The 41,265-nt window shown below is 57.6% G+C and carries 35 protein-coding genes; 30 read left to right on the top strand and 5 right to left on the bottom strand.

The window, feature by feature from the left end; genetic code table 11:
- Positions 1 to 181: hypothetical protein (locus ACESLM_RS19510; RefSeq protein WP_372633225.1), on the top strand; the 181-nt coding region annotated here is incomplete at its 5' end.
- A 6-nt stretch (positions 182 to 187) separates the two neighbouring features.
- Positions 188 to 1,672, top strand: a complete 1,485-nt coding sequence (gene yabN, locus ACESLM_RS19505) for a bifunctional methyltransferase/pyrophosphohydrolase YabN (protein ID WP_372633224.1) — start codon at positions 188 to 190, stop codon at positions 1,670 to 1,672.
- A gap of 31 nt (positions 1,673 to 1,703) precedes the next feature.
- Here the strand turns inward: yabN and ACESLM_RS19500 are convergent, their stop codons facing one another.
- Complete coding sequence (locus ACESLM_RS19500) at positions 1,704 to 2,141, bottom strand: hypothetical protein (protein ID WP_372633223.1); 438 nt, start codon at positions 2,139 to 2,141, stop codon at positions 1,704 to 1,706.
- A 251-nt stretch (positions 2,142 to 2,392) separates the two neighbouring features.
- Between ACESLM_RS19500 and ACESLM_RS19495 the strand changes: the two genes are divergently transcribed.
- From ACESLM_RS19495 to ACESLM_RS19485, 3 genes are all read left to right on the top strand, one after another.
- Positions 2,393 to 2,665: an HU family DNA-binding protein gene (locus tag ACESLM_RS19495; RefSeq protein WP_372633222.1), complete on the top strand. Its 273-nt coding sequence runs from the start codon at positions 2,393 to 2,395 to the stop codon at positions 2,663 to 2,665.
- 3 nt (positions 2,666 to 2,668) lie between these two features.
- Entirely contained in the window at positions 2,669 to 2,950 is a 282-nt protein-coding gene (locus ACESLM_RS19490) for an RNA-binding S4 domain-containing protein (protein WP_372633221.1), read from the top strand.
- A 172-nt stretch (positions 2,951 to 3,122) separates the two neighbouring features.
- Entirely contained in the window at positions 3,123 to 4,823 is a 1,701-nt protein-coding gene (locus ACESLM_RS19485) for a hypothetical protein (protein ID WP_372633220.1), read from the top strand.
- A gap of 96 nt (positions 4,824 to 4,919) precedes the next feature.
- Here the strand turns inward: ACESLM_RS19485 and ACESLM_RS19480 are convergent, their stop codons facing one another.
- The gene (locus tag ACESLM_RS19480) at positions 4,920 to 5,552 is read right to left on the bottom strand and encodes a nitroreductase family protein (RefSeq protein ID WP_372633219.1); all 633 of its coding nucleotides are present in this window, start codon (positions 5,550 to 5,552) and stop codon (positions 4,920 to 4,922) included.
- A 27-nt stretch (positions 5,553 to 5,579) separates the two neighbouring features.
- Positions 5,580 to 6,554 (bottom strand): DMT family transporter, encoded by a 975-nt coding sequence (locus ACESLM_RS19475; protein WP_372633218.1) that lies wholly within the window; start codon positions 6,552 to 6,554, stop codon positions 5,580 to 5,582.
- 215 nt (positions 6,555 to 6,769) lie between these two features.
- Between ACESLM_RS19475 and ACESLM_RS19470 the strand changes: the two genes are divergently transcribed.
- The 7 genes from ACESLM_RS19470 (at position 6,770) to spoIIE (ending at position 14,288) form a co-directional block, all read left to right on the top strand.
- A complete protein-coding gene (locus ACESLM_RS19470) occupies positions 6,770 to 8,113 on the top strand; it encodes an aminotransferase-like domain-containing protein (RefSeq protein WP_372633217.1) in 1,344 nt (447 codons plus the stop codon).
- Positions 8,114 to 8,219: 106 nt separating this feature from the next.
- Positions 8,220 to 9,296 carry a lactonase family protein gene (locus ACESLM_RS19465; protein ID WP_372633216.1) on the top strand — a complete coding sequence of 359 codons (1,077 nt, stop codon included), beginning with the start codon at positions 8,220 to 8,222 and terminating at the stop codon, positions 9,294 to 9,296.
- A gap of 132 nt (positions 9,297 to 9,428) precedes the next feature.
- Positions 9,429 to 9,713: a sporulation protein YabP gene (gene yabP / locus ACESLM_RS19460; RefSeq protein WP_372633215.1), complete on the top strand. Its 285-nt coding sequence runs from the start codon at positions 9,429 to 9,431 to the stop codon at positions 9,711 to 9,713.
- Positions 9,710 to 10,303 carry a spore cortex biosynthesis protein YabQ gene (gene yabQ / locus ACESLM_RS19455; RefSeq protein ID WP_372633214.1) on the top strand — a complete coding sequence of 198 codons (594 nt, stop codon included), beginning with the start codon at positions 9,710 to 9,712 and terminating at the stop codon, positions 10,301 to 10,303. Before yabP ends, yabQ begins: the two co-directional genes overlap by 4 nt.
- 153 nt (positions 10,304 to 10,456) lie before the next feature.
- Complete coding sequence (locus tag ACESLM_RS19450; protein WP_372633213.1) at positions 10,457 to 10,765, top strand: FtsB family cell division protein; 309 nt, start codon at positions 10,457 to 10,459, stop codon at positions 10,763 to 10,765.
- Positions 10,766 to 10,891: 126 nt separating this feature from the next.
- Positions 10,892 to 11,335 (top strand): S1 domain-containing RNA-binding protein, encoded by a 444-nt coding sequence (locus tag ACESLM_RS19445; protein ID WP_094048516.1) that lies wholly within the window; start codon positions 10,892 to 10,894, stop codon positions 11,333 to 11,335.
- 442 nt (positions 11,336 to 11,777) lie between these two features.
- Positions 11,778 to 14,288 (top strand): stage II sporulation protein E, encoded by a 2,511-nt coding sequence (gene spoIIE, locus ACESLM_RS19440; protein WP_372633227.1) that lies wholly within the window; start codon positions 11,778 to 11,780, stop codon positions 14,286 to 14,288.
- Positions 14,289 to 14,349: 61 nt separating this feature from the next.
- Here spoIIE and ACESLM_RS19435 read toward each other — a convergent pair whose 3' ends face one another.
- Both ACESLM_RS19435 and ACESLM_RS19430 read right to left on the bottom strand, forming a co-directional pair.
- On the bottom strand, positions 14,350 to 14,862 hold the full coding sequence (locus ACESLM_RS19435; protein ID WP_372633212.1) for a hypothetical protein: 513 nt from the start codon (positions 14,860 to 14,862) through the stop codon (positions 14,350 to 14,352).
- Between the two features lie 40 nt (positions 14,863 to 14,902).
- Positions 14,903 to 15,169, bottom strand: a complete 267-nt coding sequence (locus ACESLM_RS19430) for a hypothetical protein (protein ID WP_372633211.1) — start codon at positions 15,167 to 15,169, stop codon at positions 14,903 to 14,905.
- A gap of 193 nt (positions 15,170 to 15,362) precedes the next feature.
- On the opposite strand from ACESLM_RS19430, the gene ACESLM_RS19425 reads away from it, so the two are divergent.
- From ACESLM_RS19425 to ACESLM_RS19340, 18 genes are all read left to right on the top strand, one after another.
- Positions 15,363 to 16,118 (top strand): vWA domain-containing protein, encoded by a 756-nt coding sequence (locus ACESLM_RS19425; protein WP_372633226.1) that lies wholly within the window; start codon positions 15,363 to 15,365, stop codon positions 16,116 to 16,118.
- Positions 16,102 to 17,025, top strand: a complete 924-nt coding sequence (locus ACESLM_RS19420; protein ID WP_372633210.1) for a serine/threonine protein kinase — start codon at positions 16,102 to 16,104, stop codon at positions 17,023 to 17,025. Before ACESLM_RS19425 ends, ACESLM_RS19420 begins: the two co-directional genes overlap by 17 nt.
- 103 nt (positions 17,026 to 17,128) lie before the next feature.
- Positions 17,129 to 18,544: a tRNA lysidine(34) synthetase TilS gene (tilS, locus tag ACESLM_RS19415; RefSeq protein ID WP_372633209.1), complete on the top strand. Its 1,416-nt coding sequence runs from the start codon at positions 17,129 to 17,131 to the stop codon at positions 18,542 to 18,544.
- 59 nt (positions 18,545 to 18,603) lie between these two features.
- On the top strand, positions 18,604 to 19,143 hold the full coding sequence (hpt, locus tag ACESLM_RS19410) for a hypoxanthine phosphoribosyltransferase (RefSeq protein WP_094048506.1): 540 nt from the start codon (positions 18,604 to 18,606) through the stop codon (positions 19,141 to 19,143).
- A gap of 83 nt (positions 19,144 to 19,226) precedes the next feature.
- Positions 19,227 to 21,230 carry an ATP-dependent zinc metalloprotease FtsH gene (gene ftsH / locus ACESLM_RS19405; protein WP_094048504.1) on the top strand — a complete coding sequence of 668 codons (2,004 nt, stop codon included), beginning with the start codon at positions 19,227 to 19,229 and terminating at the stop codon, positions 21,228 to 21,230.
- Positions 21,231 to 21,446: 216 nt separating this feature from the next.
- Entirely contained in the window at positions 21,447 to 22,385 is a 939-nt protein-coding gene (nadA, locus tag ACESLM_RS19400; protein WP_094048502.1) for a quinolinate synthase NadA, read from the top strand.
- A gap of 52 nt (positions 22,386 to 22,437) precedes the next feature.
- The gene (gene nadB, locus ACESLM_RS19395) at positions 22,438 to 24,054 is read left to right on the top strand and encodes an L-aspartate oxidase (RefSeq protein ID WP_372633208.1); all 1,617 of its coding nucleotides are present in this window, start codon (positions 22,438 to 22,440) and stop codon (positions 24,052 to 24,054) included.
- Positions 24,047 to 24,946 (top strand): carboxylating nicotinate-nucleotide diphosphorylase, encoded by a 900-nt coding sequence (gene nadC / locus ACESLM_RS19390; RefSeq protein WP_372633207.1) that lies wholly within the window; start codon positions 24,047 to 24,049, stop codon positions 24,944 to 24,946. The genes nadB and nadC overlap by 8 nt, the downstream gene beginning before the upstream one ends.
- Positions 24,943 to 25,707, top strand: a complete 765-nt coding sequence (locus tag ACESLM_RS19385; protein ID WP_372633206.1) for a type III pantothenate kinase — start codon at positions 24,943 to 24,945, stop codon at positions 25,705 to 25,707. Before nadC ends, ACESLM_RS19385 begins: the two co-directional genes overlap by 4 nt.
- Positions 25,708 to 25,759: 52 nt before the next feature.
- A complete protein-coding gene (gene hslO, locus ACESLM_RS19380) occupies positions 25,760 to 26,653 on the top strand; it encodes an Hsp33 family molecular chaperone HslO (protein WP_372633205.1) in 894 nt (297 codons plus the stop codon).
- Positions 26,654 to 26,670: 17 nt separating this feature from the next.
- Entirely contained in the window at positions 26,671 to 27,618 is a 948-nt protein-coding gene (locus ACESLM_RS19375; protein ID WP_372633204.1) for a peptidylprolyl isomerase, read from the top strand.
- Positions 27,619 to 27,759: 141 nt separating this feature from the next.
- Positions 27,760 to 28,701, top strand: coding sequence for a cysteine synthase A (gene cysK / locus ACESLM_RS19370; RefSeq protein WP_372633203.1), 942 nt, complete (start codon positions 27,760 to 27,762; stop codon positions 28,699 to 28,701).
- A gap of 136 nt (positions 28,702 to 28,837) precedes the next feature.
- Entirely contained in the window at positions 28,838 to 29,383 is a 546-nt protein-coding gene (locus tag ACESLM_RS19365; RefSeq protein WP_372633202.1) for a PadR family transcriptional regulator, read from the top strand.
- 1 nt (position 29,384) lies between these two features.
- Positions 29,385 to 30,179, top strand: a complete 795-nt coding sequence (locus ACESLM_RS19360) for an alpha/beta fold hydrolase (RefSeq protein WP_372633201.1) — start codon at positions 29,385 to 29,387, stop codon at positions 30,177 to 30,179.
- Between the two features lie 616 nt (positions 30,180 to 30,795).
- Positions 30,796 to 35,004: a discoidin domain-containing protein gene (locus tag ACESLM_RS19355; protein WP_372633200.1), complete on the top strand. Its 4,209-nt coding sequence runs from the start codon at positions 30,796 to 30,798 to the stop codon at positions 35,002 to 35,004.
- 35 nt (positions 35,005 to 35,039) lie between these two features.
- Entirely contained in the window at positions 35,040 to 39,173 is a 4,134-nt protein-coding gene (locus ACESLM_RS19350) for a DUF4855 domain-containing protein (protein WP_372633199.1), read from the top strand.
- Between the two features lie 162 nt (positions 39,174 to 39,335).
- Positions 39,336 to 40,907 carry an anthranilate synthase component I family protein gene (locus tag ACESLM_RS19345; RefSeq protein ID WP_483862604.1) on the top strand — a complete coding sequence of 524 codons (1,572 nt, stop codon included), beginning with the start codon at positions 39,336 to 39,338 and terminating at the stop codon, positions 40,905 to 40,907.
- A partial coding sequence (locus ACESLM_RS19340; RefSeq protein WP_372633197.1) for an anthranilate synthase component II occupies positions 40,904 to 41,265 on the top strand: 362 nt, incomplete at its 3' end. The genes ACESLM_RS19345 and ACESLM_RS19340, both read left to right, overlap by 4 nt.

Genomic DNA, 41,265 nt, shown 5'->3' with positions numbered 1-41,265 from the left:
CCTGCTTGTCGCCCTGCCGGGCGTCGCGCTCGGGGCCGCCGTCTTCGCCGCCGCGCTCGTCGCCCTGGGCGCCTTCGCTCCGCGTGAATGGCGCGAGCTGCCGGGAATGTCCGGCACCCGCCTCGACCGCTGGCTGCTTCGCATCAGAACCCTGACTCATCGGGATAACCAGGAAGGATGATCATAGATGGATAACAAATCTTCGATTACCGTCGTCGGACTCGGCTCCGGAGGAGAGGATCAGCTGACGCTCGGCACGCTGAAGGCGCTGGAGAAGGCGTCGAAACGCTACGTCCGCACCGCGGACCATCCGGCCGTCGCCGATCTGAGGCTTCGGGATATCGGCTTCGACTCGTTCGACCGGCTGTACGAGAAGCATGAAGAGTTTGGCCGGGTATATGAGGCGATCGCCGACGAATTACTGGCCGCGGCGGCGGGCAATCCGGGAGAGACGATTGTCTACGCGGTTCCCGGACACCCGATGGTCGCGGAGCGGACGGTGCAGCTGCTTAGGCAGCGCGCGCCCGAGCAAGGAATCGAGCTGCGTCTGCTGGGCGGGGAGAGCTTCCTCGATCAGGCGTTCACGCGCCTCGGCTTCGATCCGATCGAGGGTTTTCAGCTGCTGGATGCATCGGAGCTGACGCGCGAGCATCTGCGGCCGCGCCTGCATACCGTAATCGGACAAGTGTACGATGCGTACACCGCCTCCGAAGCGAAGCTGGCGCTTATGAACGTCTACCCGGACGATCATCCGATCGTCGTCGGACAAGCGCTGGGCGTGGAAGGGCAGGAGCGGATTATACACATTCCTCTCTATGAGCTCGATCGCTTGGACAGCTACGGCAACTTGATGCTTGTCTACATTCCGGCCAGCGCGGACGACCGGCTTCGCCGCCGTTCCTTCGAGCGTCTGCACGAGATCGTCGCCATTTTGCGCAGCCCCGAAGGCTGTCCGTGGGACCGGGAGCAGACCCATCAGTCGATCCGGCGCAATTTCATCGAGGAGACGTACGAGGCGATCGAGGCGCTTGACCTGGATGATCCGGACGGCATGAGGGAGGAGTTCGGCGACGTTATCTTGCAGGTGCTGCTGCATAGCCAGATGGAGGAGGAGACGGGAGCGTTCGACGTGTACGACGTTCTGGCCGAGCTGAACGACAAGCTTATCTTCCGTCATCCCCACGTGTTCGGCGGGGAGAACGCCGAAGATGCCGAGGCCGCGCTTCGCAACTGGGAGCAGATGAAAGCCGAGGAGAAGAAGCGCAAGGGGCAAGCGGAACGGCAATCGATCCTCGACGGCATCCCGAAGGATCTTCCGGCGCTGCCTCGCGCGCACAAAGTACAGAAGAAAGCCGCCTCCGTCGGCTTCGACTGGCCGAACCTGGACGGCGTCTTCGACAAGATCGAAGAGGAGCTTTGCGAGCTGCGGCAGGCCGTCCGAGAGGAGTCCGCGGAGCGGCAGCGGGACGAGCTCGGCGATCTGCTGTTCGCCGTCGTCAACGCGTCGCGCTTCATCAAGGCCGATCCCGAGGAGGCGCTGGCGGGAACGAACCGGCGGTTCTCGGAGCGGTTCAAGTACATCGAAGAGCAGCTGCGTATAAGCGGACGAACTTTTGGGGACACTGATTTGATAGAGATGGAAGAATGGTGGCAAGAGGCGAAATCCCGATAGAAAGGAGGCTGCGAAGACTCTTTGAAACGGACTAGCAGTCTAGCAGACCGTTAATCTGCCCAACGGGCGTTACTAGCGCGAAGTAACGGTTAACCGGCCGAATAGGTGCCGCCAGCGCGAAGTAACGGTCTACCAGACCGTTAACCGGCCGAATGGGCGCTGTCAGCACGAAGTAACGGTCTACCAGACCGTTAACCGGCCGAACAGGCGCTACCAGCGCGAAATAACGGTCTATCAGACCGTTAACCGGCCCGACCCGCGTCGTCAGCGAGCGATAACGGTCCACCAGACCGTTAACCGGCCGAATAGGCGCTGTCAGCACGAAGTAACGGTCTATCAGACCGTTAACCGGCCGAATAGGCGCTGTCAGCACGAAGTAACGGTCTACCAGACCGTTAACCGGCCGAATAGGCGCTGCCAGCGCGAAATAACGGTCTATCAGACCGTTAACCGGCCCGACCCGCGCCACCAGCGCACGCGTCGTTCAACATCGTCGCAACAGGACTTACCGCATACGAACTAAACCTAAAAATAACCTAAAATTCGCCGATTTCCCCGTACTTTCTACCTATTTCGAGAATTTTTTTTAGAGACTGGCAGGATTTTTTTAACAAGGGACAGAATAGTATCCATCGTGCATCAAAAAAATCAACGTTTCCAGCGCCCCCAAGAGCGGCACGGGAACGAATAAAGGTTCAACCATAGGAGGAATTCCGTACCATGAACAAAACAGATCTGATCAACAACATTGCAGACAAAAGCGGCTTGACGAAGAAAGACGTAGAATCCGTACTGAACGGCTTCCTGGGCGAAGTAACCGACGCTCTGTCCAAAGGCGACAAAGTACAACTGATCGGCTTCGGCACGTTCGAAACTCGCAGCCGTTCCGGCCGCGTAGGCCGCAACCCGCAAACGGGCAACTCCATCACGATTCCAGCTTCCAAGGTTCCTGCTTTCAAAGCGGGCAACAAACTGAAAGACGCTGTAAAATAATTCATGCGTCTTGATAAATTCCTGAAGGTGTCGCGCCTCATCAAGCGCCGCACCGTCGCGAAGGACGTGTCCGATCAAGGGCGCGTCCTTCTCAATGGCAGGGAAGCCAAGCCTAGCGCGACCGTCAAAGTCGGGGATGAGCTGGACATCCAATTCGGTCAGCGCACGCTAACCGTGCGGATCGAACGTTTGACGGAGTCTACCCGCAAGGAAGACGTCGCCGGGCTGTACACCGTTCTGAAGGAAGAGGTTCGCAAGCGCGAGGACGATCCTTTCGGACTGTAGCGTGGCAGATGTGCGGATAGAAACAAGAGTCAGCCTCTAGGCTGGCTTTTTTTGCGCGGGCGGCCTAAAAAATGCGCGGTTTACGGCTTAAGAAATTCGAGGCAGACAGCCGATTGAACAAATGGTACAATTTAGGAGGTCAATGGCCGAACAAGAATACGGAGGCTCTGGCATGGACCTTTATCTCAGACGGATTTGGAAATACAAGTTTCACTACCTGCTGGCGTTCCTGCCGCTGATGGTGATTTTATTGTTGAAAATCGTTCCGTTTCTCATCGGAGTTCGCATGGCTTTCGTCAACTTTAATCCGTTTTACGGCTTATTCGGGAGCGAGTGGGCAGGTTGGGCGAACTTCGAAGGCCTGTTCAACACGCCGGAATTCGGGAATATCCTGACCAACACGCTCGCGATCAAGCTCTCTTATATGGCCGTCGTAGGGACCGTATCGCTTGTTCTCGCGGTTGCTCTGAGCGGAATTCAATCAGCCCGGTTGCGAAATACGTTCGTTCTCTTATTCCTGATCCCTTATTTCATCCCGTCCTCCGTTTTTGCGGATGTCGCGGCGTTTCTGTTGTCGCCGTCACAATCGGTTTTTCCGATAGCTAACTCGCCTCTGGCCGATCCTGCGTACTTCAGGGCGGTCGTCTACTTGCTGGAAACCCTGAAAACCTGCGGCATCCCCGTTCTCCTCGCGCTGGCTGCGATTCGGGCCTATTCTTCCGGGTCGCGAGCGTTCGGAGTCCGGCAGATTCCCCCTTTCTATCCCGCTTTGCGGGCTCTTGTCGCTTTTCTGCTTATCCAATTGTCTACGATCTTGTCTACCGATTTTGAGTTGCTTCATCGTTTGATCAATCCGATCGTCTTCTCGGTCAGTGATACGGTGGACACCTTCGGTTTCCGGATCGGCTTTATGAATGCCCATTACGGCGTGGGCTCGGCGATGTGGCTCTTTCAGTTTGCGGTTCAGCTCATCTTTACTTTAGCGGCATATTTTCTTGTACGAAAATGGTTCTTCCACGATCTATTCACCGGCAGCTCCGCTCAAGCTTCTGGAGCGATACGGCTGAATCTCGACAAGTCCACCGGTTCCAGCTCCGGTTCGTCGGCGGGAAGAAACGCGCTCGGAATTGTCGTGGCTTCGCTGTATTCGGCACTCGTATTGCTTTTTCTGTACTTCCTGTTCGTTCATCCTTTCCTTCACGGCGAAGGCGGAGGGCCGGCTTTGTCCGACGTCTTCCCGGCGCGAAACTTTATCCTTTTCCTATTCTTTTACGGCATGGTGACCGTGATCGGTCTGCTGATCATTCTCATGCTGGCTTACCCTTTGACCGCCACTGCCCTGCCCGGTCGCAGGTTATATAAGCTCGTCCTGCTGTTTGTACTGGCGATCGGAACAGGCTCTACTTTGCATGAATATATGGCCTATCGGCAGATAGGCGCGGTCAACACGATTCTCCCCTTGCTGATCAGCGGGTTAGTCGCTATTGTGGGCGTTTTTGTGCTGAAGGGCGTCTTCAACGCCAATTACGCATCGTTAAAGCTGCAGGCCGAGCAGGAGGGACGAGGGGAAATGCATGCGTTTTTCACTCTTTTCGTGCCTAAGGTATGGAAATCGCTGCTGGGGCTTGGCGTACTGAACTTCGGTGCCCTATGGAACTCCTATATCCCGTCTCTAGTTTATCTAAGCAATCCTAAACTCTACTCCCCTGTCGCCGCCGTCACTATGTTAAGCAGAGGCATGGACTTGCAGCAGTATCCCGAGATTTGGCTGCAGTTGGGTGCGATTGTCAGCCTTCCTCCGGTTATTCTCTTATTGGCACTAAGCAGGTTTCTGACCTCGGAGGTGTTCTTGGGCGCATCCCGCAGATTTTAGCCTGCTCGTCCCGACTGTATCTCGCCTAAAATTGAAATCCCCCGACCCTGGAGGGAAATCTCCGGGGCGGGGGACATTCAAATTTTCTACACAAGATCAGCCACGATTCCAGAGCGCCGTCCGCTCGACCGGGAACCTGGAGGAAGGACGAGCCGGAGCTGCTGCCTTGCCGATCGCGATTAGCATGACCGGCACATAGCGCGAAGGAACGCCGAACGCTTCCGTGAATTGTTCGGGGTCGAACCCGCCGAGGGGGCACGAATCGTAACCCGACGCCTTCGCCGCGAGCATGAGCTGCATTGCGGCCAGCGATGCGTTGCGAATTGCTTCGTCGCGCGGGAAGGTTGAAGCGTCAGCGTAGGCCTCTTCAATTTGGCCGACCAGACCCGACTTGATCTCCTCCGACATACGTCCTGCTTTCACGTCCGGCGCATAGACCTCTTCGGCGTTCAGATGGGCTTCGAGGTCGCCCAGAACGGCGATGACGACGGAAGCTTCCGCCACTTGCCGTTGGTCGTAGGCGATAGGCAGCAGCTTCGCTTGGGCCTTCTTGTCGTTGAGCACGAGGAATTTCCAGTGTTGCAGATTCCAGGCGGACGGTGCGCTTCCGGCAATCTCCAGCAGCTCTTTAATCTCCTGTTCGCTTAGACGGTGCGAGACGTCATATTGTTTAACGGAACGACGTTCCCGAACGATAGCGAAAAAATCGGTTTGCGCAGCGGATAACATATACTCCACACTCCTTGATCTATTTAGTTAATTTTTGATAACAGAAGCTTTCATGCTCTTTTTCACGCGGCTTTCATCCGAAGGGCTCTCGGCCGCTTTTTTCCGACCCAAACGATTCGTTCCGATGACCCCGGCGATAATCAGCACCGATCCGATCAGATGGTACATCGTCAATTCCTCTCCGAGGAACATCGCTCCGGCCCCCATAGAGACGATCGTGGAGAGATTGGCGAATACGCTCATCTTCGACGCTTCCATTTTGGACAGGATGTAGTTGGCCAACAATGCCGTAACCAGCGAGGACACCACGCCCAGGAAGAGGATGGACAGGACGAAGGGGGTGCTGGAGAGCGGCGCGAAAAAGCGGTCAAGCGTTCCGCCCGCCGCATGGCCGGAGAACGACACGGCGATAAAGACGACGAACCCGACTCCGAGCGTCAAATAAGTGAGTTCCGCCGGACTGAATTGCTTCGAGAGCGAACGGGCCAGCACGGTATACCCGGCGAAAGCGAAGCACGTCAGCAATAACAAGGAGATCCCCGTCAGATTCGACCAATCGATTCCGCTGCCTTTCATCGCGAAGATGAACACGACCCCGAACACCGACAGGAAGATCGACAGCTTCTGCAGGACGGAAGTCGATTCTTTCAAAAACACGGCGGCGATAATCATCGTGACAACCGGGGTGAACGCGTACAAAATGCCTCCCTCCGCCGAGGTCGCATGCTGCAGGCCATACGCTTGAAGCGTGAAAAAACTAAGCGGATACATCGAGGCCAGCAGCAGCACTTTGTACCACGGCTTGCCCCGGTACGACAGCTTAACCCAGCCGAGCGCCACCGGAACGGACATGACCAGGAACGAAGCGGCAAACCGGAACGCCAGCGTGTCGAGCGGACCGGCGTGTTCGAGCGCGACCTTGGCAAATAAAAAGGACAGCCCGATAATGACGGCGTTCAGCACGGCGAAGGAATAGGAAAGCCTTAATTCTTTGCGATTCATGGGGACATCATCCTCTCTAACAAACGGCAGGTGTTCGCGAACGTTTCGACCGTTGTATTGAAGATAAGCCAGAACCGCGGCCGGAACAACGTCATTTTGCTCCGACTGTATCGATACAGTTGGGGTGAGCGCACCGTGAGCGTATAGTATAATGAGTAGAAATCACAGTATTCAAGAGCTATCGTTATGCCTGAATAGGGCGGGAGGAGGCGCGAGTGAAAAAGTACTTTTCGATTCTGTCCGATATGGAGAACAGGATTCGGGAGAGGCAGTACGTTCCCGGGCAGAAGCTGCCTTCCGTCCGCAGCGCCGCAGAATCGTACGGGTGCAGCGTCAGCACGATCGCGCGCGCCTACGCGGAGCTGGAGAAGCGCCACGTCGTGTATTCCGTCCCGCAAAGCGGCTTCTACGTCGTCGAGAAACCAGGAGACTGGCGAGAAGAGAGGGATGGCACGGAGATCAATTTTGCCACGGTACTGCCGGATTTGGACGTGTTTCCGTATTTGGATTTTCAACACTGTCTGAACAGAGCGATCGATATCTACAAGTACGATCTGTTTACCTACGGCGATCCGAAAGGGCTGGAGTCCTTCCGACGGACGCTGGCGTCCCATCTGGCCGAAGATCAAGTGTTCGCCAAGCCGGAGCGAATCATCGTCACCCCGGGCGCGTATCAGGCGCTGGAGATTATGGCGAGAATGCCGTTTCCAAGCGGCAAAAAGACGGTTCTGGTCGAACAGCCGAGCTATGACGGCTACTTGCGGCTGCTGGAGACGGAAGGCATACCGGTGTCCGGCATTCCGCGTACGGGCGAGGGGATCAATTTGGCGGAATTGGAGCGGAAATTCCGAAGCGAAGACATTAAATTTTTCTACACGATGTCCAGATTCCACAATCCGCTAGGCACTACCTACAGCGCGGAGGAGAGGAAAGCGATCGCCAGATTGGCCGGCAAATACGACGTATACGTCCTGGAGGACGACTATATGGCGGACCTCGGCGCAGATCGCAAATTCGACCCGATCTACGCTTACGATACGAGCTCGCACGTCGTTTACGTGAAAAGCTTCTCCAAAATCATTTTCCCCGGCCTGAGGTTGGGAGCTATCGTGCTGCCGGATCGGCTGCTCCAGACGTTCCACGCTTATAAAGTCTACCCCGACACGTCGCTGCTGTCCCAGGCGGCGCTCGAAGTGTATATCAAGAACGGCATGTACGAGCGGCACAAGCACAAAATATGCAGCCTGTACGCATCGAGAATGCAGGCGTTGAACGAGGCGGTAGAACGGTACAACGAAGCGGGTTTGATCGAAGTGCCGGACATTCGTTCGGGCATCTATATGCCATTCAAGCTGCAGCCGACGGTTAACGTGGACCGGTTGATCAAGCGCCTTGCAGACAGGAATGTCAACGTTGTTTCGGACAAAGCGTATTACCTGTCGGACTATCTGGATCGGGAGAAGTTTCTGCGCATCAGCATCTCGCAAACGAAGCCGGAGCAGATCGCCGCAGGAGTTAAGGCGATCATCGAAGAAATCAAGCGAGGCGGCAACTGGTAGCCGGACGGATTCCCCGCTTCGGAAAAACTGTTAAATGTTGTATGATAGATAAAGATTCGTCGCTTCGCCGGCGGGGCGCAATTTTTAGATAAGGGAGCATACATAGATGACCGCATCCTACGAAATCTGGATCGGCGCCTACGGCGCCAAAAACGAAGTCGGCATCACGAGAGTCGAGCTGTTGACAGAGACGGCGGAATGGGTGAAGACGGCCGAATACGGCAATATCGAGAACGCATCGTTCCTGCGCGTGAACAAGCGGGGAACGCGCCTGTACGCGGTCAGCGAGACGGACGAGCATATCGATGCCGACGGCGACAAGACGGAGGGCGGTCAGCTCGCTTCGTTCCCGATCGACGCGGACACTCGCAAGCTGGGCCCGGGTCAGTACCATCCGACCCACGGCGCTCATCCGTGCCATCTGTCGCTTACGCCTTCGGAAGATTGGTTGGCCGTCTCCAACTACAGTGGCGAGTCCGTCATGCTGTATCCGGTCCGTTCGGACGAGCGTCCGGGACCGCCGTCGATTCGTTTCCGTCACACCGGTTCGGGACCGAATCAAGACCGGCAGCAAGGGCCGCACCCGCATTCCGTCACGTTCAGCCCAGACGGGCAATATTTGTTCGTCGCCGACTTGGGCATGGACAAGATCATGACGTATGCCCGCGACACGGAAGGCAGCCAGTGGGTCGCCCACGACGCGGCTTCGCTGGAGCCGGGCGCAGGTCCGCGGCATCTCGCTTTCCACCCGTCGGGCAACGCCGTCTACGCTGTTAACGAGCTGGATAGTACGGTTACTCGGTTTGCATATGAGGCGGGCAAGCTTACGCGTCAAGAGACGCTGTCCACGCTGCCGCCTTCCTTCACGGGAGAGAGCTGGTGCGCCGAGATCGCCGCTTCTCCGGACGGCCGTTTCCTGTACGTCTCCAACCGCGGTCACGACAGCATCGGCGTCATTGCGATCGACGAGCAGTCGGGCAAGCTGAGCCCCGCCGGGTACGTCTCCACGCGCGGCAAATTTCCGCGGCACTTCGCCCTCTCCCCGGACGGGAAGTGGCTGGTCGCTGCGAACCAAAATTCGGATTCGGTCGTCCTGTTCCGCATCGAGCCGCAGTCCGGCCTTCCGGTATTCGCAGGCGCCGAGCTGGCCGTTACGAAGCCAGTGTGCGTCGTTATCCGGTAGAGCGCAAGCCGGTTCTAATTTAACTCCCATGCCCATAGGCTAGTCTTACAGTGAGTGTTCAAAAAGTTCGCTTCGTGATCAAAATCGGACTTATTGAACTACCTCTTAAAGTTAGCCTGGGAGGGGAGCTCCATGGAACATGCGAAAGGCAACAAGCATCAGGAAATCCGGATGCTGAACCGCAAGACGCTGGATATTACGGGCGTCAGCAACGTGGACAGCTTCGACAACGAAGAGTTTCTGCTGGAGACGGAATGCGGCTACTTGACCGTTCGCGGACAGAACCTGCATATGAAGAACTTAAGCCTGGATCAAGGACTCGTCTCGATCGAGGGCACGATCCATTCCTTGGTTTACCTGGACGGCAGCACGGCGGGAACGAAATCCAAAGGCCTGTTCGGGAAGTTGTTCAAGTGAACGCGGCGGCGCAAGGCATGACGATTGCCACCATGATGCTATGCGGCCTGGCCATGGGACTGGCATTCGACGTTTACCGGGTGGCTTCCCATCGCTTTCACGTCGCGCGATGGCTCTTGCCCGCATTGGACGTGGCTTATTGGGCGGCAGCTACATTGGGCGTATTCTCGGTGCTGCTCGCCAGCAATCAGGGAGAGGTCCGGATGTACGTCTTTCTCGGCCTCGGGATCGGCGTGACCGGCTACTTCGGACTGCTAAGCCCATGGATGGTTCGATTTACGGGGAAGCTGATCGACATCATGAAGTCGCTGTCCCTGTTCGTATGGAGGCTTGCTCGCGCGCTGCTGATCGTTCCCGTGCTGTGGGTTGTCCGATTGTTGGCCAAGCTGTTGGATATTCTGTTCGTCGTGACGGCCGCAACGCTGCTGTGGACGGGCAAGCTGCTGTTCAAACCGTTCGGCGCGCTTGGCCGCTGGCTGTGGATCAAGCTCCTTCCCGCAAGAAGAAGACTGGCTCCCGTCGCGGACGCATACCGCCGGTTTCGCGATCGATTAAGGCAGATTCGGGACATTTTCCGGAAAAAAAGTTAGCGTTCGCATGACGTTCGTGTTGCTTTGGTTCGACAACGTTCTTACCGGAATTGAATCCGAAGAAGGATATTTCTCGTACGTCCAGTATGTTATAATGAACGCGTCGCTCCCTACTCTCGGAGCGCAAGCTTGCTTGGGAAGGAGGCATCGGGATTGACTTCGCGTACAAGGGCCGCGACCCCCGCGGCGACGGGCGCGCGCAGAAGGTTGAAATTGCTGCTGTTTGTCGTCATTTTGTTTCTAAGCTGGGCCGGTTACGTATGGATCACCCAATCCGGACAGATCAACGATCGTTCGGCTCAATTGGAAGAAGCCAATCGCAAGCTCGCCGATGCCCAAGCGAAGAACGAAGAGTTAAAGCTGCAGATCGCACGCCTGAACGACGACGAATACATAGGGCAGCTTGCCCGCAAAGAACATGGACTCGGCCTTCCGGGCGAAGTGCCGATCAAGACGAAATAACTTCCCGATTAGCCTCGCGGGTAGTCTAACGTCTGTTGACCTTGCTTCCGCTTGTCGTTTATAATTTGCATAACCGGACGTGTAAAGTCCGGGCATACTCAGGTTCAGGGAGGAACATCGGTTTTTATGGCCATCGAAGTGGGAACCAAACTGGAGGGCAAGGTTACCGGCATTACGCATTTCGGAGCGTTCGTGGATTTAACGGGCGGCGTTACGGGGCTCGTCCACATTTCCGAGATTGCAGACAGCTACGTGAAAGACGTTCACGAGCACTTGAAGATTAATGACATGGTTAAGGTCAAGGTCATTAATGTGGACAAGGACGGCAAGATCGGACTGTCCATTCGTCAAGCCGTGGACAAACCGCCGGAACAGCAATACTCGCAACAAACGCAACAACGCGGACCCCGTGAGCGCGGCGGTCGTCCCTCCAAGCCGGGCGGTTTCGGAAGGTCTCCCTCTTTTGATGACAAATTGTCTCGCTTCCTCAAGGACAGCGAAGAACGAATTTCTACTCTTAAGAAAAGCACCGAATCCAAACGTGGCGGACGCGGCGGACGTCGTTCGTAAGATATAAGCTATGCTATAACTTATTATAGCCGGACCTCTGGGTCCGGCTTTGCTGTGTTATTCGAAAGAAAGCCGAACGCGGCGTTTCGTGCCCGCAACCTTCGCGTCCATCCGGCAAGCCCGCGCGGATCGCGTCTGAAGCGGATCGCGCGTAGCGCCATTCCCCGTCGGATGAGCGCGTTTTTTCGCTGTCGCAATTCAAGGGAATACCGGGACGGCGGCGCGCCGAAATCGCGGGCGGGCTTATGGGCGCCGAAGGTTTCGCCGATTCGCGCAAGCCGTCGCCATAGCGTCTCCGATCCTGTCGGAAAAAACTTTTTCCCCGCCAACCGTTTCTGACAAACTTCATGAAAACCCCCGCCTATAATTAAGAGCACAATTCAATCTGGTGAATGGGGTGTGCATCATGGACAAGCCGTCCGTCGTTCCTTTCGTTCCTCGCATGGGGACCGGACCTGCTGTTGCTCCGGACAAAGGTCGCAAGAGTTGGTTCAAGAAGCGGAGACGTTCCGCGCAAGCTTCCGGGGGAGTAACCCGAGAATCTTCCTTGCTGCTCCGCTGGGGGGCTGCCGTCAAAGAGCAGCAGTGGGTGCTTCTCATTATCGCGGCGGGATTTCTGCTTGGGAGGGCGGCCATGCTGGAGGGGATCGCGCCGTTCGCGGCGGCGTTCTTCGGGGTCGTGCTTTACTTAAGGAGAGATATGGCCTTCTGGGCGATGTTATCCTTGACGGCGGGCAGCTTCTGGGCGATCGATCCGATGCCGGCGGTCATCTGCGCGGAGATCGGAGTCATCTATCTTCTCTATCGAGCCTTGGTGCTCTATGAGAAAGCCGAGCTGTCCCAGGCGCCCGTCGTCGTCTTCGCCGCAACGCTTATCGTCAAAGTGTTCGCGGTGCTGCTCGCCGAGAGCGCGGGATGGATGCCGTATTTGTTAACGCTGGTGGAAGCTTCCCTTGCCTTCGTGCTCACGCTGCTGTTCGTTCATGCGATGCCCGTTCTGACGCGGACGAAGAGACCGTTCGAGATGCGGCACGAGGAATGGGTCGGGGTGGCGATCTTGCTCGCTTGCCTGCTCACGGGGCTGACCGGATGGGAGATCTACGGCGTAGCCTTGGCCGGCGTGCTGTCCAGATATTTCGTGGCGGTAAGCGCCTACGTCGGAGGGGCCGCCTTGGGCACGTCCGCGGGCGTCATCGCCGGTATGATCCTGAGCTTGTCCAATTTGGGGGCGACGGCGGAGATCGGTCTGCTCGCCTTCGGCGGACTGATGGCAGGGCTGCTGCGCGAAGGGGGCAAAGCGGCGTCGGTGTTCGGTCTGCTGCTCGGCACTTCGGTCTTCGCTTTGTTCGGAGCGACCGCGGCCGACACGATGGCCTCGACGTGGGCGACGGTGGCGGCATCCATTATGCTGCTGTTCACGCCCCGATCGGTCACGGAGTCTTTGTCCCGATTCGTTCCCGGTACTACAAACTATGCTCAGCACCAGCAGGAATATGCCCAGAAAGTCCGGGATTTGACGGCCGAGCGGGTGGAGAAGTTTTCCGAAGTGTTCCGCCAGCTGTCCCGAAGCTTTCGTCAGATGACCCAGACGGGCGACGCTCCCGCGCAAAACCGCGATTTCGATCATTTCGTCAACGAGGTGCACGAGCGGGCTTGCGCCGGCTGCCACCGGCGCAACTTGTGCTGGGACAGCCAATTTATTCAGACGTACAAGCTGATGACCGACATGATGACCGCCGTGGAGCACAATCCGGACTTGATGGCTTCGCAGCTCCCGAAGTCCTGGGGCCGGGTATGCGTGAAGACGCCGCTCGTGCTGGACGTGATGAAGCGGCAGTACGAGATCTACCGCCATGACCTTCATTGGCGGCAGCAGCTGCAGGACAGTCGGTTCCTCGTCGCCGATCAGCTGTCCGGAGTGTCCCAGGTCATGGACGACCTGGTGAAGGAAATCCGTCGCGAAGCCAAGCAGATGGAAGCGCAGGAGAGGCAAATCCGGGATGCCCTCGACCATCTGGGGCTGGCGATTCAGAGCATAGATATTTTGAGTCTGGAGGAGGGACATATCGAGATCGAGATGGTGCACGCTTTTCGCACCGGGTACGACGAATGCCGCAAAATGATTGCGCCGATCCTGACGGAAATTCTCGGGGAGACGGTCACGGTCAGCAGCGAGAGAACCGGGGAGCCGGCCGCGCATCTCAGCACGGTGACGTTCGCTTCCGCGAAAATTTACGAGGTGGAGACGGGGGTGGCGGGAGCGGCCAAGGACGGCGATCTGCTGTCGGGAGACAGCTTCAGTATGGTGGAGCTCGGCAACGGCAAGTTCGCGGTAGCGCTGAGCGACGGAATGGGCAACGGCGTCCGGGCGCGGGCGGAGAGCAGCGCGGCGCTGTCGATGCTGGAGCAGCTGCTCCAATCGGGCATCGACGAGCGGCTGGCGGTGAAGTCGGTCAACTCGATTCTGCTGCTCCGATCGCCGGACGAGATGTTCGCGACGGTAGATCTGGCGTTGATCGATCTGTACACCGCGCACGCGACGATGCTCAAGATCGGCTCGACGCCGAGCTTTATTAAGAGGGGGAGGGAGATTATTCCGATTGCGGCCAACAACTTGCCGATCGGCATTCTGCACGATATCGAGATCGACCTGTTGCGGGTGCAGCTGCAGCCGGGGGATACGCTGATCATGATGACGGACGGCATTCTCGACGCGCCGGGCCATGCGATCAACAAGGAACAGTGGATGAAGAGGGTGCTGCAGGAGCTGGACGAGGACGATCCGCAGGAGATCGCGGATTCGCTGCTCGACACGGCGCTGCGCCAATACCCCGGCGGCATTAAGGACGATATGACCGTCATCGTCACGCGCATCTCGCGCCATCGTCCGGAGTGGGCCGCCTTCCGCTGGCCGGGTCTCGCCCGGATGGAACGGCCGCGGACGGTGAGTTGAGCTTGGCCGAGGGGGGAAAGCTCCGAAAGCTTCTGGAACGCTCAGAGGCTTTCGGAGCTTTTCAATCGATGGCTTTTTCCTGCCGAGCTTGCTCCAACCAAATTTGAAACTCGGCCGACTCGGACTTCGTTTCGAGTAGTCCGTTCATATATGGCAAGTCCAACTGCTCGAGATACATAAGCAGCATCCGATAGCCCCACTCGCGGTCCCTTGCCGAACTCCAATGAACGGTTTTACGCAAACGATCCAAAATGATATCCTCTAAGCCAATGACGTAGACAAGTTCATTTCCTACCTGCAACTCCGTTATTTTATCGTAATCGCCAGCCAGGAGATTAGAGGGGACTTCTACGGAAATGCCAACCACGGGATGCAGCCAACTGCGCCCGATCTTCCGAAACCCAAGCAGAGTCAATGTCTCTCCTGCTTTATCGTATCCGCTAAGCACGAAGTCGATATCTTCAGTCGAATAGCCGCTTAACGTATAAATTTCGACGGACAAACCTCCCACGATGATCGGTTTGATGTTTTGCTGCATCAGAATATCCGTAATGATTGCCGCTGCATGCAGCATCTTCTCGAACTTCTCCTTATTTGCCAGCCGTGTAAGAGCTTCATTCGCTTCTTGTATACTTAGCAATCGTCAGCACCCGCCTTTCGGCGTCGTATTTAACTTCCCCGCTCCTCATAGCGATCAATAGCTTGCGACGGGCCAAAACGTTCAGCGCCTTGATCTCGTCCGAATCTCTCGGAGGCGTGAGCGCGGGTCGATCCTGCCGAGGATTCGCGAGAGCGCGAAAGAGCTGAACGGAGTGGTCGATAGAGAAGCGAACCGAGGCATCGCTTCTGCGCTTCTGCTCTTTAAGATCGTCCAAGCTCATTTTTTTCAAAGCTCCTCACACCCTTCCCTAGTCGCATTATCGCCAGATTGCATCCCTTGATATTCCGTTCGACGGTCTCTTCTTTAATATTATATCAACTCGATCGCGGTCAGTCCCAAAAAAGATTAAATCTCGCACTTTTTGGCGACACTCTTACTAGATGCTAGAACAGATAGGAGGAGTGTCAAGGATGATGAAGCAAATTTTGCTGATTACGGACGGAGGCTCGAACGTCGGGGAGAGTCCGGTTACCGCTGCGGCGCAGGCGTATGCGGAAGGCATTACGGTGAACGTGGCGGGCGTCGTGGACGAAGGGACGATCGGGGAGTACGGCGCGACGGAGATCGCCGACATCGCGCGGGCCGGCGGAGGCATCAGCCAGATTGTGACGAGCCGGCAGTTGTCCAAGACGGTGCAGATGATGACGAGGCAGACGGTGGCGGGTACGATACGGCAGGCGGTCAATCAGGAGCTCCGCCAACTGTTCGGGGTGAACGACGTCGGGGCGCTGCCTCCTCCCAAGCGGGGCGAGGTCGTTAAAGTCATGGAAGAGATGGAGGAGACGATGTCCCTCTCGGTCGCGCTGCTCATCGACGCCAGCGCCAGCATGAAGCCGAAGCTGCACGCCGTCGAAGAAGCGATCCGGGATTTGACGCTGAGCCTGCAAGCCCGCACGGGCAGAAGCCAGGTGTCCGTATTTCATTTTCCCGGGGACTCCCAGTATTCTTATTGCGTAATGGACGCCGGTTGGCACTCGAACGCTTCCAATCTCGGCTCCCTGTTCGGCAAGATCCGGATGCGCGGCACGACTCCGACGGGGCCCGCTTTGCTTCAGGTGGTTGATTACATTCGCGAGACTTGTGGTAAAATAGGCAAAATAGAGCTTATGGACGAGCCGCATGCTTCTGGCGGCGGGTCGAGCGAGGTGCGGAGTGACAACGTCGTCTGAGAAAGAGACCTTGGCCAGAGGCACGGAGATTCGCGGCAAATGGAACGGGAAAGTCTATCGCCTGGAACGGCTGCTCGGACTGGGGTCCAACGGTCAGGTTTATTTGGCTTCGACGGGTCCCAGGGTAATCTTCGCAATCAAGATTGGCCATGAGGCAGCGGAGCTTCAAGGCGAAGTCAACATACTGGCTTCGCTGGATCGTTCCGAGAAAGGGAGACAGCCGTTCCTGCTCGATGTCGACGATGCGGTTATTGACGGGCGGAAAATTCCTTTCTACGTCATGAGGTATGTTCCCGGAGTGCCGTTGAAAGCCTACTTGAAGGAACACGGTTCCCACTGGATGGGCGTCATCGGCTACCGTCTGCTGGAGAGGCTCTCCCATCTGCACGAGGCGGGCTGGGTGTTCGGGGATATTAAAAGCGATAATATACTGGTCGGAGAATACGGAAGAGTGGAACTGGTCGACTACGGCGGCGCTTCGGCGATCGGGCGCAGCGTGCGGCAGTTCACGGAAATCTACGATCGGGGATACTGGTCCGCCGGGAGCCGCGTTGCGGACCCGGCTTACGATCTGTTCGCGGTCGGTCTGCTCTGGCTGCACGCCCTGGACGGGAAAAGGCTCGTCCAGCTCACCCGAACGCTGATTCCGCAAAACCGGCATCCCCGCGAGCTGATGAAGCTGGTAAGAAGCAATCCCAAGCTCCAGCCGGTGGAAGGCTGGATCGAGAAGGCGCTCACGGGCCAGTTCGCCAGCACTCGGGAATCGACCAAGGAATGGCGCGAGGCCGTGCGGATCTCGCAGCGGCCGAAGCCGGCCGACGACCGAGTGCCGGGCTGGATGGCCGGATTGCTCGGAGCCGCGATCGTGCTCAGCACGACGCTGGCGGCAGTCTGGCTGCTGGACTAGGACCGAGCGGGGCCGGCGATGGCGCAGCCATTGAGATGGACGGATATCGGATGCCATCGAACAGGGCGCGTCAACCCGTTGGACGAATAAAGGAGCTGCGAAGATGCGACGGCATGAACACTGGACGGAGGACGTCAAAGCGCAGGCGAAGGAAGAAGGCTGGTGGCGCGCGGGAGGCACGGTCGTTGCCGCGGTATCCGGAGGACCGGATTCGATGGCGTTGCTGCGCCTGCTGAAGGAGATGGCGGAGTCGGAGCCGATGCGCGTCGTGGTCGCTCACGCGAACCACCAATTCCGCGGCGCCGAATCCGACGCCGAAGCCGAGTTGGTGCGCAAGGTAGCGGAACAATGGGGCATGGCTTTCGAGACTGCGTCGCTCGGCATGCCGGATTACATAGAAGAAACGGGACAGAACGCGCAGAGCGCGTCAAGGGAGAAGCGTTACGCATTCCTCGATGAGGTGGCGGACAAGCACGGCAGTCCTTACCTGCTGACCGCCCATCATGCCGACGATCAGGCCGAGACGGTGCTGATGAGAGTGCTGCGCGGGACGGGAATTGGCGGCTTGGCGGGAATTCCTTACCGCAGGCGGGAAGATCGGTTGGAACTGATTCGCCCTCTGCTGCGTATAACCAAATGTGAGCTTCTGGAGTATTGTAAGCGAAACGGGGTGCCTTACGCGGTTGACAGCAGCAATGCCGACCGGCATTATTTTCGCAACCTTGTCCGGCTCGACGTCCTGCCGGCGCTGGAGCGGTACAATCCGCGGCTGAAGGATTCGCTGGTCCGGCTGGCCGATCTGGCGGCGGCGGACGACGATTATATGGAAGAGCAGGCCGTTCGCGTCTTCCGCGAGGCGGTAACCCCGTCCGGAGACGGCTTCCGGTTGGAGCGACGACGGTTCCGCGGCCTCCACGTCGCTTTACAACGCAGATTGATTAAATTAATATTAAACTGTTCCGCGAACCCGCGCCAAATGCTGGATTTCCGCCTTGTGGAGGAAATCTCGGAGGCGCTGTCGCAAGAACGCCCGGCAACGGTCCGGGTGGACATCGGGGACGGTTGGGTGCTGAGAAGGGAATACGAAGAGACTTATATCGGACCGGAGCAGCCGGAGACGATGCGCTTCGCGTATCGCGCCGACGAGCTTGCGACCGAGATCGCCATCCCGGAAGCGGGAGGCCGCATTCGCTTGGAACGGCTCGAAGGAGCCGTGCAAGGCCGGCCCGGCAATCGCGACGAAGCCTGCTTCGACGCGGAGGAGCTTCGCTATCCGCTCCTCGTGCGCAGTCGGCTGGCGGGCGATACCATGCGGCCATACGGACTAAACGGCACCAAAAAAGTGCAAGATATGTTCGTCGATGCCAAAGTGCCGCGATCGCGGCGCGACAAGCTGCCGCTGCTGGCGGACGGCGACGGCCGCATCCTCTGGATTCCCGGATTGCGGAGATCGGGTCACGCCCTTGTCCGCGAGCACACCCGAACGACGCTTCGGGCGACGTACGAAGCGGAAAACTAGGGCATGATCGGAGTAAAGCAATCATACCGTGTAATAAATCTCACTGGGAGGCACCTTCTTTGCAAAACGACATTCAAGAAGTTCTCTACTCGCAAGAAACGATTCAGCAGAAGGTACAGGAGCTTGGCGCGGCGATCAGCCGCGATTACGAAGGACGCAATCCGCTCGTTATCTGCGTGTTGAAAGGCGCTTTTATTTTTATGGCGGACTTGTCCAAGAGCATCGCGATCCCGATCGAACTGGATTTTATGGCGGTGTCGAGCTACGGCAACTCCACGCGTTCGTCCGGGGAAGTGAAGATTATTAAAGATTTGGACGCTTCCGTGGAAGGTCGCGACGTGCTCATCGTCGAAGACATTATCGACAGCGGATTGACGCTGAGCTACTTGATCGACGTGCTGGAACGCCGGAACGCGCTGTCCGTCAACGTCGTCGCCCTGTTCGACAAACCGGGACGGCGGACGGTCGACTTGAACGCGGACTACACCGGCTTTACCATACCGGATGCCTTCGTCGTCGGTTACGGGCTCGATTACGCGGAGAAATACCGCAACCTGCCCTACGTCGGAGTGCTGAAGCCGGAAGTTTATTCGAGCTGACCCATAGCCGGCGCGCCGCCTTACTTGGATTGGCGAGACAGGCTATGGTAAAATGATGTGAGCGTGTCGAGAGGAGGTCGGGGATGAATCGGTTCATCCGGAACACAGGCTTTTACTTACTTATCTTTTTGGTGACTGTCGGGATCGTTCAATTTTTTATCGGAAAGCAAGACACGACTAAGGAACTGAGCTACAACGAGCTCGTCGCGGCAGCGCAGCAAGGCAACGTGCAGACGATGACTTTGCAGGTTCAGAACGGAACCTACCTCATCGCCGGCGAATTCAAACCGAAACCGGGACAAGAGAAGGGCGAAGTCTTCACAGGACGAGCGCCTCTGGCCGATTACGTGCCGGAGCTGTTCACGAACCTCGGGATCGAGAAGAACTTCGAAGTGTTATCCAAGAAAATGCCGGGACAAAGCTTCTGGCTGACTTTCCTAACTTCCATCATTCCGTTCATCATCATGTTCGTTCTGTTCTTCTTCCTGATCAATCAGGCGCAGGGCGGCGGCGGCAAGGTGATGAACTTCGGCAAGAGCCGCGCCCGTCTTTATAATGAAGAGAAAAAGCGGGTCACGTTCGAGGACGTCGCCGGAGCGGACGAGGAGAAGCAGGAGCTCGTCGAGGTCGTCGAATTCCTGAAGGATCCCCGCAAGTTCGCCGCGGTCGGCGCGCGCATTCCGAAAGGCGTGCTTCTCGTAGGGCCTCCGGGTACCGGTAAAACGTTGCTGGCCCGCGCGGTTGCCGGGGAAGCCGGCGTGCCGTTCTTCACGATCTCCGGTTCGGACTTCGTGGAGATGTTCGTCGGCGTCGGCGCATCCCGCGTACGGGACTTGTTCGAGAACGCGAAGAAAAACTCGCCTTGTATCATCTTCATCGACGAGATCGACGCCGTCGGTCGTCAACGGGGCGCAGGCCTCGGCGGCGGACACGACGAGCGCGAGCAGACGCTGAACCAATTGCTCGTCGAGATGGACGGCTTCGGCGCCAACGAAGGCATCATCATCGTTGCGGCGACCAACCGTCCGGACATTCTTGACCCTGCTTTGCTCCGTCCGGGACGTTTCGACCGTCAGATTACGGTAGACCGTCCGGATGTGAAAGGCCGCGAAGCGGTGCTGAAAGTTCATGCCCGCAACAAGCCTCTGAACAAAGACGTCAAGCTCGGCACGATCGCCAAGCGGACGACCGGTTTTACCGGCGCCGATCTGGAGAACCTGCTGAACGAAGCGGCGCTGCTGGCCGCTCGCCGCAACAAGAAGGACATCGCCATGATCGAGGTCGACGAAGCGATCGACCGCGTTATCGTCGGTACCGAGAAGAAGAGCCGCATCATCAGCGACCGCGAGAAGCGCATCGTCGCTTATCACGAAGCGGGTCACACGATCGCGGGCTACTTCCTGGAGCATGCCGACACGGTGCACAAGGTTACGATTATTCCACGGGGCAAAGCGGGCGGATACGTCATCATGCTTCCTAAGGAAGATCGGATGCTCGTCACCAAGCAGGAGCTGCTCGACAAGGTCACGGGCTTGCTCGCGGGACGCGCGGCCGAGGAAATCTTCATCGGAGAGATCGGCACCGGCGCTTACAGCGACTTCAAGCAAGCGACGAGCATCGTTCGCGCGATGATCATGGAATACGGAATGAGCGAGAAGCTCGGCACGATGCAGTTCGGCAACTCGCAAGGACAGGTATTCCTTGGCCGCGACATCGGACACGAGCAGAACTATTCCGATAAGATCGCGTACGAGATCGACCAGGAGATGCAGAGCATCACTCGCGACTGCTACGACCGGGCCAAGAAGCTTCTTACCGAGAAGAGCGCAGAGATGCATCTGATCGCGAAGACGCTGCTCGAGGAAGAGACGCTCGATCTGGATCAGATCAAGTCTCTGATGGAGAAGGGCGCCATCGTAGTCGACAGCGGGGAAGGCGGATCGAGCTCGGAGGAATCCCATGCGGAGCCGGTTGTGGATACGCTGGGCAACGTCAAGGTTCGGATTCAAACCCGCGAGGACGGAGACCCGTACCCGTCGGGCTTGGATTTGCGCAAGGGAGACGGCGACTCCGAAGAACCGAAATAATCGGATAAGAAGACGGGATGCACCGCGCTGCAGCAGCGCGCGGGAGCATCCCGTTTTTTTGTGAAAAATCCGTTACAGATCAATTGACAGTCCTATCCCGCAAGTGTAAATTAAGTGTTAATGAACGAAGTGCTTTTCGTCCACAATAAAGACAGCATTCCCGCCATGTTTGTGCATTGATTCACAAACAACGGTAGTCAAGGGAGGAGATTTCGCATGGAGGCCCTGGCCTTGGAGCGTAAAGCCGAGCAGAACCGCGAACTGCGCGAACGGCTGATGCAGCTCAAGAAGGAACGCAACGCCATTATCCTCGCCCATTATTATCAGCGAGATGAAATACAAGAGGTCGCGGACTTCCGGGGGGACTCGTTCCTCCTCGCTCAGAAAGCCGCGTCTACGGATGCCGACGTTATCGTCTTTTGCGGGGTTCATTTCATGGGCGAGAGCGCCAAAATCCTCGCTCCACACAAGACCGTGCTCGTCCCCGACGAACGCGCGGGCTGCCCGATGGCCGACATGGTCAATCCGATCGGCTTGCGGGAGCTCAAGGCGAAGCATCCGAACGCGAAGGTGGTCACGTACATCAACTCGTCCGCGGACGTGAAGGCCGAGACCGACATCTGCTGCACGTCGGCCAATGCCGTGAAGGTCGTCAATTCGGTCGATGCGGAGGAAGTGATCTGGTGTCCGGATAAGAACCTCGGTCACTACGTCTCCCAGCATACCGACAAGAAGATGATCATCTGGGAAGGCTACTGCAACACTCATGACATGCTCACGATTAAGGACGTCGTGGAGATGCGCGCGAAATATCCGAACGCTCAATTCGTCGTACACCCCGAATGCCGCCCGGAAGTGGTGGAGATGGCCGATTTCGTAGGCAGCACGACCGGCATTCTGAAATATTGCCGCGAATCGAGCCATGACGAATTCATCGTCGGAACGGAAGACGGCACGGGATACCAGCTTCGGCTCGACAGCCCGAACAAGAAGTTCCACTTCGCCTCGAAGTTCCTGGTGTGCCCGAATATGAAGGTGAACAACCTCAAGAAGGTCGTCAAAGCGTTGGAGACGATGCAACCGGAAATCTACGTGCCGCAGGACGTTGCGGACAAAGCCCGTTTATCGCTGGAGCGCATGCTGCTGGTCAAGTAATCGACCGGCCGCCTGCGCTACTCTATTGTCGGAGTGGGAGACGAATACCATTATGATTCCACGATACGTTGTCGATTTTGATCTGGACAAGCTTCCTCGCGTAGAGACGGACGTCATCGTGATCGGGGCCGGCATCGCCGGCCTTTTTACGGCGCTTAAATCGAGTGAGACGCAGCGGGTTCTCATGATCACGAAGAAGTCGCTGTTCGACAGCAACACGCGGTACGCCCAGGGAGGCATCGCCGCCGTCATGTCGGACGACGATTCTCCCGAATTTCTCGCGCAGGATACGTTGATCGCCGGAGCCGGTCTCTGCGAGTCCGCGGCGGTGGACGTTCTCGTCCACGAAGGTCCTCAGGGCGTTCAGGAGCTGATTCGCTACGGGACGATGTTCGACGAGGAAGACGGGCATTACGCCTTGACCAAGGAAGGAGCGCACAGCCAGCGGCGAATTCTGCACGCGAACGGGGACGCGACCGGCTACGAGATCGTTCGAGCGTTGGCAGAGAAGGTGAAAGTCAGTCCCGGCATCGAGCTGTGGGACGATCATTTCGTGCTGGACCTGCTCACGGAAGACGGCGAATGCCGCGGCGCTCTCGTACAGAAACCGGACGGCTCGCGGGTCGCGGTGTTCGGCAAAGCGACCATTCTGTGCACGGGCGGAACGGGCCAGCTCTACCGCTACACGACCAATCCCGAGGTGGCGACCGGCGACGGCGTCGCTATGGCTTATCGCGCGGGTGCGGAGATTCGGGACATGGAGTTCAACCAGTTTCATCCGACGTCCCTCTGCTACCCGGGCGCTCCGAGATTTCTCATCTCGGAAGCCGTAAGAGGCGAAGGCGCTTATCTGAGAAATATTCGCGGAGATCGGTTTATGGAAAATTACCATCCTCAGCTCGAGCTGGCTCCAAGAGACATCGTGGCCAGGGCGATCGTCAGCGAGATGGAAGCAACCAAATCGACCTACGTCTATATCGATATTACGCATGAGTCTCCGGACTTGATCCGGCATCGGTTCCCGACCATTCACGAATACTGCTTGAAATTCGGGCTCGATATGACGACGGATTGGATTCCGGTCGCGCCTGCCGCGCATTATATGATGGGCGGGGTCAAAACGGATCTGCACGGGGAGACGAGCATCCGCCGACTGTACGCTTGCGGCGAAGCTTCGTCGACGGGCGTGCACGGGGCCAACCGGTTGGCGAGCAACTCGCTGTCGGAGGCGATTGTCTTCGGCCAACGGATCGTGGATGCGATCAACAAGCTGCCGGAGCAGTCTGCAGTCGCGGATAACGGCCCGGCGTCGGATCGGCATGCCGTGCTGACCGGAACCTTGATCGAGAGAAGGCTGAAGCTGCAGAAGACGATGGTTCGTTATGTGGGTCTGCGCAGGGACCGGACGGGTCTGTTGAAAGGGCTCGAGGATCTGAAGAAGCAGCTGCCGCTGTTCCAGATGAATCTGACGAAGAGAGAGGAACTGGAATACGCGAACCTGCTGACCTGCGCGCTGCTTGTCGCCGAGGGAGCTTTGAATCGAGAAGAGAGTCGCGGCGGACACTATCGCGAGGATTATCCGGGCAGAGACGATTTGAATTGGCGGGTGCATACGATATTGCATCGGGAAAAAGGCATCCGCATAGAAAGGGTCGACGACAATGTTTGAACGGGAAAGCGATTGGGCGATCGGAGGTCCGGCCGTCGAAGCGGTGAAGGCGCAGCTTCGCGCCTGGCTGGCGGAGGATATCGGTTCGGGCGACGTGACGACGATGTCGACGATATCGGCCGGCCATCAATCCAAGGGTATCATCCACGCCAAGCAATCGGGCGTACTGGCGGGCATTCCTCTGGCTCGTCTCGTATTCGAGACGGTCGATCCGGCTCTGAAGTTCGAAGCGCTGGCGTCGGACGGAGACCGCGTAGAAAGAGGGACGGTGCTTGCCGTCGTCGAAGGCTCCTCGCACAGTGTGCTGACGGGGGAGAGATTGGCTCTCAACCTGCTTCAGCGGCTGTCCGGCATCGCGACGAAGACGAGCGAGTACGCGGCAGGAGCGCATGAGACGCCGGTCCGCGTGACCGATACGCGCAAGACGACGCCCGGACACCGCACGCTGGAGAAGTACGCGGTGCGGATCGGTGGCGGAGCGAATCATCGCTTCGGACTCTATGATGCGGTCATGATCAAGGATAACCATATTAAGGCGGCCGGCGGAATTACGGCGGCCGTGCAGGGAGCCAAGGGCCGCATTCCCCACACGATGATGATCGAGGTGGAAGCCGAGTCGCTGGCTCAGGCGGAAGAAGCGGTCCGGGCGGGCGCCCATATCGTCATGCTCGACAATATGAGCACGGCGGCCATGGCTGAGACGGTTAAGGCGATCAGGGACATTGCGCCTCATATCGTGATCGAGGCTTCGGGCGGCATTACGCCGGAGCGAGTAGGCGAAATCGCGCGCTGCGGCGTCGACGTCATCTCGGTCGGCAGCTTGACGCATTCCTTTCAAGCGCTCGATATCAGTCTTGATCTGAACGAGAAGAAGACGGGAGGTGCGCCATGATACTCGTCGTCGATGTCGGCAATACGAATATCGTGCTGGGGCTGTATAAGGGACGCACGCTGACGCATCACTGGCGGCTCGGCACGAATCGCTCCGCTACGGTGGACGAATACGGCGTGCTGATCCACAACCTGTTTCAAATCGCGGGAGTGAAGGCGGAGCAGATCGAAGGCGTTATTCTGTCTTGCGTCGTTCCTCCCCTTATGAACACGCTGGAGCGGCTGTTCGAAGCTTATGTAGGCAAGCAAGCGCTTGTCGTCGGTCCCGGCATCAAGACGGGGCTTAATATCCGGTACGAGAATCCCCGGGAAGTCGGTGCGGACCGGATCGTCAACGCGGTCGCGGGTATCGAACAATACGGTACGCCGCTGGTCGTCGTGGATTTCGGTACGGCAACGACCTTCGATTATATCGACGGCACCGGCGCTTATCTGGGAGGCGCGATCGTGCCGGGCATCGGCATCTCCGCCGAAGCGCTCTACCAGCGGGCGGCTAAGCTTCCGCGGATCGAGCTGTCCAAGCCGAAGACGGTCATTGGGCGCAATACGGTGGCGGCGATGCAGTCCGGCATCATTTACGGCTATGCAGGGCAAGTGGACGGCATCGTCAAGCGCATTCGCCAAGAGTTCGGCGTGCAGCCGAGAGTGATCGCGACCGGGGGACTGGCCGAGCTGATCGCCGGAGAATCGGAGACGATCGAGACAGTAGATCCGCTTCTTACGCTGGAAGGCTTGCGCATAGTATACGAACGCAATAGGTAACAATAGATTGTCGGACGGATTGGATTGTTCCGCCGAGGGAGGTTGACGGGATATGGCTATGGCTTTGAAGGATGAAATCATACGCGGCACCGCATGGGACGGCGGCTTGCGGGTGTTCGCCGCGCGCACGACGGCGCTCGTATCGGAGCTGCAGCGCAGACAGGATACGTTTCCTACGGCGACCGCGGCCCTTGGCCGTACGGCGACGGCTGCCGCGATGATGGGCATTATGCTGAAAGGGCAGGAGAAGCTGACGGTGCAGGTGAAGGGCGACGGCCCGATCGGCCAGATCGTCGTGGACGCCAACGCGTCGGGGGAAGTAAGAGGATATGTCGATCATCCGCACGTCCATCTTCCGAGCAACAGCCAGGGCAAGCTGGACGTTGCCGGAGTCGTCGGGCGCACGGGTCAGCTTCATGTCACGAAGGACTTGGGGCTTAAAGATCCTTACAGGGGCAGCGTGCCGATCATCTCCGGCGAGATTGCCGAAGATTTTACGATGTATTTCGCGGAGTCGGAGCAGACTCCTTCCGCGGTAGGGCTCGGCGTGCTTGTAGAGACCGACAATTCCGTTCTCCATGCGGGCGGGTTCATCGTTCAGGTGATGCCCGGCCTTCCGGAGGCCAGGCTCGTTCGTCTGGAGCAGGCGATCGGGGCGATGCCGCATGTGACGGCTTTGATGGATCAGGGAGAAAGCCCGGAAGGGCTGCTTCGTTTTCTCGTAGGAGACGACCTGACGATCCACCAGACGATCGAACCGGTTTTTCAATGCCATTGTTCGCGGGAAAGATTCGAGCGTGCGCTGCTTACGATCGGCAAGAGCGAGCTGAGGCATCTGATCGACGAGGACGGCCAGGCGGAGACGCATTGCCATTTCTGCAATGAGAAATACTTGTTCGACGGCGAAGAGCTGGAAGCTCTCTACCGCCTCGCCGACCGGGATTAAAGAAGGGATGATCTCCAATGAGGGAGACGATACAGCGCATGCCGCCGCTCGTACTGCTGGCCCTCTTAGCGACGCTGATGCTCGCATCAGGCTGCACCAAGGATGACAAAGCGCTTGCGCCCGACGATCATGAGCCGTCGGAGTCGGCATCCGGAGGAGACGACGTCGTGGCCTCGGTAGGAACAACGTTCATTTCCCGCCAACAGTTGATGGATCGACTGTTGGCTTCTTATGGTTCCCAGACGCTCAGAAGCATGATGCTGGCGGAAGCGGTAAAGGAAGAAGCCGGAGCGCTGAACATTGAAGTGACGGGCGAGGAACTGGAGCAGGAATTAAGATGGATGAGCCAGGGCTACGAGAACGAAGACAACTTCTACCGCACCATGAGAGAGCAGCTCGGGATGAGCCGTGAAGAAATCCGGGAAGACGCGCGCTACCGGCTCCTGCTGGAGAAGCTGACCACGTACAACGTCGAAGTGTCCTCCGACGAAATCGAACGTTATCTGGGCGAGCACTGGGCGGAATTTCAACCGGTCAGACAATACCGATTATCCAAAATCGTCGTGCAGACGGACGAATTGGCAAGGGGACTTCTGGACAAGCTGGGTCAGGGAGACGACTTTGCAGAGCTGGCCAGAACGCATTCCATCGACGAATTCACCGCGGATCAGGGCGGGGATGCGGGGTGGATCGAGTCGAACGATCCGTTCGAAGCTGCAGCGGTGTTGGAGCAGGCTGCGCGGATGCAGGTTGGAGACATCACCGGTCCGGTCCGGACGGATCAAGGCTACGCGATCGTTCGACTGGACGGCGTCAGCGAGGTGCAGACCCGCACGGAGGAAGACATCCGTCTTGAAGCGAAGAAGCTGATCGCGCTGGGCAAGGCCGTTCCGGTCGGCGATATGGAACAGGCGCTGCTCGACAAGTACGGCGCGGTCATCGTGGATCAAGCGTTAAGGCCGTAACGAATTTGCGTCCATTGTTGACCAGCTATTGACAATCCTCTCCGTGGTTTGATAAGATGAAATCAGACTGAAAACCGACTGTTTTAGTCGGAATAACGAACAAGGCGCATAGCCGCTATATTGTAGGAGGGAACAACTCTAATGGCCAAGATTGTTCAGAACGTGACCCAGCTTATCGGCGATACGCCGCTTGTACGCTTGAACCGTGTCGTACCGGAAGGCAGCGCGGAAATCTACGTGAAACTCGAGTATCAAAACCCGGGCTCCAGCGTTAAGGACCGCATCGCGATCAGCATGATCGAAGAAGCGGAGAAGCAAGGCCTGATCAAGCCGGGCGTCAACACGATCGTCGAGCCGACGAGCGGCAACACCGGTATCGGTCTGGCGCTTGTCGCTGCTGCGAAAGGATATCGCGCGGTTCTCGTTATGCCTGAGACGATGAGCTTGGAGCGCCGCAATCTGCTTCGCGCCTACGGGGCCGAGCTGGTGCTGACTCCGGGATCGGAAGGCATGAACGGCGCTGTCAAGAAGGCGGAAGAGATCGCCAGGGAGAACCCAGACTACTTCATTCCTCAACAATTCAAGAACCAAGCTAACGTGAAAATTCACCGCGAGACGACGGGTCCGGAAATCGTTGAAGCGATCAACTCCTACGACGGCAAGATCGACGCGTTCGTAGCCGGCATCGGCACGGGCGGCACGATCTCCGGCGCGGGCGAAGTGCTGAAGCAGAACTTCCCGAATATCAAAATCTACGCGGTAGAGCCTGCGGCATCCCCGCTCTTGTCCGGCGGCGGCCCTGGCCCTCACAAGATCCAAGGGATCGGAGCGAACTTTATCCCTGAGATCCTGAACCGCGAAGTTTACGACGGCGTTATTACGATCGAGAACGAAGAAGCGTTCGAGACGGCTCGCACCGTCGCCAAGAAGGAAGGTCTTCTGGTCGGCATCTCTTCCGGCGCCGCTATCTTCGCCGCGCTTAAAGTGGCGAAAGAACTCGGCGAAGGCAAACGCGTCGTAGCGGTCGTTCCGTCCAACGGCGAACGTTACCTGAGCACGCCTCTGTTCAACTTCGAGAACTAATTTCTATACGACAAGACAGACGACTCCTTATCCGATCACCGGATTTGGAGTCGTTTTTTGATTCTGCGTCATTGACAAAAGTCTCTCTATTTCCATATACTTTTAATATATCTTCTAGATATATGGGGTGAGCGTAATGGCTAGAAATAATAACACCTTGTACGCGATTTTGGGCATCATTGCCCACGGTCCAAGCTCGGGATACGACATCAGGAAGCAATTCAATGCGTCGCTTCGCTTTTTCTGGAGTGAAAGCTATGGCCAGATTTACCCCATGCTGAAGCAAATCGTGAAGGAGGGGTATGCGGAGCAGATCGATTCCCGCGAACCGCGGAGAAAGAAGCTGTATCGGATCACGCCGGAAGGGCAAAGAGCGTTGGAGGAATGGCTATCCAGACCGGTTAACCCGATCAACTACCGGGACGAGCTGCTTTTGAAAATTTTTATCGCGGGTCCGCAGGATACCAAGGCTATTTTAACTTTGTTGGAGAAAGAACGGGATGATCTGAAGAATAACGTCGCCGTTCTTAAGGAGCAGGAAGCGCAAGCGCTCAAGCAATACCGGAATCGCGTATATCCGATGTGGATGATGACTTTGAGGTACGGAATCCACTCCATGGAAGCGCGATTGCGCTGGTGCGAAGAATCGATGCAGGTTATGGGGAAAAAGGGAGAGGGTTGAGATGAAGGTTAGCTTCTGCGAGGTGAACGGGGCCAAGCTCCGAACTTCCGTTCAGGGACAAGGCGACAACGTGCTCCTGGTGCACGGGGGATACTCCAATATGTCGGTATGGGACGAACAGGCGGATGAGATTTCGGACTCTTTCCGAGCGATACGTTACGATCAAAGGGGTTATGGGCAAAGCACGGGATCTTCCGTTCCTTTCTCTTATTATGAGGATATAAAAAACATTCTTGACTATTACAGGGTTGAGAACACTCATATCGTCGCCTCTTCATTCGGGGGAAGCGCTGCCCTGGATTTCACCTTGAAATACCCCGAATATGTGAACAAGCTGGTTCTCGTCGGGCCGTCGATCAACGGAATAAGCTACCCTTTCCGCATGAAAGGGGAAGGAATTATGGACTACTTGCGTGTGAATCGAATCGGGATTGAGAAAGCAGCCGATGTTTTCCTCCGTAAGAACTTTTGGAAGTATATCGTTCCCCGGGAGGAAGAGCGCAAGCGTCGTTTTAAGGAGCTCTATGAGTCAAACGCCGTATTCTACAGCAGCAAGCCATCCCTGCAGCGTCCGTTGCAACCCTACGCCATTCACAGACTTGGAGAAATCCGAAAGCCGCTGCTCATTATTGAATCGGAGAATGACCATCCCTTTAACAAAAAAGTAGGCAATAGGATACATGAAGGGGTGAAAGACGCCGACAAAATCGTAATGAAGAATTCGGGGCATTACCCGCATTTGGAGCGTCCTTCCGAGTTTACTTCGATTTTATTAGATTACTTGAAGAGTCCTTAGTTCGGTCCCATGATTATTGGAGCTCTGGAATACCGGATGCTTCGTTTGGAAACACGGTTTAGTTAGCTTGCTTGTTGGTGTCTGATCGGGGACCGCCTTTCAACCAGTCGCTGAAGAAGGTTCCGGTCAGACACCCCGAACACGAAATTACGGCGGCGAGCTTAACATCCACATCTACCATCCACATCTTTCACCCACCACTCATTTCCATAAACCTCCGATTACAGGATATAGCAGGGTGACCTCGTTGAAATTTTCATTAATGTTCACGCAGGATACCAAATCTGAATCGTCTCCGACAAAACGCCTTCATCGTCCCAAGGACGACGAAGGTGTTTTTGCTTGAGTCCGAAGAAGTCCGCATTTGTATATGGAATGTAAACACAAGTATATCGAAGCGCGAAAGCCCCCTACTTATAATGAAGTTGCCGCTGTCAAATGAGCATAGGGAGGGAAAGCAGTGCCGCTTGTGAATTCTGTACGACTATTACAAGGAGGTATCTTAATGTGTGTTCGCCAGAGAATTATTTTTTTCACACTTCTTGTTACCGCTTTCATAATGATTGCTCTGCCGCCGGAGAAGTCCGGCGCCTCGGCAGGGAATCTGGCTTTAGGGATGACCGCTTATTCCTCGTCGAACGAGGTGGATTTTTTCGGACCCGAGAAAGCGGTGGACGGCGGCGCCGAAGGGCCAAGCCGCTGGTCTTCGGAGAGAACGGACGATCAGTGGTTCTACGTGGATTTGGGCGAGTCAAGAGAGATCGGAAGAGTGGTCATCCACTGGCAGACTCCGGCGGAGCAGTATCAAATTCTCGTCTCCGACGATGCATTGTCCTGGCGGAACGTATTCGCGGACAACCGCGTGCTCGTCGCCCCCGGACCGGTCGAAGATACGATCGAGTTTGAGCCGACAATGGCGCGATACGTCAAGTTCCAGGGAGTAACGCGCCGTCCGGTTGAAGGCATTTATTACGGGTACTCCTTCTGGGAGTTCGAAGTGTACAAAGGCAGGGCGCTGCTGCCGCCGATGATGGAGGCGGTCAAAAGCGGCATCGTCGTTAACGAAGGAGATACCCAACTGAGTCTGCCTCCCGTACCGGCCGACTACACGCTCACGTTGGTGAACACGGACAGCTTGCCGGTGATCGATGCGCAGGGCAATATCCATGCGCCGCTGGTCGATACGCAGGTTCAGCTGCTGCTGCAAATCCGGAGCGACAGCGATCCGACTTATTTCCTTACGGATAATGTGCTGGTCACTGTACCCGGTCTCTTTAAGCAGACAAGCGACCGAAATCCGGAGCCGCGCGTAATTCCTTCTCTGCGCGAGTGGTTGGGCGCAACCGGCGAATTCCGCTTAACGGACCATTCAAGAATCGTCATTCGCGCGGAGGATGAAGCGGCTCTGCGGCGGACGGCCGACATTTTGCAGCAGGACCTGCTGGATTTAACCAAGCAGTCGCTGGAGGTGACGACCGGCGCTCCTCAATCGGGGGACATCTATCTGGCGCTGGATGCCGCGCAAGCGGGATTAGGCGCGGAGGGCTATGAGCTGAATATCGGGGAGTATGCTTCCATTGCCTCCTGGGATCAAACGGGAGTCATGTTCGGCACGAGGACAGTATTGCAGCTGCTTGTCCATGCTCCCGATCATAAGGCAATGCCCAAGGGACAATCGCGCGATTATCCGAAATACCCCGATCGGGGCTTCATGCTGGATGTGGCTCGCAAGTTTTATACGATCGAGTTTTTGCAGGACTATGTCAAGCTGATGTCCTACTACAAGATGAACCGATTCCAGCTTCACCTAAACGACGATATCGGCGATGTCGGAAAGTTCCGCTTGGAGAGCGAGCATTTCCCGGGAATTACGAGCACGGACGGTTTCTATAAGAAGCAGCAATTCAGAGAGCTGCAGCTGCTCGGCATGGAATACGGCGTAAACGTCGTGCCGGAGATCGATACGCCGGGCCATTCCGGCGCGTTCATCGCCTACGATCCGCGGCTGGGCAGCCGTAATCAGCTGGATATTGCGCGTCCCGAGACGATCGACTTCGTCAAGGCGCTCTTCGACGAGTATTTGGACGGCGGCAATCCGACCTTCGTCGGCCCGGACGTGCATATCGGCACGGATGAATATTTCGGCAGCGACAAGGAAGCCTTCCGCAGGTACACGGATACGCTTCTCCACCATGTTAACGGCAAAGGCAAACGCGCCCGTCTGTGGGGCAGTCTGTCCGCCTACGACGGCACGACGCCGGTCAGCAGCAATGCGACGATGGACATCTGGTACGAGCCGTACGGGAGCGCCAGGCAGGCGGTCGAACTCGGCTACGACATTATCAACACCAACACGAATTTGCTCTATATCGTTCCGCAGCTGTACCGCAGCTACTTGAATTACGATTTCATCTACAACGAATGGGAGCCTAACGATTGGTTGGAGACGAAGCTTCCCTATGCGCATCCGCAGGTCAAAGGCGGCATGTTCGCGCTCTGGAACGATGTATCCGTGGAGAAGGGCGTCTCGATGGCGGATTCGCATCAACGAGTACTGCCTTCCATGCAAGCTTTGGCGGAGAAGCTGTGGAGAGGCAATCGCATCGATCGGAACTTTGCGAGCTTCCAGGCGGACGCCGCTCGTTACGCGGACCCGCCCAATGTGCATCTCTCGCACAAGCTGCAAGTGGAAAACGAGCGCCATATCGTGGTGGATTACACGTTCGACGAAGGCTTCGCGGACCGTTCGGGCAACGGCTTTGACGGCCATGCGGTAAATGCAAGCGCGGATAAGGGGATGTTCGGACAGGCGGTGAGGCTGAACGGCGGCGCCAGCTATGTGGAAACCCCGCTGCGTACGCTCGGGTTCGGATGGACGCTGTCCATGTGGATCAAGCCGGACGCCGACAGTCCGCAGGGGACCGTGCTGCTGGAATCCCTGGACGGACAGTTGAAATACAACATCGGGGGCAGCGGCAAAATCGCCATCGAGAAGGAAAACTACGTTAGCGAATTCAATTTCAGACTGCCGATCGACCGCTGGACGCAAGTAATCATGACCGGCGACGACACCGGAACCTCGATCTTCATTAACGGCAGCGAGTATACGGCTACGTTGAAAGACGGCTCCAAGCTGGAAACGTTCGTGCTGCCGGTCGCGAAAATCGGCAGCGCCACGAACGCCTTCAAAGGCCTGATTGACGAACTCGTCATATGGAACGCCTACATGGACTTGCATGGAAACCTGGCGTTGCTCAAGCAAGCGGAATCGTCGCAGCCGGAATCCTCTTCTTACACAGCGGACAAGGCGGTGGACGGCAGGGGCGATACCCGATGGTCCAGCGATTGGGTGGACGACACGTGGTTCATGGTGGATCTGGGCGAAGTGAAGAACATCGATACGGTGTCCATTCTGTGGCAGACGGCTTACGGTTCGAAATACCGCATTTACGTGTCCGAGGACAAGGTGAACTGGACGAATGTCATGAAGGACAACAACGGCGAGATTAACGGCAAGCAGGGGCGGGTCGTCACGACTTTCCCGAGCACGCCGGCCAGATACGTGAAGTTCGCAGGCGTGACGAGAGCGACGATGTTCGGCTATTCCTTCGAGGAATTCGAAGTGTACGGCGAGCAGTACAAGCTCGGCAACATTCGGCCGATTATCGACCTGCTGACGGCTATCGAAGCCGATCAGCTTGTGGAAGCCAACTATTCCCCGGAGGGCTGGGCGCAGCTTCAGCAGGCGATGAGCCATGCGATTGCGGCGATTCAAAATTCGCAGCTGTCCCGTCCTGAAGCCGAGCAGGCGTATGCCGGGCTGAGCGTTGCGCGCGATCGTCTGACGATCGAAGATGTAATGGACTTGATCGAGCTTAATGTGAACGGCAGCCTTGCTTCCAATATCTATCTCCCGCAAAAAGGGCAGCAGGGTACGCGTATCGTCTGGAGCAGCTCGAAGCCCGACTACTTGAATGCCAACGGCCAGCTGCTGAAGCGTCCGTCCGGCGGTTCAAGCGACATCGAGGTCGTGCTGACCGCGACGATCAGCAAGGGAGCCGCTTCGGCGGACAAAACGTTTAAGGTGATGATCAAAGCGCTGCCCGGCTCAGGCGGAGGCGGATGGTCTCCGAGTCCCGTCACTCCAGGCCCGGACGGCGGACAAAGCGGCGGAGATCAGGGCAATGGCGGCGGGAGTGGATCCGGCAACGGCGTTGAGAATGGCGGCGCGGGGAATGGCAGCGGATCGGACGGCGGCGGATCGTCGACGATTCGGTTGAACGATATCGCCAGCCACTGGGCCGAAGCATCGATCAAGCGGGCCGTCGAGCTTGGATTCGTGGCGGGTTATACCGACGGGTCGTTCAAGCCCAATAAGACGGTCAGCAGAGACGAATTCGTCGCCATGCTGGTCAAAGCGTTGAAGCTGCAAGGAGCGAACGGCTCGCTGGACTTCGCCGACGCAGGCTCGATTCAAGCCTGGGCGAAGCCGTATATCGCGCAAGCCCTGGAATCCGGCCTGATCAGCGGTTATGCGGATCGGACCTTCCGTCCGAAGGCTTCGATCAGCCGCGCGGAGCTGGCAACGATGATCGTTCGCGGCTTGGGCTTGAAGCCTGCGGAAGGGTCTGAACTCTCTTACGCGGACGCGGATCAAATTCCGGCTTGGGCGAAGCCAAATGTGGCTGCGGCCCAGCAGGCGGGAGTGATGAGCGGACGCGGAGACAACCGGTTTGCGCCGGCCGTTTCGGCGACGCGGGCCGAGGCTGCGGTCGTCATTCTGAACATGCTCGATGCGCTTGCGAAGCTGAAGGCGCAGGAATAGAACTTATTTTACCTGGAAAGAGAGTTGAGCTTACGATGAGAACAAGAAGAGGTTTGACCGCTTTGCTGCTTGTCCCGGTCATGCTGCTATCGTTGCTGTCGTCCGTATATGCCGAGGATCCGGGCGGAGGAAGCGCAGGTTTCTACAATTTGGCCCAAGGGAAAACGTATACCTGGTCGGAACAGCCGGAAGACGCTTTCCCGGATGACGGGACGAAGCTGACGGACGGCAATGCCGCCGATCCATCCCGTGCCAGCGGCAATTGGGTGGGCCACCGCAACCAGAAATCCCGTTCGGTCGTGTTCGATCTGGGCGAGCCGAAGACGATCAAGGAGGTCAGCGCGCGCTTCCTGCACGATTGGCCGAACAACGAGACGCTCGTACCGCTCACCGTTTCTTTTTACGCGTCCGACGATCAAGTGAACTGGGGCGTATTGTCCCATAATGCCACTCAACTGTTGTGGGGAGACCAGACCGCTATCGAGACTTATTCATGGGATGGCAGCGAGGAGACCGGAGTCGTGAAACGCGGCGATTACGCCGAGGGGCTCGTGTACGCGCGGTATGTGAAGGTTGTCTTCTCCATGCATTCCAGGGCATGGAGCATGATCGACGAGGTGACGATTACCGGTGCGGACGGCCTTCTCGCAGGAGCTCAGCCGGTGCAGCCTGTCCCTTATGCTCTGCAGCAACCGGGGATGGCAACCGGCGGCATTCAGAACCTGGGCTTGCTGTATAACGGGCATTACTCGGATGGCACGGGAACTTGGACGAAGGAACGGGTTATCCCGAATATCAGCTACGTGAACCAGCAGGGCGAACCGGTCGACTGGCTGTTCGACGGCGTGCTGTATCTGGGCTTGACGTCGGAGAACGGCAGAGGCTTCGGAGCGACGGACGCGGCCGGCAAAGCCAGAAAAGAGGAATGGGATTGGTATTTGAATAAAACGTTCGCCATTGGCGGCGATATGAGCGCGTTGAACGAAGCGACGATCGAGGCAGGCGCCAAGCTCGGGCAGCCCGACCGCAAGACGAAGGTCGTTCTGATGATTCCCGAACCAGGCGAGTATCAGTCCGACTTCGGCAGCCTTAACGGCGAAAATCTGGATTTCAATGTCGGCACGGTAGGCAGCGCCGCATCGCTGGACAATCGGGAGAAAGCGATTCGGTGGTGGGTCGATGAAGTGCAAGCCAAATGGGCGGCGGCCAACTACTCGAACCTGGAGCTCGTCGGCATGTATTGGCTGGAGGAGCAGATCAGCACGCATGCGACCGGCCCGGAGATGGTCAAGAGGACGAGCGACATCGTGCATGCCGCCGGCTTGAAGATGTTCTGGATTCCTCATTTTCTGGCTTACAAGGCATTCATGTGGAAGGATGTCGGCATTGATGCGATATCGCTGCAGCCGAATTACTTCTTCGAGCAGTTGGACCCTTCGCGTCTGGACGATACCGCGGATATGGCGAAACGGTACGGCATGTCGCTGGAACTGGAGTTCGACGACCGGATGATCAACGACGCCGTCTTCCGCGAGCGGTTCATCGAGTATTTGAACAGCGGCGTGGATACAGGGCTGATGCATCAAGGGTATAAAGCATACTATCAAGGCAACAACGCCGTTTACAATGCGGCTAACAGCGCAGACCCCGCTACTCGCGTGCTCTACGATTGGCTGTATCAATTCGCGAAAGGCACTTACCAGAAGCAGGATGCCGTTCCGCCGGATGTTGTGGCGCTCATGAACGGGCAGCCGATCTCGGAGCATACGATTGTGCCGGGCACGACCCAGGCCGCTTTCACTTGGACCGTTCCGGGAGATGACGGCAGCGGGATTATCAAAGTAACGGCCAAGTATGACGGTAAGCCTTACACGCAAGGAACCGTAGTGGATTTGACGGGCAAGCCGGGCAAGCATGTACTGGAGTTGACGGTGGCCGCCGCCAAATCGAAGACGGTTAAGTTCGTCATAGAGGCTCGCTTGGGCGCGGACGGCCTTCTGGCGCTCGTGGATAAGTATGCGGAAAACAATCAGTTGAGCCATGCCGAGACGAACCGCGCTATGCGCAACGCCTTGATCATGATGAAGCGTACGCAAGCCAGCGATCCCGAGCAGGCCAAGCGCTATCTGAAGGCCTTCAATCCCAAGCTGGATGAAGCCAAAGATCGCGGCTACGTAGCGGAGAGCGCTTATACGGCGCTGAAGGAAGGCGTGTATTACGAGATTGGAAGCGTCGCGCAGGACAAACAAGCAGAGGCGTCCACGACGGAAGCGGCGGGGTTGGAGCCCGAGAAGGCGCTGGACGGCGCGCCGGCCACGCGATGGGCGAGCGAAGTGCGCGAGACGGCCTGGTTCCAGGTCGATCTGGGCAGCCCGCAAACCTTCGATACGATTCGCATCGATTGGGAATACGCTCGCGCGGACCAATACTTGCTGACCGTCTCGGACGACAAGCAGAATTGGCGCCCTTTGAACGTCGGCACCAACGGCGTGGTTAAAGCGTCGGACGGCAAGAACACGCTGGTATTCCCGGCTACGACGGCAAGATACATCAAATTCGACGGACTGAACCGGGCAACGTTCTACGGCTACTCTTTCTACGAATTCGGCGTGTACGATCTTGCCCTGCAGCAAGAGATGAAGACGCTGGACGGCATACGGGCCGCCGTGGACGTCCCGACCAAAAACGTCACGATCGACGGTCTGGTCATGAACGGCAAGCTGGAGCAGGTGTACGTCAAAGTGCTCGATCCGAGCGGCAACATTCAATATACCGGTCAGACGACCGCCGTGGATGACGGCAGCTTCGGGTTCGCCTTCACGCTGACCGGCGAAGCGCAAGGAAGTTATACGATCGAGCTGGAGACGGACGACATGACGACTCCCGAAGCGGTCGCTTTCGAATACCGCAAGCCTCCGTCCAATGGAGGCGGTAACGGAAGCGGCGGAGGGGGCGGTGGCGGCGGCTCGACGCCGGGCCCGTATACCTCGCAAGCGGACGGTTCGGTCAAAGCCGTGCTCGTCCCGACGCTGAACGGCAAACAGGCTTCGGCCTCGGTCGGAGCGTCGGATCTGAATGCCGCCATTCGTAAGGCAGCGGCCGACAGTAATGGCGACAAGCATGTCCATATTGAATTGAAACCGGCGAACGGGGCCGACAGCTATGCGCTGGAGCTTCCGGCGGCTAATCTGACGGGTCAATCCCATCTGCTGCTGCATATCGACACTCCGTACGGCCAGCTTGTTCTGAACGGCGACATGCTGGCGGGCGCCAATACGGGGAATGCAGGGAAGCTGCTCGTCACGGTAAGCGATCGTGCGGGCGATTATCGCGGCAACGAAGCGGCTGGCAGAATCGGCAACAGGCCGATCGTGCAAGTGGCGGTGCAGTTGGACGGGAAGACTCTGGCTTGGAGCAATCCGAAGGCGCCGATCCGGGTCGCAATCCCGTATGCGCTGCAGGCGGGCGAGCAAGCTGCATGGCTGCGCGTGTACGAACTGACGGCGGGCGACCGCGCGACAGAGGTCAAAGATGCAGTTTACGATAAAGGGACTCTGCGGTTCTCCGTGGATCATGCCGGCGTATATGCCGTCGGCATTGCGGCTCCGGCGGCTGGGTTCACCGACCTGGGCAAGCATGAATGGGCGCGCGAGGCAATCGAGGAGCTGGCCAAGAGAGGCATCGTCAAAGGCACTTCGATCGAGAAGGCCGCCTTCAGTCCAGCCAGCCCGGTGACCCGGGCGGATTTCATCCTGATGCTGGTGAGCCTGCTTGATTTGCGCGCCGAGTTTGCATCGACTTTTGCGGACGTGCGGCCGCAGGACTATTACTATAATGCGGTTTCTATTGCCAAACAATTGGGCATCGTCTCCGGAGTGAACGGCGTCAACTTCGCTCCGCGAGATCCGATCAGCCGTCAGGACGTTATGGTCATGCTGACTCGTGCGCTGCAATCGACGGGAGTCATCAAGCCGGCCGCATCCGGCTCGGCGCTCGACAGCTATCGCGATGCGAGCCAGATCGCGGCGTATGCTGCGGATAGCGCGGCAACGATGCTTGAACACGGGCTGGTTACGGGCTCCAACGGCTATATGATGCCGAAGAGCATGACCAGCAGAGCGGAAGCGGCGACGTTCCTGTATCGCGCTCTTCAATTGATCGAGAAGTAAGCCGGAAGCGGCGGAGCGGGGGATCATTCCTCCGTCCCGCCGCTTTTTGCCGCCCTTCGCATTTCTTTTAAGCAAGGAGGAGGTATTTATGGTATTCTTTCTAAAAAAGACAGACAGCCGCGACCGGCTGAAGGGGCGGAAAGAGTGCGCAGCGTGGAATGGATGGCGTTGGATCAGTGGGAGCTTTGGCATCATTCGGGCGAAGGTTACACTTTGCTGCCCTATATAAGGAAAATAAAGACGGAGCCGGACATCGGCGTTCTGCCGGCTTTCTGGGAAGGCGCATGGGCGCAGGCATCGGCGCATGCGAGCGTGCTCGAGAGCGGCAAGGGAGGCCGCTATACGATTGTTGGCCTGCGGCCGGTCGCCGCAATCGCGGGCAAGGGAGATGAGGCGAGCGTATGGTCGCCCGTCCATGGGTCCGGCGAGGAATGGACGGAGACCGGACGCATGAACGGCCGCCCGCTCGACGTGATGAGGGAATGGCTGAGACCGTGGCGGGCGCCCCGGCCGGAAGGCGTGCCGGACTGCATTGGCGGGGTCATCGGGTATTGGAGCTATGACGTCGTGCGAAGCCTGGAGAGACTGCCTGTCATCGCGAAGGACGATTTGGGGCTGCCGGACTACGTGTTCCAGCGGTTCGAAGAGCTGTGGATTGCCGACCATGCCGAGGAGGAAGTATACATCGCGGTTCATGCCGGCGTCGGACCGGATACGGATCGCGAGGGCTTGGAGCGGTTGTACCGCTCGGCCCGGAAGCGCGCCGACGAGATGGAGCGGCTGTGGACGGACTGGCTGGCCGAGGGAGAGAGCCCGGCAAGTCGGGAACGCGCGGCGAGGATGCGGGAGAGGATGGCCGATGATCGGCTGGAGATCGACATCGAACGGCTGCCGGGACTGATCACGTCGATGAGCAAGGCGCAGTACGAGGAAGCGGTCAGGCAGGTTCAGCGCTATATCGGGCAGGGAGACGTGTTTCAGGTCAATTTGGCGCTGCGGCAGAGCCGCCGCACCGACGTTGCGCCCGAGACGCTGTACGAATGGCTGCGCGTCGTAAATCCGTCTCCTTATATGGGAATGCTGAGGACGCCGTCTTTCTCGCTGGTCAGCGCCTCTCCGGAGCTGCTCGTGAAGGTGGACGGGCGGAGGTTGTCCACGAGGCCGATTGCCGGCACGCGCCGTCGGGGCAGAACGCCCGAGGAGGATCGCGCGCTGGAGGACGAGCTTCTCGGCAACGAGAAGGAGCGGGCCGAGCACGTCATGCTCGTCGATCTGGAGCGCAACGACTTGGGGCGGGTCGCGAAGTATGGGACGGTAAGGGTGCCGGAGCTGCTGACGGTGGAGAGGTATTCCCACGTGATGCATCTCGTCTCCCAGGTGGAGGCGACGCTGGCGGACGGGAAGGACGCGCTGGACGTGCTGGCGGCGACGTTCCCCGGGGGCACGATTACCGGAGCGCCCAAAATCCGCACGATGGAAATCATCGAAGAACTGGAACCGACCCGCAGAGGTTCGTACACGGGCTCGATCGGATGGATTGACTACAGCGGAAATATGGAATTTAATATAATTATTCGTACGATCGCCGTACAGGACGGGGTTTGTCATATTCAGGCGGGGGCCGGCATCGTCATCGATTCCGTGCCGGAGCGGGAATTCCATGAATCCCTGAACAAGGCCAAGGCGCTTTGGAAAGCGGTGCAGTACAGCGAAGGGCAGGTTGAACCGACATGATCCTGGTGATCGACAACTACGATTCTTTCACGTATAACCTGGTGCAGTATTTAGGAGAGCTCGGCGAGAACATCGTCGTTCATCGCAACGACGAGATCGATCTGGACGGCATCGCCAAGCTTGCGCCCGACCATATTTTGATTTCTCCGGGACCGTGCACGCCTAATGAAGCGGGCATCAGCCTCGCGCTGCTGGAGCGGTTCAAGGGAGAGATCCCGATTTTCGGCGTATGCCTGGGGCATCAATCGATCGGACAAGCGTTCGGCGGAGACGTCATTCGCGCCGATCAGCTTATGCACGGCAAGACGTCCGAGATCAAGCACGACGGCAAGACGATCTTCGCGGGCCTGCCCTCTCC

Source organism: Cohnella sp., assembly GCF_041641335.1.
Taxonomy (GTDB): Bacteria; Bacillota; Bacilli; order Paenibacillales; family Paenibacillaceae; genus Cohnella.
Note: the sequence above shows the minus strand (reverse complement) of the source record. Positions and strands in the feature narration are given on the sequence as shown.

Bases quoted from the DNA above. Each gene is read 5' to 3' on its own strand.
- spoIIE (WP_372633227.1), top strand. From the start codon at position 11,778: ATGGGGACCGGACCTGCTGTTGCTCCGGACAAAGGTCGCAAGAGTTGG.
- ACESLM_RS19475 (WP_372633218.1), bottom strand. From the start codon at position 6,554: ATGAATCGCAAAGAATTAAGGCTTTCCTATTCCTTCGCCGTGCTGAAC.
- ACESLM_RS19480 (WP_372633219.1), bottom strand. From the start codon at position 5,552: ATGTTATCCGCTGCGCAAACCGATTTTTTCGCTATCGTTCGGGAACGT.
- ACESLM_RS19445 (WP_094048516.1), top strand. From the start codon at position 10,892: ATGGCCATCGAAGTGGGAACCAAACTGGAGGGCAAGGTTACCGGCATT.
- ACESLM_RS19375 (WP_372633204.1), top strand. From the start codon at position 26,671: ATGAGGGAGACGATACAGCGCATGCCGCCGCTCGTACTGCTGGCCCTC.
- ACESLM_RS19365 (WP_372633202.1), top strand. From the start codon at position 28,838: ATGGCTAGAAATAATAACACCTTGTACGCGATTTTGGGCATCATTGCC.
- ACESLM_RS19385 (WP_372633206.1), top strand. From the start codon at position 24,943: ATGATACTCGTCGTCGATGTCGGCAATACGAATATCGTGCTGGGGCTG.
- hslO (WP_372633205.1), top strand. From the start codon at position 25,760: ATGGCTATGGCTTTGAAGGATGAAATCATACGCGGCACCGCATGGGAC.
- ACESLM_RS19490 (WP_372633221.1), top strand. From the start codon at position 2,669: ATGCGTCTTGATAAATTCCTGAAGGTGTCGCGCCTCATCAAGCGCCGC.
- yabN (WP_372633224.1), top strand. From the start codon at position 188: ATGGATAACAAATCTTCGATTACCGTCGTCGGACTCGGCTCCGGAGGA.
- nadB (WP_372633208.1), top strand. From the start codon at position 22,438: ATGATTCCACGATACGTTGTCGATTTTGATCTGGACAAGCTTCCTCGC.
- ACESLM_RS19485 (WP_372633220.1), top strand. From the start codon at position 3,123: ATGGACCTTTATCTCAGACGGATTTGGAAATACAAGTTTCACTACCTG.
- nadA (WP_094048502.1), top strand. From the start codon at position 21,447: ATGGAGGCCCTGGCCTTGGAGCGTAAAGCCGAGCAGAACCGCGAACTG.
- ACESLM_RS19355 (WP_372633200.1), top strand. From the start codon at position 30,796: ATGACCGCTTATTCCTCGTCGAACGAGGTGGATTTTTTCGGACCCGAG.
- ACESLM_RS19360 (WP_372633201.1), top strand. From the start codon at position 29,385: ATGAAGGTTAGCTTCTGCGAGGTGAACGGGGCCAAGCTCCGAACTTCC.
- ACESLM_RS19345 (WP_483862604.1), top strand. From the start codon at position 39,336: ATGGCGTTGGATCAGTGGGAGCTTTGGCATCATTCGGGCGAAGGTTAC.
- cysK (WP_372633203.1), top strand. From the start codon at position 27,760: ATGGCCAAGATTGTTCAGAACGTGACCCAGCTTATCGGCGATACGCCG.
- ftsH (WP_094048504.1), top strand. From the start codon at position 19,227: ATGAATCGGTTCATCCGGAACACAGGCTTTTACTTACTTATCTTTTTG.
- ACESLM_RS19425 (WP_372633226.1), top strand. From the start codon at position 15,363: ATGAAGCAAATTTTGCTGATTACGGACGGAGGCTCGAACGTCGGGGAG.
- ACESLM_RS19435 (WP_372633212.1), bottom strand. From the start codon at position 14,862: ATGCTGCATGCAGCGGCAATCATTACGGATATTCTGATGCAGCAAAAC.
- ACESLM_RS19430 (WP_372633211.1), bottom strand. From the start codon at position 15,169: ATGAGCTTGGACGATCTTAAAGAGCAGAAGCGCAGAAGCGATGCCTCG.
- yabP (WP_372633215.1), top strand. From the start codon at position 9,429: ATGGAACATGCGAAAGGCAACAAGCATCAGGAAATCCGGATGCTGAAC.
- tilS (WP_372633209.1), top strand. From the start codon at position 17,129: ATGCGACGGCATGAACACTGGACGGAGGACGTCAAAGCGCAGGCGAAG.
- ACESLM_RS19495 (WP_372633222.1), top strand. From the start codon at position 2,393: ATGAACAAAACAGATCTGATCAACAACATTGCAGACAAAAGCGGCTTG.
- nadC (WP_372633207.1), top strand. From the start codon at position 24,047: ATGTTTGAACGGGAAAGCGATTGGGCGATCGGAGGTCCGGCCGTCGAA.
- ACESLM_RS19350 (WP_372633199.1), top strand. From the start codon at position 35,040: ATGAGAACAAGAAGAGGTTTGACCGCTTTGCTGCTTGTCCCGGTCATG.
- ACESLM_RS19465 (WP_372633216.1), top strand. From the start codon at position 8,220: ATGACCGCATCCTACGAAATCTGGATCGGCGCCTACGGCGCCAAAAAC.